Origin of the sequence: Pseudonocardia sp. DR1-2 (assembly GCF_023717215.1) — a bacterium.
Classification (GTDB): Bacteria; Actinomycetota; Actinomycetes; order Mycobacteriales; family Pseudonocardiaceae; genus Pseudonocardia; species Pseudonocardia alni.
The window spans coordinates 678,270-731,992 of record NZ_JAMQOF010000002.1 but is presented as its reverse complement, the minus strand read 5'-3'; the positions used below and the strand labels follow the sequence as shown (position 1 = coordinate 731,992).

66 protein-coding genes (2 of these 66 cut by a window edge) are annotated in these 53,723 nt (G+C 74.7%); 35 read left to right on the top strand and 31 right to left on the bottom strand.

Annotation, left to right across the window (positions count from 1 at the left end; translation table 11 throughout):
• Positions 1–1,354 carry the 3' portion of an ABC transporter ATP-binding protein gene (locus tag ND486_RS08385; protein ID WP_251783510.1) on the top strand. Its footprint begins 503 nt before the window's first position, so 1,354 of the gene's 1,857 nt are visible here — the last part of the coding sequence; the start codon falls outside the window, past its left edge; the stop codon is at positions 1,352–1,354.
• Here ND486_RS08385 and ND486_RS08380 read toward each other — a convergent pair.
• Together ND486_RS08380 and ND486_RS08375 are read right to left on the bottom strand one after the other, a co-directional pair.
• Positions 1,351–1,878 carry a bifunctional nuclease family protein gene (locus ND486_RS08380; protein ID WP_224401208.1) on the bottom strand — a complete coding sequence of 176 codons (528 nt, stop codon included), beginning with the start codon at positions 1,876–1,878 and terminating at the stop codon, positions 1,351–1,353. The two genes, ND486_RS08385 and ND486_RS08380, sit on opposite strands and share 4 nt — an antisense overlap.
• 67 nt (positions 1,879–1,945) lie before the next feature.
• Entirely contained in the window at positions 1,946–2,683 is a 738-nt protein-coding gene (locus tag ND486_RS08375; protein WP_062403896.1) for an SDR family oxidoreductase, read from the bottom strand.
• A 105-nt stretch (positions 2,684–2,788) separates the two neighbouring features.
• Here ND486_RS08375 and ND486_RS08370 point away from each other — a divergent pair, with 105 nt between their 5' ends.
• Positions 2,789–3,835 carry an FAD-dependent oxidoreductase gene (locus ND486_RS08370; RefSeq protein WP_251783508.1) on the top strand — a complete coding sequence of 349 codons (1,047 nt, stop codon included), beginning with the start codon at positions 2,789–2,791 and terminating at the stop codon, positions 3,833–3,835.
• Between the two features lies 1 nt (position 3,836).
• A complete protein-coding gene (gene sigJ / locus ND486_RS08365; protein ID WP_251783501.1) occupies positions 3,837–4,703 on the top strand; it encodes an RNA polymerase sigma factor SigJ in 867 nt (288 codons plus the stop codon).
• Positions 4,704–4,749: 46 nt separating this feature from the next.
• On the opposite strand, the gene ND486_RS08360 is transcribed toward sigJ, so the two are convergent.
• Positions 4,750–5,169, bottom strand: coding sequence for a nuclear transport factor 2 family protein (locus tag ND486_RS08360; RefSeq protein WP_251783499.1), 420 nt, complete (start codon positions 5,167–5,169; stop codon positions 4,750–4,752).
• Positions 5,170–5,182: 13 nt separating this feature from the next.
• Complete coding sequence (locus ND486_RS08355; RefSeq protein ID WP_208821528.1) at positions 5,183–5,590, bottom strand: RidA family protein; 408 nt, start codon at positions 5,588–5,590, stop codon at positions 5,183–5,185.
• A gap of 126 nt (positions 5,591–5,716) precedes the next feature.
• On the opposite strand from ND486_RS08355, the gene ND486_RS08350 reads away from it, so the two are divergent.
• Entirely contained in the window at positions 5,717–6,622 is a 906-nt protein-coding gene (locus ND486_RS08350; RefSeq protein ID WP_251783498.1) for a LysR family transcriptional regulator, read from the top strand.
• Positions 6,623–6,987: 365 nt separating this feature from the next.
• Here the strand turns inward: ND486_RS08350 and ND486_RS08345 are convergent, their stop codons facing one another.
• Entirely contained in the window at positions 6,988–7,983 is a 996-nt protein-coding gene (locus ND486_RS08345; RefSeq protein ID WP_083474844.1) for an AraC family transcriptional regulator, read from the bottom strand.
• Positions 7,984–8,117: 134 nt separating this feature from the next.
• On the opposite strand from ND486_RS08345, the gene ND486_RS08340 reads away from it, so the two are divergent.
• From ND486_RS08340 to ND486_RS08330, 3 genes are all read left to right on the top strand, one after another.
• Positions 8,118–8,981: an NAD(P)H-binding protein gene (locus tag ND486_RS08340; protein ID WP_251783496.1), complete on the top strand. Its 864-nt coding sequence runs from the start codon at positions 8,118–8,120 to the stop codon at positions 8,979–8,981.
• A complete protein-coding gene (locus tag ND486_RS08335) occupies positions 8,978–9,397 on the top strand; it encodes an anthrone oxygenase family protein (RefSeq protein ID WP_251783495.1) in 420 nt (139 codons plus the stop codon). Before ND486_RS08340 ends, ND486_RS08335 begins: the two co-directional genes overlap by 4 nt.
• A 138-nt stretch (positions 9,398–9,535) precedes the next feature.
• Complete coding sequence (locus tag ND486_RS08330; protein ID WP_062398562.1) at positions 9,536–9,814, top strand: hypothetical protein; 279 nt, start codon at positions 9,536–9,538, stop codon at positions 9,812–9,814.
• Between the two features lie 66 nt (positions 9,815–9,880).
• Here ND486_RS08330 and ND486_RS08325 read toward each other — a convergent pair whose 3' ends face one another.
• Entirely contained in the window at positions 9,881–11,344 is a 1,464-nt protein-coding gene (locus ND486_RS08325; protein WP_251783493.1) for an oligopeptide:H+ symporter, read from the bottom strand.
• Positions 11,345–11,416: 72 nt separating this feature from the next.
• The gene (locus ND486_RS08320; protein WP_251783491.1) at positions 11,417–12,406 is read right to left on the bottom strand and encodes a Gfo/Idh/MocA family protein; all 990 of its coding nucleotides are present in this window, start codon (positions 12,404–12,406) and stop codon (positions 11,417–11,419) included.
• A 125-nt stretch (positions 12,407–12,531) separates the two neighbouring features.
• On the opposite strand from ND486_RS08320, the gene ND486_RS08315 reads away from it, so the two are divergent.
• Positions 12,532–12,942, top strand: a complete 411-nt coding sequence (locus ND486_RS08315) for a VOC family protein (protein ID WP_251783490.1) — start codon at positions 12,532–12,534, stop codon at positions 12,940–12,942.
• A 133-nt stretch (positions 12,943–13,075) separates the two neighbouring features.
• Here the strand turns inward: ND486_RS08315 and aroQ are convergent, their stop codons facing one another.
• The 3 genes from aroQ to ND486_RS29655 are packed head-to-tail and all read right to left on the bottom strand — an operon-like array spanning position 13,076 to position 15,652.
• Positions 13,076–13,549, bottom strand: coding sequence for a type II 3-dehydroquinate dehydratase (gene aroQ / locus ND486_RS08310; RefSeq protein ID WP_202968295.1), 474 nt, complete (start codon positions 13,547–13,549; stop codon positions 13,076–13,078).
• 4 nt (positions 13,550–13,553) lie between these two features.
• Positions 13,554–14,222: a response regulator transcription factor gene (locus ND486_RS08305; protein WP_251783488.1), complete on the bottom strand. Its 669-nt coding sequence runs from the start codon at positions 14,220–14,222 to the stop codon at positions 13,554–13,556.
• On the bottom strand, positions 14,219–15,652 hold the full coding sequence (locus tag ND486_RS29655) for a sensor histidine kinase (RefSeq protein WP_251783487.1): 1,434 nt from the start codon (positions 15,650–15,652) through the stop codon (positions 14,219–14,221). The genes ND486_RS08305 and ND486_RS29655 overlap by 4 nt, the downstream gene beginning before the upstream one ends.
• A gap of 168 nt (positions 15,653–15,820) precedes the next feature.
• Here ND486_RS29655 and ND486_RS08295 point away from each other — a divergent pair, with 168 nt between their 5' ends.
• The 4 genes from ND486_RS08295 to ND486_RS08285 are packed head-to-tail and all read left to right on the top strand — an operon-like array spanning position 15,821 to position 17,718.
• Positions 15,821–16,387 carry a DUF1707 domain-containing protein gene (locus tag ND486_RS08295; RefSeq protein WP_251783485.1) on the top strand — a complete coding sequence of 189 codons (567 nt, stop codon included), beginning with the start codon at positions 15,821–15,823 and terminating at the stop codon, positions 16,385–16,387.
• Complete coding sequence (locus tag ND486_RS08290; protein ID WP_251783484.1) at positions 16,384–16,905, top strand: hypothetical protein; 522 nt, start codon at positions 16,384–16,386, stop codon at positions 16,903–16,905. Before ND486_RS08295 ends, ND486_RS08290 begins: the two co-directional genes overlap by 4 nt.
• A gap of 8 nt (positions 16,906–16,913) precedes the next feature.
• A complete protein-coding gene (locus tag ND486_RS29650; RefSeq protein ID WP_062398577.1) occupies positions 16,914–17,240 on the top strand; it encodes a helix-turn-helix transcriptional regulator in 327 nt (108 codons plus the stop codon).
• Positions 17,230–17,718 (top strand): SRPBCC family protein, encoded by a 489-nt coding sequence (locus ND486_RS08285; protein ID WP_308215823.1) that lies wholly within the window; start codon positions 17,230–17,232, stop codon positions 17,716–17,718. The genes ND486_RS29650 and ND486_RS08285 overlap by 11 nt, the downstream gene beginning before the upstream one ends.
• Before the next feature lie 56 nt (positions 17,719–17,774).
• Here ND486_RS08285 and ND486_RS08280 read toward each other — a convergent pair whose 3' ends face one another.
• The gene (locus ND486_RS08280; protein ID WP_251783481.1) at positions 17,775–18,275 is read right to left on the bottom strand and encodes a DUF1992 domain-containing protein; all 501 of its coding nucleotides are present in this window, start codon (positions 18,273–18,275) and stop codon (positions 17,775–17,777) included.
• A 73-nt stretch (positions 18,276–18,348) separates the two neighbouring features.
• On the opposite strand from ND486_RS08280, the gene ND486_RS08275 reads away from it, so the two are divergent.
• From ND486_RS08275 to ND486_RS08265, 3 genes are all read left to right on the top strand, one after another.
• A complete protein-coding gene (locus ND486_RS08275; RefSeq protein ID WP_251783480.1) occupies positions 18,349–19,002 on the top strand; it encodes a nuclease-related domain-containing protein in 654 nt (217 codons plus the stop codon).
• Between the two features lie 58 nt (positions 19,003–19,060).
• The gene (locus tag ND486_RS08270; protein WP_251783479.1) at positions 19,061–21,157 is read left to right on the top strand and encodes a chorismate-binding protein; all 2,097 of its coding nucleotides are present in this window, start codon (positions 19,061–19,063) and stop codon (positions 21,155–21,157) included.
• Between the two features lie 209 nt (positions 21,158–21,366).
• Positions 21,367–22,284, top strand: a complete 918-nt coding sequence (locus ND486_RS08265) for an alpha/beta hydrolase (protein ID WP_251783477.1) — start codon at positions 21,367–21,369, stop codon at positions 22,282–22,284.
• Here ND486_RS08265 and ND486_RS08260 read toward each other — a convergent pair whose 3' ends face one another.
• Positions 22,285–22,998 carry an alpha/beta hydrolase gene (locus ND486_RS08260; protein WP_251783476.1) on the bottom strand — a complete coding sequence of 238 codons (714 nt, stop codon included), beginning with the start codon at positions 22,996–22,998 and terminating at the stop codon, positions 22,285–22,287. It lies immediately after the preceding gene.
• A 20-nt stretch (positions 22,999–23,018) separates the two neighbouring features.
• Here ND486_RS08260 and ND486_RS08255 point away from each other — a divergent pair, with 20 nt between their 5' ends.
• Positions 23,019–23,627: a class I SAM-dependent methyltransferase gene (locus ND486_RS08255; RefSeq protein WP_208822870.1), complete on the top strand. Its 609-nt coding sequence runs from the start codon at positions 23,019–23,021 to the stop codon at positions 23,625–23,627.
• On the opposite strand, the gene ND486_RS08250 is transcribed toward ND486_RS08255, so the two are convergent.
• Positions 23,617–24,468 (bottom strand): alpha/beta fold hydrolase, encoded by an 852-nt coding sequence (locus ND486_RS08250; protein WP_208822868.1) that lies wholly within the window; start codon positions 24,466–24,468, stop codon positions 23,617–23,619. The genes ND486_RS08255 and ND486_RS08250 overlap by 11 nt on opposite strands.
• A gap of 57 nt (positions 24,469–24,525) precedes the next feature.
• Between ND486_RS08250 and ND486_RS08245 the strand changes: the two genes are divergently transcribed.
• The 4 genes from ND486_RS08245 (at position 24,526) to ND486_RS08230 (ending at position 28,109) form a co-directional block, all read left to right on the top strand.
• Positions 24,526–24,996: a MarR family transcriptional regulator gene (locus ND486_RS08245; protein ID WP_251783474.1), complete on the top strand. Its 471-nt coding sequence runs from the start codon at positions 24,526–24,528 to the stop codon at positions 24,994–24,996.
• A 65-nt stretch (positions 24,997–25,061) separates the two neighbouring features.
• The gene (locus tag ND486_RS08240) at positions 25,062–25,949 is read left to right on the top strand and encodes an alpha/beta fold hydrolase (RefSeq protein WP_251783473.1); all 888 of its coding nucleotides are present in this window, start codon (positions 25,062–25,064) and stop codon (positions 25,947–25,949) included.
• 1 nt (position 25,950) lies between these two features.
• Positions 25,951–26,961: a TIGR03617 family F420-dependent LLM class oxidoreductase gene (locus ND486_RS08235; protein ID WP_251783472.1), complete on the top strand. Its 1,011-nt coding sequence runs from the start codon at positions 25,951–25,953 to the stop codon at positions 26,959–26,961.
• Positions 26,958–28,109 (top strand): acyl-CoA dehydrogenase family protein, encoded by a 1,152-nt coding sequence (locus tag ND486_RS08230; RefSeq protein ID WP_251783471.1) that lies wholly within the window; start codon positions 26,958–26,960, stop codon positions 28,107–28,109. Before ND486_RS08235 ends, ND486_RS08230 begins: the two co-directional genes overlap by 4 nt.
• 56 nt (positions 28,110–28,165) lie before the next feature.
• On the opposite strand, the gene ND486_RS28945 is transcribed toward ND486_RS08230, so the two are convergent.
• The 7 genes from ND486_RS28945 to ND486_RS08195 all read right to left on the bottom strand — a co-directional run bounded on the left by ND486_RS28945 (position 28,166) and on the right by ND486_RS08195 (position 32,567).
• Positions 28,166–28,570 carry a transglycosylase family protein gene (locus ND486_RS28945; protein WP_373324044.1) on the bottom strand — a complete coding sequence of 135 codons (405 nt, stop codon included), beginning with the start codon at positions 28,568–28,570 and terminating at the stop codon, positions 28,166–28,168.
• 377 nt (positions 28,571–28,947) lie between these two features.
• Positions 28,948–29,331: a hypothetical protein gene (locus tag ND486_RS08220; RefSeq protein ID WP_251783470.1), complete on the bottom strand. Its 384-nt coding sequence runs from the start codon at positions 29,329–29,331 to the stop codon at positions 28,948–28,950.
• 14 nt (positions 29,332–29,345) lie between these two features.
• Positions 29,346–29,978 carry a class I SAM-dependent methyltransferase gene (locus tag ND486_RS08215; protein WP_251783469.1) on the bottom strand — a complete coding sequence of 211 codons (633 nt, stop codon included), beginning with the start codon at positions 29,976–29,978 and terminating at the stop codon, positions 29,346–29,348.
• A gap of 31 nt (positions 29,979–30,009) precedes the next feature.
• Positions 30,010–30,417: a hypothetical protein gene (locus tag ND486_RS08210; protein ID WP_251783468.1), complete on the bottom strand. Its 408-nt coding sequence runs from the start codon at positions 30,415–30,417 to the stop codon at positions 30,010–30,012.
• A complete protein-coding gene (locus ND486_RS08205; protein WP_073575980.1) occupies positions 30,404–30,853 on the bottom strand; it encodes a DUF1707 domain-containing protein in 450 nt (149 codons plus the stop codon). Before ND486_RS08205 ends, ND486_RS08210 begins: the two co-directional genes overlap by 14 nt.
• 56 nt (positions 30,854–30,909) lie before the next feature.
• On the bottom strand, positions 30,910–31,440 hold the full coding sequence (locus ND486_RS08200; protein WP_100878974.1) for a PadR family transcriptional regulator: 531 nt from the start codon (positions 31,438–31,440) through the stop codon (positions 30,910–30,912).
• A gap of 17 nt (positions 31,441–31,457) precedes the next feature.
• Positions 31,458–32,567 carry a hypothetical protein gene (locus ND486_RS08195; protein ID WP_251783467.1) on the bottom strand — a complete coding sequence of 370 codons (1,110 nt, stop codon included), beginning with the start codon at positions 32,565–32,567 and terminating at the stop codon, positions 31,458–31,460.
• 249 nt (positions 32,568–32,816) lie between these two features.
• On the opposite strand from ND486_RS08195, the gene ND486_RS08190 reads away from it, so the two are divergent.
• From ND486_RS08190 to ND486_RS08140, 11 genes are all read left to right on the top strand, one after another.
• On the top strand, positions 32,817–33,842 hold the full coding sequence (locus ND486_RS08190) for an NAD(P)-dependent alcohol dehydrogenase (protein WP_062398615.1): 1,026 nt from the start codon (positions 32,817–32,819) through the stop codon (positions 33,840–33,842).
• Positions 33,843–33,948: 106 nt separating this feature from the next.
• Positions 33,949–34,275: a putative quinol monooxygenase gene (locus ND486_RS08185; RefSeq protein ID WP_062398617.1), complete on the top strand. Its 327-nt coding sequence runs from the start codon at positions 33,949–33,951 to the stop codon at positions 34,273–34,275.
• Positions 34,276–34,592: 317 nt separating this feature from the next.
• Positions 34,593–35,138 (top strand): L,D-transpeptidase, encoded by a 546-nt coding sequence (locus ND486_RS08180; RefSeq protein ID WP_251783466.1) that lies wholly within the window; start codon positions 34,593–34,595, stop codon positions 35,136–35,138.
• Positions 35,139–35,245: 107 nt separating this feature from the next.
• Positions 35,246–36,061, top strand: a complete 816-nt coding sequence (locus ND486_RS08175) for a trans-aconitate 2-methyltransferase (protein ID WP_251783465.1) — start codon at positions 35,246–35,248, stop codon at positions 36,059–36,061.
• Between the two features lie 109 nt (positions 36,062–36,170).
• Positions 36,171–36,644, top strand: coding sequence for a hypothetical protein (locus tag ND486_RS08170; protein ID WP_224401191.1), 474 nt, complete (start codon positions 36,171–36,173; stop codon positions 36,642–36,644).
• Between the two features lie 281 nt (positions 36,645–36,925).
• Positions 36,926–37,390: an Asp23/Gls24 family envelope stress response protein gene (locus ND486_RS08165; RefSeq protein ID WP_208822851.1), complete on the top strand. Its 465-nt coding sequence runs from the start codon at positions 36,926–36,928 to the stop codon at positions 37,388–37,390.
• On the top strand, positions 37,387–37,788 hold the full coding sequence (locus tag ND486_RS08160) for a hypothetical protein (protein ID WP_073575989.1): 402 nt from the start codon (positions 37,387–37,389) through the stop codon (positions 37,786–37,788). Before ND486_RS08165 ends, ND486_RS08160 begins: the two co-directional genes overlap by 4 nt.
• Before the next feature lie 67 nt (positions 37,789–37,855).
• A complete protein-coding gene (locus ND486_RS08155) occupies positions 37,856–38,068 on the top strand; it encodes a hypothetical protein (protein WP_062398628.1) in 213 nt (70 codons plus the stop codon).
• A gap of 5 nt (positions 38,069–38,073) precedes the next feature.
• Entirely contained in the window at positions 38,074–38,589 is a 516-nt protein-coding gene (locus tag ND486_RS08150) for an Asp23/Gls24 family envelope stress response protein (RefSeq protein ID WP_251783464.1), read from the top strand.
• Positions 38,586–39,131 carry a DUF6286 domain-containing protein gene (locus ND486_RS08145; protein ID WP_251783463.1) on the top strand — a complete coding sequence of 182 codons (546 nt, stop codon included), beginning with the start codon at positions 38,586–38,588 and terminating at the stop codon, positions 39,129–39,131. Before ND486_RS08150 ends, ND486_RS08145 begins: the two co-directional genes overlap by 4 nt.
• A complete protein-coding gene (locus ND486_RS08140) occupies positions 39,131–39,730 on the top strand; it encodes an alkaline shock response membrane anchor protein AmaP (RefSeq protein WP_251783462.1) in 600 nt (199 codons plus the stop codon). The genes ND486_RS08145 and ND486_RS08140 overlap by 1 nt, the downstream gene beginning before the upstream one ends.
• A 66-nt stretch (positions 39,731–39,796) precedes the next feature.
• Here ND486_RS08140 and ND486_RS08135 read toward each other — a convergent pair whose 3' ends face one another.
• Both ND486_RS08135 and ND486_RS08130 read right to left on the bottom strand, forming a co-directional pair.
• Positions 39,797–40,687 carry a hypothetical protein gene (locus ND486_RS08135; RefSeq protein ID WP_251783461.1) on the bottom strand — a complete coding sequence of 297 codons (891 nt, stop codon included), beginning with the start codon at positions 40,685–40,687 and terminating at the stop codon, positions 39,797–39,799.
• Positions 40,688–40,795: 108 nt separating this feature from the next.
• Entirely contained in the window at positions 40,796–41,770 is a 975-nt protein-coding gene (locus ND486_RS08130) for an aldo/keto reductase (protein WP_251783460.1), read from the bottom strand.
• 86 nt (positions 41,771–41,856) lie between these two features.
• On the opposite strand from ND486_RS08130, the gene ND486_RS08125 reads away from it, so the two are divergent.
• Genes ND486_RS08125 through ND486_RS08110 form a run of 4 tightly spaced genes read left to right on the top strand, consistent with a single transcriptional unit; the run spans position 41,857 to position 46,159 of the window.
• On the top strand, positions 41,857–42,423 hold the full coding sequence (locus ND486_RS08125) for a mediator of RNA polymerase II transcription subunit 17 (protein WP_251783459.1): 567 nt from the start codon (positions 41,857–41,859) through the stop codon (positions 42,421–42,423).
• Positions 42,424–42,438: 15 nt separating this feature from the next.
• Positions 42,439–44,964 (top strand): cation-transporting P-type ATPase, encoded by a 2,526-nt coding sequence (locus tag ND486_RS08120; protein WP_251783457.1) that lies wholly within the window; start codon positions 42,439–42,441, stop codon positions 44,962–44,964.
• Positions 44,965–44,984: 20 nt separating this feature from the next.
• Positions 44,985–45,698 (top strand): alpha/beta hydrolase, encoded by a 714-nt coding sequence (locus ND486_RS08115; protein WP_251783456.1) that lies wholly within the window; start codon positions 44,985–44,987, stop codon positions 45,696–45,698.
• Between the two features lie 35 nt (positions 45,699–45,733).
• On the top strand, positions 45,734–46,159 hold the full coding sequence (locus ND486_RS08110; RefSeq protein WP_073576130.1) for an acyl-CoA thioesterase: 426 nt from the start codon (positions 45,734–45,736) through the stop codon (positions 46,157–46,159).
• 61 nt (positions 46,160–46,220) lie between these two features.
• Here the strand turns inward: ND486_RS08110 and ND486_RS08105 are convergent, their stop codons facing one another.
• The 9 genes from ND486_RS08105 to ND486_RS08065 form a co-directional block, all read right to left on the bottom strand.
• A complete protein-coding gene (locus tag ND486_RS08105; protein WP_251783455.1) occupies positions 46,221–46,613 on the bottom strand; it encodes a hypothetical protein in 393 nt (130 codons plus the stop codon).
• 327 nt (positions 46,614–46,940) lie between these two features.
• The gene (locus tag ND486_RS08100; protein ID WP_208822832.1) at positions 46,941–47,288 is read right to left on the bottom strand and encodes a hypothetical protein; all 348 of its coding nucleotides are present in this window, start codon (positions 47,286–47,288) and stop codon (positions 46,941–46,943) included.
• 253 nt (positions 47,289–47,541) lie between these two features.
• Positions 47,542–48,489 carry a manganese catalase family protein gene (locus tag ND486_RS08095; protein WP_251783454.1) on the bottom strand — a complete coding sequence of 316 codons (948 nt, stop codon included), beginning with the start codon at positions 48,487–48,489 and terminating at the stop codon, positions 47,542–47,544.
• Positions 48,490–48,573: 84 nt separating this feature from the next.
• Positions 48,574–49,338: a nitrile hydratase subunit alpha gene (locus ND486_RS08090; RefSeq protein ID WP_251783453.1), complete on the bottom strand. Its 765-nt coding sequence runs from the start codon at positions 49,336–49,338 to the stop codon at positions 48,574–48,576.
• A gap of 81 nt (positions 49,339–49,419) precedes the next feature.
• Positions 49,420–49,827, bottom strand: coding sequence for a nitrile hydratase accessory protein (locus ND486_RS08085; RefSeq protein ID WP_062398650.1), 408 nt, complete (start codon positions 49,825–49,827; stop codon positions 49,420–49,422).
• Positions 49,824–50,456 carry a nitrile hydratase subunit alpha gene (gene nthA, locus ND486_RS08080; protein ID WP_208822819.1) on the bottom strand — a complete coding sequence of 211 codons (633 nt, stop codon included), beginning with the start codon at positions 50,454–50,456 and terminating at the stop codon, positions 49,824–49,826. The genes ND486_RS08085 and nthA overlap by 4 nt, the downstream gene beginning before the upstream one ends.
• A 3-nt stretch (positions 50,457–50,459) precedes the next feature.
• Positions 50,460–51,164 (bottom strand): nitrile hydratase subunit beta, encoded by a 705-nt coding sequence (gene nthB / locus ND486_RS08075; RefSeq protein WP_251783452.1) that lies wholly within the window; start codon positions 51,162–51,164, stop codon positions 50,460–50,462.
• Complete coding sequence (locus ND486_RS08070; RefSeq protein WP_251783451.1) at positions 51,161–52,705, bottom strand: amidase; 1,545 nt, start codon at positions 52,703–52,705, stop codon at positions 51,161–51,163. The genes nthB and ND486_RS08070 overlap by 4 nt, the downstream gene beginning before the upstream one ends.
• A gap of 125 nt (positions 52,706–52,830) precedes the next feature.
• Positions 52,831–53,723, bottom strand: the 3' portion of a protein-coding gene (locus tag ND486_RS08065; protein ID WP_251783450.1) for a substrate-binding protein. 541 nt of this gene lie beyond the right edge of the window; the window shows 893 of its 1,434 coding nt (coding positions 542–1,434); the start codon falls outside the window, past its right edge; its stop codon occupies positions 52,831–52,833.

Genomic DNA, 53,723 nt, shown 5'->3' with positions numbered 1-53,723 from the left:
GCTGACCCTCGCCGCGATGCTGGTGATCTCCTGGCCGGTGACCCTGCTGGTGACGCTGCTGCTGCCGGCGTTCCTGGTCCCGGCCCGGCTGATGGGGCGGCGGCTGGCCGCGCTGGAGCGGGCGGCCGCGGACCACAACGCGGCGATGAGCACCCGGATGACCGAACGGTTCTCCGCGCCCGGCGCCACCCTGATCACGCTGTTCGGCCGCCCGGAGCGCGAGTCCGCGGAGTTCGCCGAGCGGGCCGACCGGGTCCGCGCGATCGGGGTGCGATCGGCGATGCTGCAGTGGACGTTCGTGACGGCGCTGACGCTCGCGTCGTCGCTGGCCGTCGCCGTCGTCTACGGGGTCGGGGGCGGCTTCGCGCTGGCCGGGGCGCTGTCGGCGGGGAACGTCGTGGCGCTCGCGCTGCTGCTCACCCGGCTCTACCAGCCGCTGACCGCGCTGGCCGGCGCCCGGATGGAGATCATGACCGTGCTGGTCAGCTTCGAGCGGGTGCTCGAGGTCCTCGACCTGGAGCCGATGATCACCGACGCCCCGGGGGCGCGCCCGGTGCCCGACGGGCCGGTCGGCGTCGAGTTCGACCGGGTCTCGTTCGCCTACCCCACCGCCGAGCAGGTGTCGCTGGCGTCGCTGGAGGAGGTGGCGACGCTCGACACCCGCGGCGGGGAGCAGGTGCTGCACGAGGTGTCGTTCAGCGCCCCGCCCGGCGCCGTGGTGGCGGTCGTCGGGTCGTCGGGGGCCGGGAAGTCCACGGTCGCGCAGCTGCTCGCCCGGCTCTACGACGTCGGCGACGGCGCGGTCCGGATCGGCGGGGTGGACGTGCGCGAGCTGACGACCGCCTCGGTGCACCGCGCGGTCGGGTTCGTGACCCAGGACGGGCACCTGCTGCACGACACGGTCGCGGCGAACCTGCGGATCGGGGCACCGGATGCCACGGACGCCGAGCTGTGGGCGGCGTTGCGCCGGGCCCGGCTCGACGGCCTGGTGGCGGCCCTGCCGGACGGGCTCGCGACCGTCGTCGGGGAGCGGGGGTACCGGCTGTCCGGCGGGGAGCGCCAGCGGATGACGATCGCGCGGGTGCTGCTGGCCCGGCCGCGGATCGTGGTGCTGGACGAGGCCACGGCCAGCCTGGACACCACCTCGGAGGCCGCGGTGCAGGCGGCGCTGGCCGAGGCGCTGGACGGGCGGACCGCACTCGTCATCGCACACCGGCTGTCCACCGTCCGCCACGCCGACGAGATCCTCGTGCTCGAACAGGGCCGGATCGTCGAGCGCGGGGACCACGCCGGGCTGCTGGCCCGGGGCGGGCGCTACGCCGAGCTGTGGGCCGGGGCCCCGGCCGCGGCCTAGCGGAAGTCCTCCGGCGACACCTCGTCGATGAACTCGCGGAACTCCTGCATCTGCTGCTCCGGCGGGACGTCCGCCGGGCCGGCGGTGGCCGCGCGGGCCTGCGCGGCGGCCCCGGTGGTGTCGTCGCCGTCGGGGGGCAGGACGTCGTCGACGGCCTGGCCGACCTCGTCGAGCACGTGCTCGGCCATCCCGATCGGCAGCCCCTCCCGGACGGCCAGCGACAACGCGTCCGACGGGCGCACGGCCAGCCGGGTGCCGCCGTCGAAGACCAGCTCGGCGGTGTAGACACCGTCGACGAGGTCGGAGATCTCGACCTGCTCCAGGGTCCGGCCCAGCGCCTCCACCACCGGGAGCAGCACGTCCTGGGTGAGCGGGGTGCCCTCGTCGTCGCGCGGGCCCACGGCGATGACCTCGGCCTGCGGCGGCCGCAGGAACACCGGCACGCAGCGGTCGCCGTCGGCCTCGCCGAGCAGCAGCACCGGCTGGCGTGACCGGGCATGCACGATCAGGCGAAGGACGTGCATCCTCCGAGTCATTCGCACAGTGTCCCCCGCGACGGCAGGTGACGGAAGTCTCAGAAAGAGACGGCCCTCAGCCCCGGGCGAGCCAGGGCATCGTCGTCGCCGCGACGGTCAGGAACTGCACGTTCGCCTCCGGCGGCAGCCCGGCCATGTAGACGACGGCGTCGGCGACGTGCCGGACGTCGAAGGTGGCCTCCGGGCGCACCGACCCGTCGGCCTGCCTCGCACCGGTCGCGATGCCCGCGGTCATCTCGGTGGCGGCGTTGCCGATGTCGATCTGGCCGCAGGCGATGCCGAACCCGCGGCCGTCGAGCGAGAGCGACTTGGTCAGCCCGGTGATCGCGTGCTTGGTGGCGGTGTAGGGCGCGCTGCCCGGCCGGGGGACGTGCGCGGAGATCGAGCCGTTGTTGATGATCCGCCCGCCCTGCGGGTCCTGGTGGCGCATCGCCGCGAACGCGGCGCGGGCGCAGAGGAACGAGCCGGTGAGGTTGACCGCGACGGCCGCGTTCCAGTCCTCGACGGAGATCTCGTCGACGGTGCCGCCCGCGCCGAACGTGCCGGCGTTGTTGACCAGCAGGTCGACCCGGCCCCAGCGCTCGTGCACCGCGGCGAACAGGGCGTCGACCGACCCGGGGTCGGTGACGTCGGTGGGGACGGTGAGCGTCCCGTCGCGGCCCGCCGCGGCCCCGGTCAGGGGCTCGCGCCGGCGCCCGGCCAGTGCGACCCGCCAGCCGGCGTCGAGCAGGCCGCGGGTCACCGCCTCGCCGATGCCCGACCCCGCCCCGGTCACCACCGCCACACCGCTCATGGGTCCACCCTGCCACGCGCCATCCGTGACCCCGGACACAGATCGTCACGCGGTGGCCCCGTGCGGTGTCGGTATCCCGACAGCGCACACACGGGAGGACGCGACATGGACGCGACAGTGCTGGTGGTCGGAGCGGGATACGCGGGGGTCGCGGCAGCGAACCGGATCGCGGCGGGCGGGGCGGCGGTCACGGTCGTCGACCCGCGGGAGGAGTTCGTCGAGCGGGTGCGGCTGCACCGGCTCGCCGCGGGCACCGGGGCGGCGACGGTGCCGCTGCGCGAGGTCCTGCACCGGCGGGTCCGCACCCGCGCGGCGCGGGTCACCCGGATCGGGGACGGCACGGCGACCCTCGACGACGGCGACGTGCTGCGGTTCGATCGGCTCGTGTACGCGGTCGGCAGCGGGGCGGGGACGGCCCCGGACGGCGCGCTGCGGGTGGACACCCTGGAGAACGCCCGCCGGGTGCACGACGCCACCGCGGCCCTGCCCGACGGGGCGGTCGTCGCCGTCGTCGGGGCGGGGCTGACCGGGCTGGAGACGGCCACCGAGCTCGCCGCCGCCCGGCCCGGCCTGCACGTGCGGCTGCTGTCGGCGGGCCCGGTCGCCGCGGAGCTGCCCGCCCGCAGCCGGGACCGGGTCCGTGCCCGGCTGGCGTCGCTGGGGGTGGAGGTCGGCGAGGGCGTCACGGTGACCGACCCGGCCGCGCTCGGCGCCGGCCTGGTCCTGTGGACCACGACGCCCGCGATCCCGGGGCTGGCCCGGGACTCCGGCCTGCCCGTCGACGACGACGGCCGCCTGCGCACCGACGCCACGCTCACCTGCACCGGCGACGCCAGGATCGTCGGCGCGGGCGACGCCGTCGCCGCCCCGCCGGAGGTCGGGCTGGTCCGCGCGAGCTGCCAGGCCGCCCTCCCGCTCGGGGTCGCCGCGGCGCGCACCGTGCTCGCGGGCCTGCGCGGACGCCCCGCACCGGCGGCCTCGGTGTCCTACGCCGCGCAGTGCCTGGCGCTCGGGCCGGACGCCGCGCTGATCCAGCTCGTGGACCGCCACGACGTGCCCCGGCCGGTCGCGCTCGGCGGCGGCGCGGCGGCCGTGGTGAAGGAGCAGGTGTGCCGCTACGCGCTGCGCCGGGCCCGGGGGCGGGTGGCCTGAGGTGGACCCGCTCGCCGAGTTCGACCGCCATCGCGGCCTGCTGTTCGCCGTCGCCTACGAGATCCTCGGCAGCGTCGCCGATGCCGAGGACGTGCTGCAGGACAGCTGGCTGCGCTGGTCGGCCACCGCGCACGACGAGGTGGGGAACCCGCGGGCGTACCTGGCGCGGGTGGTGTCGCGGCAGGCGCTGAACCGGCTGCGCACCGTCGCCCGGGCCCGGGAGACCTACCCCGGACCGTGGCTGCCCGACCCGCTGCCGACCGGCGACGACGGCGCCGCCGACCGCGCCCTACGCACCGACGACGTCACCGTCGCGATGCTGCTCGTACTGGAGATTCTCGCCCCGGAGGAGCGTGCGGTGTTCGTGCTGCGGGAGGCCTTCGGCACCGGCTACGACGAGATCGCCGCCGCGACCGGGCGCCCGGTCGCCACGGTCCGGCAGATCGCGCACCGGGCGCGCGAGCACGTGCGGGCCCGCCGGCCGCGCTTCACCGTGCCCCCGGACCGGGCCCGGCGGGTGGCGGAGGCGTTCGTCGGGGCGGCGCTGGGCGGCGACGTCGCGGCGCTGACCGCGCTGCTGGCCCCCGAGGTCGTCTCGCTCGCCGACGGCGGCGGCGCGGTGTCGGCGGCCCGGCGCCCGATCCGCGGGGCGGAGAAGGTCGCCCGGTTCCTCGTCGGGCTGGCGGCTCGGCCGCTGCCGGGCGCGCTGACCGGCGCCGCGGAGTTCAACGGGCTCCCCGCGGTGGTGGTGCGCGGGCCGGACGGCGTCGACAGCGTCGTGCTCATCGAGGTGTCCGAGGTCGACGGGGCCGACCTGGTCACCGCGGTCTACGCGGTGCGCAACCCGGAGAAGCTCGCCCACCTGTGAGCGTCCGACCGGCGCGGGCGACGGGCGGGACGACACGACCGTGCGGTCAGAACATGCCGTTGTCGTTGGCCGAGGTCGCAGGCACGACCTGCAGGACGTCCCAGTGCTCGACGACCCGGCCGTGGTCGTCGACCCGGAAGATGTCGATGCCGGCGTAGTCGTCGCCGCCCGGCCAGGTCTGGTGGCAGTGCAGGACGACCAGGTCGCCCTCGGCGATCGTCCGGACGAACCGCACGTGCTTGCCCGGGTACTCGGCGGCCATCCGCTCGAAGTACGCGACGAAGGCCTCCTTGCCGTCGGCGACGTGCACGTTGTGCTGGGTGTAGGTGTCCCCGGCGTAGCGCTCGAGGGCCTCGGCCGGGCGGCATCCGTTGAACATCAGGTCGTAGAACGCCCGGACGGTGTCCGTGTTGCGTCGCAGGTCGGCTGCGGACGTCTGCGATCCGGACCCGGTTCGCGGGGTCACGACGCGACCCGCATCAGGACAGCACCGCCACCGCGTCGACCTCGACGAGGTAGCCGGGCGCGGCCAGCGCGGTGACCCCGATCCAGGTGCTGGGCTGCCGGAACTCCACGCCGAGCGCCGCCGCCGCGCGGGTGCGCCCGGCGACGAACTGCTCGGCCCGGGTCTCGTCGAGGTCGACGATGTACACGACCACCTTGGCCAGGTCGGCCGCCGTCGCCCCGACGGCGTCGAGCGCGGCGACGACGTTGAGGTAGCACCGCTCGGCCTGCGCGGCGACGTCGCCGCGGCCGACCAGGTTCCCCTCGAGATCCCAGGACACCTGTCCCGCCAGGTACACCGTGCGTGTCCCCCGGGTGTCGGCCACCTGGTGGTGGACGTCGACCCGGTGGACCCCCTCGGGATGCACCAGTTCCACGCTCATCGCGCCTCCTCCGTCGGTCGTGCTCTGCGCCGACCCTCCGACGACGGAGCACCCACCGTCCAGGGCATCTTTCCCCGCTCCGTGAACCGTATGGTTGTCATCGCAGTTCAGAGGCAGGAGGAACCGGTGGTCGCGACGTTGAACCTGCACCTCGCGCGCTACCTGGCCACCGTCGTCGACGAGGGTCACTTCGGTCGGGCGGCGCGGAGGCTGCACGTGTCCGGGTCGGCGCTGAGCAAGCAGGTCCGCACGCTCGAGGACAAGCTGGGGGTCGAGCTCGTCGACCGCAGCGCGCATCCCGTGGTCCCCACCGAGGCGGGCCGGCTCTTCCTGGCCGAGGCCCGCGAGGCACTGGCGGCGGCCGACCGCGCCCTCGCCGCGGTCGCGGCCCACCGCCGCGCCGGCGCCGGGGTGCTGCGCCTGGGGTTCATGACCGCGACGACCGGCGCGCACACCCGCAGGATCCTGGAGCGGATGCGGCAGGAGGTCCCCGACGTCTCGGTCCAGCTCGTCCATCTGCCCTGGTCGGCCCAGGCCGACGCGGTCCGCGACCGGACGGTCGATGCCTGTCTCGTCGGTCCCCCGATCCTGGACGCCGCCGGTGTGCGGCTCGATCTCGTGCGACACGAGACGCTGGTGGTGGCGCTGTCGGCCGGCCACCGCCTCGCCCACCGTTCCTCGGTCGGACTCGCCGATCTGGACGACGAGGTCCACATCACCGACGACCGGGCCGACCCGCGGTGGGTCCGCTGGTGGGCGCACGACCCACGGCCCAGCGGTCGTCCCGTCCGCTACGGCGCGTCCGCGCACACGGTCGACGAGATGCTGGAGGTCGTGGCCTCGGGCGTGGCGATCGCCATCACCGGCGGCTACGTGGGCGGCAGCCACCGCCATCCGGGGATCGTGTTCCTGCCGGTCGTGGACGCACATCCGTGCCCCATCTCCCTGTGCAGCCGCGTCGACGACACCTCACCGGCGGTCGAGGCGCTCCGGCAGGCCGTGGACGCCGACCGCACGGCCTCGGACCGGTAGCCCCCGCCCGGACGGGCCTCTGCACCTCGGGCTTTCTCCGACCGTCTCGCGGACACGCTAGAAAGCAGCAGAAGACCCGAGCACTGGGCCGGACGTAGCGATCTCTAGCCCTGTCTCGAACTCCACCGAGAGAAGCGCAGACGAGTACATCGATCGTCGATCCGGTTCTGTACCGCTTTCTCGCACGAGCGCTAGACAGCGTAAGACGACGGCATCGACACACGGGCATGCCGTCGCATACCGCCGTCTAGAACGGTCGCGAGAGATCTGGATACGGGACGATCGACCTGATGCGCTGCTCCTCTCCCGGTGGCGTCGTCGCAGCGTAGCAGCCCTGTGTCGAACGTGTGTGCGAGGGCCCGGAGTCAGCTCCGGAAGGCCGCGAGGGCGTCGGCCGTGCCCGCGAGCCCGTGCCGGCGCACCCGTCCGGCGGGCTCCCCGACGACCCGCGAGAAGGCCCGTGCGAACGCCGCCTCGGACCGGTAACCGAACCGGTGGGCCGCCTGCGCCACCGTCCCACTCCCCCCTGACAGGAACTCGGCGGCGGCGTGCATCCGCCACCGGGTCACGTAGCCCATCGCGGACTCGCCGACGAGCTCGGTGAACCGGGCGGAGAACGCCGACCGCGACATGGCCGCCGTCGCGGCGAGCGCGGCGACGGTCCAGTCCCGCTCCGGCTCGCGGTGCACCGCGGCGAGCGCGCGGCCGATCCGGTCGTCGGCGAGCGCGCCGAGCCAGCCGGTACGGGTGGCCGCGTCGGCCTGCAGCCGGCCGCGCACCGCCTGGAGGACCAGCACGTCGGCCAGCCGGGTGATCACCGCGTCGCTGCCGGGGCCGCCGTGCTCGACCTCCGCGGCCAGCAGCCGCAGCGTGTCCTGCACCCGGTCCCCGATCGGTGACGGCTCGACCCGGACGAGGTCGGGCAGGCTCGCGACGAGGTCGCCCGCGGCGGGGTGGGAGAACCGGACCGCGCCGCACACCATCCGGGTCACCGGACCGTCGCCGCCGTGCCGGAGCAGGGCGTAGCGCCCGTCGAGCATCGGGTGCGGGATCGACCGGATGTCCGGGGCGGACACACCGGGCGCACTGCGCAGCACGTGCCCGGTCCCCCGCGGCACGACGACGAGCTCGCCGGGGCGCAGCTCGCGGTCGGCCCCGTCCCGGCCGCCGGCGCCGTCGACGGTGAGCCGGCACCCGCCGGAGGTGACGACGTGGAACCAGAGGCAGCCCGGCGTCGGCGGCAGCGTCATCCCCCACGGCTCACCGAGCTCGGAGCGGCAGTAGAAGAGGCCGTCCATCCGCAGCACGTGCAGCGCCTCCCCGAGCGGGTCGGCGGCCGGGAACGGCGGCGCGGTGGACACGGTGCACAGCATGACAGTCCGTCCACAGCTCATCCCCATCTGTGGACGGATGAGCATCAGTTGTGGATTCACGGCCCTTCTGCGTCCACTCGGTGGCGGTGATCGTGGACGGACACCGACGAGAAGGGTTCGACATGATCACCGTGCTGGGTGCGACCGGGAACGTGGGATCGCAGGTCGTCCGGGAGCTGACCGCGGCCGGGGTGGACGTCCGCGCCGTCGCGCGCCGCCCGGCCGTCGCCGCGCCGGGGGTGCGGCCGTGGCCCGGCGACCTGGGCGACCGGGCGTTCCTGCGCCGGGCGTTCGACGGCGCGGCCGCCGCGTTCGTCCTGCTGCCGTTCGACGTCACCGGGCCCGACCACGCCGCCCACCAGGCCCGGCTCGGGGAGTCGGTCGTCGCCGCGCTGCGGGACGCGGCCGTGCCCCGGGTCGTCGCGCTGAGCTCGCTCGGGGCGGAGGTCCCGGGCGGCCCCGGTCTCGCCGCGACCGGGTACCTGGGCAGCCTGCACGACCAGGAGGCCCGGCTGGCGACGCTCGACGCGCACGTCACCCGGGTCCGGCCGGGCCTGTTCCTGGAGTCGTTCCTGTGGTCGGCCGACGCCATGCGGGCACACGGGGTGCACGCCGACTCGGTCGACCCGGACGTCGCGCTGCCGATGGTCGCCACCCGCGACGTCGGCCGCGCCGCCGCCGCGGCCCTGCTCGACCCGGACGCACCGGACGTCGTGGAGGTGCAGGGCGCGGCGGACCGGACGGTGCCCGACGTCGTCGCCGCGCTCGGGCCCGCGCTGGGCCTGCCGGACCTGGCCTACGTACGCGTCCCGGACGGGGAGATGGAGGGGCTGCTGCGCGGGGCCGGACTGTCCGCCGACGGGGCGCGGCTGCACGTCGCGATGAACCGGGCGTTCAACGAGGGCCGGGTCCGGGCGCACGGCCCGCGGGGCGCCGCCGACGGCGTGCTGACCGTCGAGGAGTGGGCGGCGGGGGTGGCGGGATGACCGGCCTCCTCGACGGAGCCACTCTCACCGGGGCGGGCCTGCTCGGCGGGGTCTACCTGGCGTTCTCGGTCGCGGCGCTCCCCGCCCTGCGTCGTCGCCCCGCCGCGGAGGCGGTCGCGGTGATGCGCGGGGTGAACCGGGTGATCGTGAACCCGGTGTTCGGGACACTGTTCGCCGGCACCGCACTGCTCGCCGGCGCGGTGACGGTGGCCGGGGCGCTCGGCGGGCAGCCGCTGCGGATCGCGGGCGGGGTCGCGGTGCTGGCCGGCTTCGCCGTGACCGCCGCGGTGAACATCCCGCTCAACAACGCCCTGGAGCGCGACGGCGACTGGGCCGCGTTCGCTCCGCGGTGGAACGTCGCGAACCACCTCCGGGGGGCGTTCTCGGCACTCGGCGTGGTCCTGCTGCTGCTCTGAGTCGAACGTGTGTGCGACATCTCGGGGACCCGCCTGGCGCCTGCCGGGGCGGGCGGGGCACGCTGGTCGCCGCGCCCGCTCCCCCGGGTGCGGACCGGCCGTCGCCCGCGACGGCTCCGCAGCGACGACCGGGGGAGCATGAACACCCACGAACGACGGCGGCTGGCCGCCCTGCGCACCGACCGCGAGACGGTGCTCGCCGCCGCGGCCGCGCTGCGGCACGAGGCCGTGCAGGCGCGCTACGCCGGGCTCAGCCGCCCCGAGATCGCGTTCGGGCTGGCCTCGGTGCTGGAGATGCTGGCGATGCGGATCGCCGACCAGCCCCCGGACGTCCGCGCGCACGTGGTGCGGATCGCCCGGGAGATGGCCGGCGACACGATGGACTCACCGACGATCCGGCGTACCCGTCGTCGGTGATCCACCGGAGTTGTCCACAGGTGTGTGCACAGCTGGGGACGGATCGAACCGGTGTTCGACCAGAGCCTAGCGGACGCCCTCCATCAGGACCTTCAGCTTCGGCACCAGCGCGACGACGACCAGGCCGACCACGATCGCGGTCACCCCGGTGATACCGAAGTAGGCCACCTCGGCGCCCTCGCTGTAGAGCTCCGCGAGCAGCCCGGAGAGCACGGTGCCCATCGAGACCGACAGGAAGAACAGCGCCACCATCTGGGTCTGGAACGCCTGCGGCGCCAGCTTGGTCGACAGCGACTGCCCGACCGGCGAGGTGAACAGCTCGGCCAGGCAGAACACCAGCAGGATCCCGACGACCGCGAGCAGCGGCGTGCCGTTGGCGCCGGTGCCGGCGAACGGCACGAACAGCAGGAACGCGCAGCCGACGACCACGGTGCCGATCGCCATCTTCAGCGGCGACGACGGCTGGCGCGGACCGAGCTTGGTCCACACCGTGGCGTAGACGCCCGCGAGCAGGATGACGAAGACCGGCTCGATCGACTGGGTCCAGGTCACCGGCATCTCCCAGCCGAGGATCGTCCGGTCCAGGCGCTGGTCGGCGTAGATGGTGAGCACGGTGAAGATCTGCTGGAAGATCGCCCAGAACATCACCGAGGCGAGCCACATCGGCAGGAACGCCAGCACCCGGCGACGCTCGACGCGGTCCACCTTCGGACTGGTCAGCATGAGCGTGAAGTAGGAGACGGTCGCGACCAGGACGATCCCGAACACGATCCACTTCAGCCGGTCGGCGGTGATCACGTCGGTGGCGATCAGGACGCCGACGACGACCAGCAGCGCGACCGCTCCGATCCCGGCCCGGGTCCGGGTGGCGGCCGGGAGCGGGTTCGGGACGACCCAGCCCGACTCCGGGAGCGCGCGCCGGTTGAACCAGTACTGGACCAGGCCGATCGCCATGCCGACCGCGGCGGCGCCGAAGCCGATGTGGAAGCCCCAGGTCGACTGCAGCAGCCCGGTGAGCAACGGCCCGCTGAAGGCGCCGATGTTCACGCCCAGGTAGAAGATCGAGAACCCGGCGTCGCGACGGTCGTCGCCCGGGCCGTAGAGCGAGGCCAGGATCGTCGAGGCGTTCGCCTTGATCCCGCCGCTGCCGAACGCGACCAGCACCAGGCCGATCGCGAGCCCGGGCGCACCGGGGACCAGGGCGAGCGCGATGTGGCCCGCCATCACCGAGACGGCGCTGCCGAACAGCACCCGCTCGGGACCGAAGAGCCGGTCGGCGGACCAGGCCGCGAGGATCGTCGAGAGGTAGACGGTGCCGCCGTAGGCGCCGACGATGCCCGCCGCCACCCCCTCGTCCAGGCCCAGGCCTCCCTGGGTGGCCGAGTAGTACATGTAGATGAGCAGGATCCCCTGCATGCCGTAGAAGGAGAACCGCTCGAACATCTCGACGCCGAACAGGGTCGAGAGCTGGACGGGGTGGCCGAGAAAGGTCCTCTCCCGGCGCTGGGATGTGGTCGTGGTGTCGGACACGCCGTTCGGTCTACTCCGCGACGCAACGGTCGTAAAGCGCTTGACGAGTGACCGTCACCGCATCGCGACCCGTCAGAGGGACGCCGGTCCCTCTTCCGGGACCATCCCGACCCGGTCGGCGACGGCGGCCATCACGTCCTGGACGGCGACGGTGTCCGCGAGCGGCATGACCGGGCTCTCGGTCTCCCCGGCCGCGACCCGGCGGGTCACCTCCTCGATCTCGTGCGCGTAGCCGCGCCCGGTGGCCGGCAGCACGATCTCCTCGGGGTCGGCGCCGTGCCGGTGCACCACGATCCGGTCCGGGTGGTGGAAGCGCGGCGGCACCTCGATCCAGCCCTCGGTGCCGATCACCCGGGCCGAGCCGGGCATCGCGCACTGCAGGCTGACCTGCAGTGCGGCGCTGCGGCCGTCGGGCCAACCGAGCAGGATGGACTCCTCCAGGTCCACACCGGACGGCGTCAGCGCACCGCTCGCGGCGACCGTGGCCGGGCTGCCGAGCAGCATCTGGGCGAAGGAGACCACGTAGACGCCGAGGTCGAACAGGGCGCCGCCGCCGAGCTCCGGGGAGAAGAACCGGTCGTCGGCCCCGGAGCGGTTGCGCACGCCGAGATCGGCCTGCACGGAGCGGACCTCCCCGATGGCGCCCTCGGCGACGAGCTCGCGCAGCCGGACGACGGCCGGGAAGAACCGCGTCCACATCGCCTCCATCACGAACACGCCGCGGTTGCGGGCGGCGGCGGCGATCTCGCGGGTCGCGACGGAGCTGACGGTGAACGCCTTCTCGATCATCAGGGCCTTGCCCGCCTCGATCGCGGCCAGCGCGATCGCGCGGTGCTGCGGGTGCGGGGTGGCGACGTAGAGGACGTCGACGTCCGGGTCGTCGAGGATCGCGCGGTAGCCGGTGTGCACCCGGTCGACGCCGTGCCGGCGGGCGAAGTCGGCACCGCGTTCCGCGGAACGCGACGCGACGGCGACGAGCTCGGCGCCGGGCACGTGCGCGAAGTCCGGTGCGACGGCGTCGGCGATGCGGCCGGGCCCGATGATTCCCCACTTCACGGTCATGCCCCGATCCTGCCCGGAGCCCGGCCGAAGTTCCCGGCGCACGACCGATGAGTCCGGTCACCGCCCACGGTCCACCCCTTCGAACGGCACCGGGACCCCGGCGCCACCGTCCACAGGAGCCCCCGATGCCGAACATGATCTTCGTGAACCTGCCGGTCAGCGACCTGGACGCCGCGAAGGCGTTCTACTCCGCGCTCGGCTTCACCCTGAACGAGCAGTTCTCCGACGAGCGCACCGCCTCGTTCGTCGTCAGCGACGCCATCGTGGTCATGGTGATGGCGCAGGACCGGTTCCGGGAGTTCACCGAGCAGCCCGGTGTCGCCGACCCGCGGACCGCCCGCGAGGTCATCAACGCCTTCGGCGTCGAGAGCCGCGACGACGTCGACCGGCTGATCGACGCCGGTCTGGCCGCGGGCGGGACGCTGTCCGGCAAGACCGAGGACCACGGCTTCATGTACGGCCGCGGCATCGACGACCCGGACGGCCACCACCTCGAGTTCGTGTGGATGGACCCGTCGGCCGTCGCCGGGGAGTGATCCCCGCCCGGTCGGTCGCCGCCGTCCGAGGGGTGCGGCGACGGACCGGGCCGATCGGCGCCGGCCCGGTCGGACGGCGCATGATCCGGCGGCGCACCGGCCGGGCAGCGCAGCGGCGACGGGCGGCGCGGGTTCAGACGGCGCGCAGCGGGCGCACCTTGCGGACCAGCCCGTCGATGGCGAGCGCGTAGCCGTCGACGCCGAACCCGACGACGATCCCGGCCGCCACCGGCGAGACGAACGAGTGGTGCCGGAAGGTCTCGCGGCCGTGCACGTTGGAGATGTGCACCTCGACCGTGGGGAGCTCGGCGCCCTCGATCGCGTCGTGCAGCGCGACCGAGGTGTGGGTGTAGGCGGCGGCGTTGAGGACCAGGCCGACCGCGTCGCCACGCTTCACCGCGGCACCGGCCTCGTGGATCCAGTCGACGAGGACGCCCTCGTGGTTGGTCTGGCGGAAGTCCAGCTCGAGGTGGTGCGCGGCGGCCGACTCCCGGCACAGCGCCTCGACGTCGGTGAGCACGGTGGTCCCGTACACCTCCGGCTTGCGGGTCCCGAGCAGGTTGAGGTTCGGGCCGTTGAACACGAAGACGGTGGTCACGCCCGCGATCCTCTCAGCCGCTCCAGCCGGGGCGGACCAGGCCCGACTCGTAGGCCAGCACGACCAGCTGCGCGCGGTCCCGGGCGCCGAGCTTGGTCATCGTGCGGCTGACGTGGGTCTTCGCCGTCGTCGGGCTCATGTGCAGGCGGGCGGCGATCTCGTCGTTGGACAGCCCGGCCGCGACCTCCGCGAGGACCTCCCGCTCGCGGTCGGTGAGCTCGCCGAGCCGGACCGCGCCGTCGGGGCCGCCCCGGGAGCGCGCCGCGAACTCGGCGATCAGGGTGCGGGTGACCGTCGGGGCGAGCAGGGCCTCCCCTCCGTGGACGACCCGGATGGCGTGGATGAGGTCGGCCGGTTCGGAGTCCTTGACCAGGAATCCGCTGGCGCCGCCACGGATCGCGTCGAAGACGTAGGAGTCGTCGGTGAAGGTGGTCAGGACGACCACCCGGGTGCCGGCGAGCTCCGGGTCGTCGGTGATCTCCCGGGTCGCGGTGATGCCGTCGGTGCCGGGCATGCGGATGTCCATGAGGACGACGTCCGGGTGGTGCTCGCGGGCCGCGGTGACGGCCTGTGCGCCGTCGGCGGCCTCGGCGACCACGTCCAGGTCGGGCTGGGAGCCGAGCAGGGCGCGGAACCCGGAGCGGACGAGCGCCTGGTCGTCGGCGAGCAGGACGCGGATCACCTGTCGGCTCCCGGGGTCGCGGGGCGGTCGGGGACGTGGGCCCGCCCGGGACGGTCGGTCGCCCCGGCGGCCCCGGCCCGTCCGGTCGGGTCGGCCGGAGCGGGTTCCGCGGGGGAACGCCCGGCCGGGGCGGAGTCCGGGGCGGCGGAGCCCTGGGCCGCGGGGTCCGGGGCAGCGGGGTCCGGGGCAGCGGGGTCCGGGGCAGCGGGGTCCGGGGCAGCGGGGTCCGGGGCAGCGGGGTCCGGGGCGGCGGGGTCCGCGGCGGCGGGGTCGGCCGGCGGCGCGGGCAGGTGGGCGCGCACCCGGAAGCCCCGCTCCGGGCCCGGCCCCGCCTCCAGGGTCCCGCCGACCGAGCGCGCACGCTCGCGCATGCCGGTCAGCCCCGTGCCGTCCACCGCGCCGGGCGCCGCGCCGGCACCGTCGTCGTCGACGGTCAGGTCCAGCGCGTCGTCGCCGAACCGCAGGGTGACCACCGCGCCACCGGCCCCGGCGTGCCGACGCGTGTTGGTCAGCGACTCCTGCACGATCCGGTACGCCGCCAGGTCGACCCCGGTCGGCAGCGGTCGCGGGGTCCCCTCGGTGCCGCGGCGCACCGGCAGCCCCGCGGCGCGCACCTCGTCGAGCAGCGCGTCGAGCCGGTCCAGGCCGGGGGTGGGCGCACGCGGGGCCTGCTCGTCGACCCCACGCAGCACGCCGAGGGTGGAGCGCATCTCGCGCAGCAGGTCGCGGCTGGCCCGCTTGATCTCGGTGAGCGCGGTGCGGGCCTGCTCCGGGTCGTCGTCCATCAGGTAGAGCGCGACCCCGGCCTGCACGTTGATCAGGGAGACGTGGTGGCCGAGCACGTCGTGCAGCTCCTGGGCGATGCGCAGCCGCTCGGCGTCGGCGCTGCGCCGACGCTCGGCCTCGGCGGCCCGCCGGGCCTGCGCCGTGCGCTCGCGCCGGACCCGCCAGAGGGCGCCGCCCGCGACGAGCGCCGCCAGCCAGGCCAGGACCGGCGCGGTCGCCGGCCACGGGATCGGCCGCCCGGTCACGAGCAGCCACCCGGTCAGCACGGCCAGCGCGACGGCCACCACGGCGAGCGCGCGGTGGTGGCGCCCCGCGGCGACCGCCGACACCAGCGCCACGGCGAACGCGAACCCGAGCGGCCCGATCGGCGGGTACCCCAGGCCCAGGTAGACGACGACCGCGACTGCGCACACCGCGAGCGCCACGACCCGGTTCAGGTGCCGGAACAGCAGCGCGACCGGCCCCACCGCGAGCAGTGCGACGGCGAGCCCGTCGAGCGGGAGTGCCGTCGCGTCCGGGTCCGGGTACTGCGCGCTGCGGACGGCGTAGAACGCCGTCCCGCCCACGGTGAACAGGCCGACGACCAGCGCAGGGACGAGGATCCGCGCGATCCCGCCCCACCTCGGACGTCGGTCGGCGGGCACGCGGGACACCGTAGACCGGGGCACCGACAGCGGTCGTCGTCCGGACGGTGACCGGTGCCGTACACCCGCGGGAGTACACGGGCGGCCGCTCCTTCCCCGGGGGCGGCAGCGGGATCGGCGACCGCGGACGGACGCGCGCGACCCCCCGGCACCGCGACGCTGGCCGTCATGACAGCGACTCCGGACACCCGTCCCGCACCCGGACCGGCCACCGCCCCGGCACCGGCCGCACCGTCCCCCGTCACCCCGCCCCCGGCCGACGCGGTCCCGGCCGCGACCGCGCCCACGGCGACGACCGCGGGCGGTCTCCCGCCCCGGTCCGACGCCGTGCTCGCCTCGGACGCCGAGCGCGAGCACGTCACCGCCCGGCTGCGGACGGCCGCCGCCGAGGGGCGCCTGACCCTCGCCGAGTCCGACGAGCGGCAGGCCGCCGCCTACGCCGCCCGCACCCGCGACGAGCTCGTCCCGCTGCTCGCCGGGCTGCCCCGCCCGCCGCGGCCGCGTCGCCCCCGGCGCGGTCCGCTCACCCCCCGCGCGCAGCGCAACCTGCGGATCCACGCCGGGGTGACCGTCGCCGTGCTGCTCCTGCTGGTCCTGGGCGCCGTGCTCGGCCCGGCGCCGCTGTTCGTCCCGATCGGGCCGGCGTTCTGGCTGGGCCTGATCCTGTTCGTGCACTCCCGGCGGGCCGAGCGCGAGGCGTCGCCGGACGAGGAGATGCCCGAGGAGCTGCGGTGACCGCCGTCGCCGAGCGGGCCGGACGGACCGCACCGCGGCGGCTCGCCCGGCGCCCGCGGGCCGCGCTGCGGACGGTGCACGTGCTGCTCGCGGTGGCCTGGACCGGCGCGTCGCTGGTGATGCTGGTGCTGCCCGTGGCGGTGCTGCTGCGGGGTGGCGACGCCGGGTTCGCCGTCGCGGTGATGGGCACCGTGGGGAACGGGATGATCCCGTTCCTCGCCGTGGGCGCCGTCCTCAGCGGGGCGGCCCTCGGCCTCGGAACGGCGTGGGGGCTGTTCCGGTACCGCTGGGTCGTCGCGAAGACCGTGCTGGCGCTGGCGGTGATCGTCTCGTCGGTCGCGCTCACCACCGGGTGGGTCGACGCCGCCGCGGCCGGGGACCGGTCGGTCCTGCCGCTGCTGGTCGCGGCGTCGGTGCTGCACCAGGTGATGCTGCTGGGCGCGACGGTGCTGTCGGTGGAGAAGCCCGGCGGACGGCTGTCCCGGCAGCGGTTGACAGGCAACCGAATGGTTGCATAATTGGCGGCGTGACCGACGTGGACGCCGTCTTCCGCGCACTCGCGGACCCGACGCGGCGGCGCATCCTCGACCGGTTGCACGAGCAGGGCGAGTCGACGCTCGGCGCACTGTGCGAGGGGCTGGACATGAGCCGGCAGGCCGTCTCCAAGCACCTCGCGCAGCTGGAGTCCGCCGGGCTGGTGACCACGCTGCGTCGCGGCCGGGAGAAGCTCCACCACCTCGACCCGGTCCCCATCCAGGAGATCCACGACCGGTGGATCGGGAAGTTCGAGCGCAGCCGGGTGCAGGCGGTCACCGCCCTGCGCGCGGCACTGGAGGAGCACGATGAGCAGTGAGCGCAGGTTCGTCTACACGACCTACATCCGCAGCACCGCCGAGCAGGTGTTCCGGGCGCTGACCACGCCCGCGTTCACCATGCAGTACTGGGGCGGCGCGGAGCTGACCTCGGACTGGCGGGTGGGCAGCCCGCTCGAGGCGGTCCACCCCGACCGCGACGACTTCATCGGCGAGATCCTCGCCGTCGAGCCGCCGCACCGGTTGTCCTACACCTTCACCGGGCAGGCGGAACAGGCCGCGGGACGGCCGCCGACCGTCGTCGAGTTCACGCTCTCCCCGTTCGGCGAGGAGGCGGTGAAGCTGCAGGTCGTCCACACCGGTTTCACCGACGACGAGCAGGGCGCGCAGGACGCCCGCGACGTGGGCGAGGGCTGGCCCGCGATCCTGTCCGCGCTCAAGACGCTGCTGGAGACCGACCGGCCGCTGGCCTCCCCCGGTCACTTCGCGCCACGGACACCGGCGACGCCCGCCCGGTGACTCCGCGCGCGGACCTGTCGTCCCGGTGGTCTCCGGGGCGAGGGGCCCGACGGCTCTCAGCGGCCGAACAGGCGTGCCCACCAGCCACGGCGGGACCCCGGCGCGGTCTCCGCGGTGGCGGGCGGCGGCGCGGCGGGCCGGGCGGCGGCCCGTCGCCGCTCCCGGGCCGCGTGCCAGCGCGCGACGACCTCGTCGGCGTCGAGCCTGCGGATCGGTACCCGCGGGCCCATCGGGTGGCGCATGTGGTCGACGACCCGGGAGTTGACCTCCTCGACGTGCTCACGCACGCGGCGCTCGTCGACGAAGCGGGTGACGGTCTCGTCGATCCGGTCCAGCTCCTTGCGCAGCTGGATCGACGGCGGCAGCATCGCGTCGCCCGGGACGCCCTCCCGCTCCAGGTAGCCGCGGATCCACCAGTTCTCGTCGACCGGGCCGATCCGTCCCGCCCCGGGCAACGGCTTGCCCTTGCCGGGCAGGTCGTCGAAGTCGCCCCGCTCGACGGCCTCCCGGATCGTCCGGTCGACCGGTGACTCGAACCGCGGGTCCACACCGTTCATGGCTGCACCACCCCGTCGCGAGGTTACCGGCGAGCGCCGTTTCCTGTCGGTGGTCGGGTGCACACTCCGCGCCATGACGACGACACCCGCGACCCCCGCCACCGACCGTTCCCGCGCACTGGACCTGGCGCGCCACTACCCCGGCCGGCGGGTGGGGCACGTCGCCGCGCAGCAGCGGAGGGCGGGGTTCCCCGACCGCAACTGGCGCCTCGGCGCCGACGGCGAGCAGCGCACCGCGCACCTGCTGACCGCGCTCACCGGACGGACCCGCCGGGACCGGCTGCTCGGCAGGCCCCCGGCATGGCAGGTCCTGCACTCGGTCCCGCTCGACGGCGGCGCCGCCGACCTCGACCACGTCCTGATCGGGCCGCCCGGCATCTGCGTCGTCGACACCCGCCACCACCGCGGCCGCTCCCTGCTCCTCGACGGCGATCGGCTGGTCGTCGCGGGGACGGCCACGGACGCGGTGCCGCGGGCCCGGGCCGAGGCGCAGCGGGTCCGCGAGCTGCTGCTCCCCCGGCTCGGGGCCGCCGCCGCGTCGACGCCGGTCCGCCCGGTGATCGCGCTGGTCGGAGCCCCGCTCCGGGTGCGCCGCTGGCCCGACGACGTCGTGGTCGCCACCGAGGGCGCGCTGGTGTACGCCCTGCGCGGGCTGACCCCGGTGCTCGGCCCGCGGGAGGTGGAGCGGATCCACGCCGTCGCCCGGCGCCCGGAGAGCTGGGAGTGAGGCGTGCGCCGGGTCACGGCGCCTTCCCCGCGCGGGGCCGGATCAGCATGCTCTCCCGGTGACCTCGACCGCCCCGGCCCGGACCGGGCTGCACCGTGTCCCGGTCCCGGACGGTGTCGCACCGTCCGGGGTGGCGGCGGCGGTGCGCCTGCTCGCCCACCGGCCGCGGCTGGTCGCCTTCGGCGGGAGCTGGTCGTGGGGGGCACTGGTCGCCACCGACCCGGTGCTCACCGCACCGGACGGGGCCGACCCGTTCACCGTGCTGGACGCGCCGCCACGGTCCGCGGGCCCGGCGGCGAGCCCGGGCGCCGGGACCGCCGGGGCCGTCGGAGGCGGCTGGTTCGGGCTCCTGGACCACGCCCCACCCGGTGTGCGGCCGACGGCGGTGCTGTCCTGGTACCGCGACGTGCTGCGGCACGACGGCGAGCGCTGGTGGTTCGAGGCGCTGGTCGCCGGCGGAGCCCCACTGCCGGGCCTGCCGGACGACCCCGGTGCGGTGCACCCCGACACCGGCTCGGCCGAGCGCCGGTACACGCAGCTGTGCGCCGACCTCGCCCGCCCGGCGCCGGACCGGACGGCCCGGATCGCGGTCACCCGGTGGCCCGACCGCGACGCGCACCTGGCCGCGGTCGAGCGGTGCGTCACCGAGATCCGCCGCGGCGAGATCTTCCAGGCCAACATCGCGACCCGGCTGGAGGTGCGGCTCGACGGCGACCCGCACGAGGCGTGGGCCCGGCTGGTCGAGCCGGTCGCACCGGCCCGCGCCGCACTCGTCGTGACGCCGGAGCGGGCCGCGGTCGGCGCGAGCCCGGAGCTGTTCCTGCACCGTGCCGGGGACCGGGTCACCACCGCGCCGATCAAGGGCACCCGGCCGCGCACCGGTGGCGACGCCGACGACGCCGAACGCGCGCGGCTCGGCGCCTCGGTGAAGGACGCGGCCGAGAACGTGATGATCGTCGACCTGATGCGCAACGACCTGGCCCGGGTCGCACGGCCCGGCGGGGTGCGGCCGGGGCGGCTGCTCGCCGTCGAACCGCATCCGGGGGTGTGGCACCTGGTGTCGCGGGTGCACGCGACGCTGCGCGACGACGTCACCGACGCCGACCTGCTCATCGCCACGTTCCCGCCGGGCTCGGTCACCGGCGCGCCGAAGATCCGGGCCTGCGAGGTGATCGCCGACTGCGAGGACGGCGACCGCGGGCTGTTCACCGGCGCCGTCGGCGGGGTGAGCCCGCTGGCCGGACTGGAGCTGAACGTCGCGATCCGCACCCTGGACCTCGGCCCCGCCGGGCCCGACGGCAGCCGCAGCGGCCGGCTCGGCGTCGGCGGGGGCATCACCGTCGACTCCGACCCGGCGGAGGAGTTCGGCGAGGTCCTGACCAAGGCCGCCCCGGTCCTGGCCGCGCTGGACGGCCCGCCCCGGCCGGTCCGGCCGCCCGTCGCCCGGCCCGCCGACCGGGCCGCGGGCCTGTTCGAGACGCTCGCCTGCGTCGACGGCCGGGCCCGCCGGGTCGGCGAGCACGCCGCCCGGCTGCGCCGCTCCTACCTCGCGGTCACCGGCCGCCCCCTCGACGCGCGGGTCGAGGCCGAGGTCGCCACGGCCGTCGCGGGGGCGGCCGGGCACCACCGGGTCCGGGTCGAGGCGACACCGGACGACCCGTCGCGGGTCACCGTGGGCGCGGTCCCCTGGCCCGGACCGGTCCCGCTCGACGCACAGGGCGGGGTGGTCGCCGTCGTCCGGCGCGGCACCGACGGCGAGTCCCACAAGTTCGTCGACCGCCGCTGGCTCGACGCCCACGAGGCCGGGGTCGGGGACGGTTCGCCGCTGCTGTGCGACCCGGCGGGCCTGGTGCTGGAGACGACGCGTTCCGCCGTCGCCGCCGTGCACCGGGGGCGGCTGTGGGTCCCCCCGCTCGACGGCCGCATCCTGCCCGGCACCGGCCGCCGCGCGCTGCTCGACCTGCTGGGACCCGGCGCCGTGCGGATCGCCCCGCTGCCCCTGGCCGCGCTCACCGGGGCCGACGGGTTCCTGCTGGTCAACGCGCTGCGCGGGGTGCAGTGGGTGCGCCGGGTCGAGGACGACGGCCAGACCGTCGCCGCGTGGGCCGCCCCGGACCCGCTGACCCGACGCCTCGCCGCGGCGCTGTCGCGCTGACCGGGCGTCGCGCCACCACACCGCCCTGGCGACCGCCGGTGCCGCCCCGCGGTCCCCACCCGGCACCGGGCCGCGGCACCGCGACCGGCGGCGCGACCGGCACCGCCCCGTCCGGTACGGACCGCACGGACCTCGCACCTCGCAGCCCCTGCAGACGGTGCGAGGTCCTCGAGGTGTGCGAGGCCGGCCCGCACCGGCAGGATCGGGTCGTGAGCACCGACCGGATCGCCGCCGAGCTGCGTCGCCCCCTGCGGTGGGTCCCACCGATCCCGCTGCACCGCCCCCGGCTGCTGCGCCTGCTGCAGCGGCTGTCCCGGCGCGGCAGGCCCGCCACCGTCGACGGGGTCCGGTCCACCACCCACCCGGGCCCGCCGCTGCTGCGCGTGCACGTCCCCGACCACCGCACGACCGCCGCGGCGCTGCTGTGGTTCCACGGCGGCGGCCTCGTCCTGGGCTCGCCCATGATCGACGACGTGCGGTGCGGAGAGCTCGCCGCGGACCTGGGGATCGTCGTCGTCTCGGTGGACTACCGGCTCGCGCCCGGTGACCCGTTCCCCGCCGCGCTCGACGACTGCCACGCCGGCTGGACCTGGCTGCGGGACGCCGCCGGCCGGCTGGAGGTCGACCCGGCGCGGATCGCCGTCGGCGGGGCGAGCGCCGGGGGCTGCCTGGCCGCCGCGCTGGTCCAGCGCCTGCACGACGAGGGCGGACCGCAGCCGGTCGCGCAGTGGCTGGTCTACCCGATGCTCGACGACCGCACCGCCGCCCGTCGCGAGCTCGACCGGCCCCCGCACCGGGTGTGGAACAACCGCAACAACGAGGTCGGCTGGCGCGCCTACCTGGGGCGCCCGCCCGGGACCGGCGAGCCCGCCCCGTACGCGGTGCCCGCCCGTCGCGCCGACCTGTCCGGGCTGCCGCCCGCGTGGATCGGCGTCGGCGACGTCGACCTGTTCCACGACGAGGACATCACCTACGCGCGGCGGCTGCGCGAGGCCGGGGTGCCCGTCGAGCTCGACGTCGTCCCCGGCGCCCCGCACGGCTTCGACGGCTGGGGCAAGGGCGTCGCGATCGCCGACGACTTCACCGGGCGCTCGGTCGCCTGGCTGCGCGGCGCGCTCGGCAGCTGATCACCCGGCCAGGTCCAGCAGCAGCGCGGCCAGCTCGCGGGGCCGGTTCTGCGGCACCAGGTGGTGGGTGTCGATCTCGGCGTAGCGCCAGGCGTCGGAGGTCCGGGCGCGGTCGGCGGCCGCGGTGAACGCCCCGCCCGCGACGTCCTCCCGGGTGGCCCGCACGAACGTCCGGCCGCACGGCCACTGCTCCAGCGGCCGGGACAGCCGCACCGGCTCGGTGAGCGTGCGGACCGGCTGCGGGGAGCGCCGCGGCGCCGACCACGCGGCCTCGGCCGGGTCGTCGTAGTGCCGCTCCGGGCCCGGGACCAGCCACGACGACCCCAGTCCCGGTGCGCCCGGCGCCGGCACCGCGCCGGCGAGGCCGGGCGCCAGGTCCAGCGCGGACTCGCCGTCGGCCGGGACGAACGCGTCGAGGTAGACCAGCTCGCGGACCCGGTCGCCGATCTCGTCGAGCGCCCCGGTGACGACCATGCCGCCGTAGGAGAACCCGAGCAGCACGATGTCGCGCAGGTCCTCGTAGAGCACGGCCGCGACCACGTCGCGCACGTGGACGGACAGGTCGATCCACGGCCCGGCCAGGTGCGAGCGCTCCCCGATGCCGGTGAGCGCGGGCGTCACCACGTCGTGGCCGGCCGCGCGCAGCAGCGGGCGCACCAGGTGGAAGGAGTGGGCGCCGCCCCAGGCGCCGTGGACCAGCACGAACGTCGTCATGACGGCAGACTTCCACGACGATGAGCGATTTCCCCGACGGCTTCTTCGACCGCGCCGACCCGGCCGACGACCGCGAGTTCTACCTGCCCCCGCGCTTCGTCCAGCACATCGACGAGGGCGCGATCGCCGCCGCGTCGGCGTTCTACGGCGAGATCGGCACCACCGGCCGGGTGCTGGACCTGATGTCGTCGTGGGTGTCGCACCTGCCGCACCGCCCGGAGCACCTGACCGTGCTGGGCATGAACCGGGCCGAGCTCGCCGCCAACGAGATGGCCCACGAGGCCGTCCGCCACGACCTCAACGCCGACCCGGTGCTCCCCTTCGCCGACGCCGCGTTCGACGCCTGCGTCTGCACCGTCTCGGTCGACTACCTGACCGACCCGGTCGCGGTGTTCGCCGAGGTGGGACGGGTGCTGGTGCCGGGCGGGGTGTTCGCCGCCACGTTCTCGAACCGCTGCTTCCCGACCAAGGCGGTCCGCGGGTGGCTCGCCTCCGACGACAGGACGCGGGTCGCGATCGTCGGGGAGTACTTCCGCCGCAGCGGCGCGTTCGACACCCCGGTGGCCCGTGACTGCGGCGCACCCGGGGATCCGCTGTACGCGGTGTGGGCCCGCACCCCTACCGGCTGACGAAGTCCAGCACCGCCCGCTCGAACTCCCGCGGACGCTCCATGTTCGGGTAGTGCGCGGTCCCACCGATCTCGCCGGAGCGGCCGTCCGGGACGGCGGCGACCGCGTCGGCGACGATCCGCCGGTGGTCGTCGGAATCGAGGGCGCCGACGAGACCGAGCAGCGGCACCGGGAACGCGCCGGCGCGCTCGACGGCGTCGTCGAGGAAGCCGATCGGGCCCGGGGGCGCGGCCGGGTCCGCGGGCAGGTGGTGGGACAGCAGGTCGACCGCCATCAGCCGGATCTCGGCGAGGACGGCCGGGTCCACGTCGGCCTCCGTGCGGAACGGGCCGGGCACGAACTCCAGGAACACCCGGACCCAGCGCTCGGCGTCGAGGTCCAGGCGCGCCTGCTCCCAGCGCGCCATGGTGTCGACCGTCCACGGGTCGGTCCACACCGGCTCGCCCGCGCCGGCGCCGCACAGCACGACCCGGTCGACGAGGTCCGGGCGTTCCAGCGCGGTGTCGAACGCGACCCGCGCCCCCATCGACAGCCCGACGAGCGCGACCGGCCCGGCGTCGAGGTGCTCCAGCAGCGCGGCGAGGTCGGCGTGCGGCCGGTGGCCCTGCGGGCCGGGCGTCGACGACGCGCCGTGCCCGCGGGCGTCCGGCACCACGACCCGGTGCCGGGCGGACAGCGGCCCGATCTGACGCGACCACATCCGTCCGTCGACGGCGCCCCCGTGCAGCAGCACCAGCGGCGGGCGCCCGTCCGGGTGCGGGCCGGTGTCGCGGTAGGCGATCCGGCCGTCCTCCACGGGCAGGAACGTCGGGACGGTGACCTGGGCGAGGGCGAGTGTCATGACAACCAAGGTGTCATCATTCGCGCACCATGACAACCCGGGTGTCATACTCGGATCGTGCCCGACATCGACGACACCGCCGAGAAGCTGGCCGAGGTCTACGTACTCGTGGGCCCCCTCTACCGGCGGGTGCTGCGCGAGGTCGAGGAGTCCGCGCCGGACAACCGGGTCTCGGCGGGCGTGCGCGCGGTGCTCGACCAGCTCCGACGGCACGGCCCGATGACCGTGCCCGGGATCGGGCGGTCGCAGTCGCTCAGCCGGCAGTTCGTGCAGCGGATGGTCGACGACGCGCTGGCCGCCGGGCTCGTCGAGCGGGCGGACAACCCGCGGCACCGGCGGTCCCCCCTGATCGTGCCAACGCCGGCCGGGCGCGCGGTGATCGACGAGGTCGTCGGGCGGGAGCACGCGCGGCTGCGCGCGGTCGCCGGACACCTCGACCCCGCCGACGTCGACGCGACGCTGCGGGTACTCGCCGTGATGGTCGCCGACCTGACCGAGATCGAACCGGAGACCGAACCCGGGCATTGACCCCCTCGGCCCGGTGGCGCACGATCCGACCGAGATCGACCCCCCACCACTGGCGGTGCCCACGCATGTCCGACACGTTCACCTTCTCCGGCCGCGACGGCGCCGCCGTCACCGCCTACCGCTGGCTCCCCGCCGCCGCGGGCGACCCGGTGCGCGGGATCGTCCAGATCACCCACGGCATGGGCGAGCACGCCCTGCGCTACGTCGCCCTCGCCGACGCGCTGACCGCCCACGGCTTCGCCGTCTACGCCCAGGACCACCGCGGTCACGGCGCCACCGCGGGCGGGCCCGAGAACTTCGGCGTCCTCGGCGACGACGGCTGGGAGCAGCTGGTCGCCGACATCGGGCTGCTGTCCGCGCACGCCCGCGCCGAGCACCCGGGCGCCCCGCTGGTGCTGCTCGGTCACAGCATGGGCTCGTTCGCCGTGCAGCAGTCCCTCGTCGCCGACGGGACGCCGCCGGACGCGGTCGTGCTGTCCGGCACCGCGCTGCTCGACCTGATGGAGCAGGGCCTGGACCTGTCCGCGCCGCTGGACCTGTCGTCGTTCAACGCGCCGTTCGAGCAGCGCACCGGTTTCGAGTGGCTCAGCCGCGACCCCGCGCAGGTCGACGCCTACGTCGCCGACGCCCGCTGCGGCTTCGGTCTGGACCTGCCCGGCACGCAGGCGATGTTCGCCGCCGCCCGGCCGCTCGGCGAGGTCGCCACGCTGAAGCGGATCGCGGGCGGACTGCCGGTGTACGTCGTCGTCGGGGACGAGGACCCGGTCAACGCCGGGCTGGCCCTGGTGCGGCCGCTGACCGAGCGCTACGCCGAGGCCGGGCTGCACGACGTCACGCTGAAGGTCTGGCCGGGTGCCCGGCACGAGGTGTTCAACGAGACCAACCGCGACGAGATCGTCGCGGACCTGCTGTCCTGGCTCGACCGTGTCGTCCCCGAGCGGCGGGGCGCCTGAGTTGCGCGTCGACACCACCGGCGGCTTCTCCGCCTCCCCGCTCGAGACCGAGGCGGCGGCCGTCGCCGCGGAGGCCGAGGGCTACGACGCCCTGTCGGTCCCCGAGACCTCGCACGATGCGTTCGTGTCGCTGGCGCTGGCCGCCCGGGCGACCAGCCGGATCCGGCTGCAGTCGGCGATCGCGGTCGCCTTCGCCCGCAACCCGATGACGCTGGCCTACCAGGCCAACGACGTGCAGCTGCTCTCCGGCGGCCGGTTCGACCTGGGGCTCGGCTCGCAGGTCCGCCCGCACATCGAGCGCCGGTTCGGGATGCCGTGGAGCCGCCCCGCGGCCCGGATGGAGGACTTCGTCTCCGCCCTGCGGGCGATCTTCGACGCCTGGGCCACCGGGGACCGGCTGCATCACCGCGGCGAGTTCTACTCCCACACCCTGATGACCGAGTTCTTCTCACCGGGGCCGAACCCGCACGGGATCCCGCCGGTGATGCTGGCCGCGGTCGGCGAGCGGATGACCGAGGTCGCGGGCCGGGTCACCGACGGCCTGCTGGCGCACTCGCTGACCTCGCCGTCGTACCTGGCGGAGGTGACGCTGCCCGCGCTGCGCCGGGGACGCGGCCGCGACGACCTCACCGGCTTCGACGTGTGCCTGCCGGTCTTCGCGGTCCTGGGCGCCGACGCCGAGGCCCGGGCCGTCGCCGAGGCCGGGGTGCGACGCCAGATCGCCTTCTACGCCTCCACTCCGCCGTACAGGCCGGTGCTGGAGCACCACGGCCGCGGCGCGCTCGCCGACGAGCTCAACGGACTGTCGCGCCGGCAGGCCTGGGACGAGATGACCGGCCTGGTCGACGACGACCTGCTGGCCCTGTTCGCCGTCGCGGGCGACCCGGCCGGGGTGGCGTCCGGGATCGCGGACCGCTACCGCGGCCTCGTCGACCGGGTCTCGCTCAACACCCCCTACGACGCCGACCCCGCCCTGGTGCTCGACGTCGCCACCCGGCTGCGCGCGGCGTGAGCACCCATCCGGAGATCCGGGAGGGGGTCCGCGCGGTCTGCTCCGGCTTCGGGGCGGAGTACTGGCGCACCTGCGACCGCGAGCACCGGTTCCCGCAGGAGTTCCACGACGCGATGGCCGCCGGCGGCTGGATCGGCATCGCCGTCCCCGAGGCCTACGGCGGCGGGGGCGCCGGGGTCTCCGAGGCCGCCGCGGTGATGGAGGAGGTCGCCGCGTCCGGGGCGGCGATGAACGGGGCGTCGGCGATCCACCTGTCGGTCTTCGGGATGAACCCGGTCGTCCGGCACGGCTCGGAGGAGATGCGGCGGCGCTACCTGCCCCGGGTCGCCGACGGGTCGCTGCAGGTCGCGTTCGGCGTCACCGAGCCCGACGCGGGACTCGACACCACCGCGATCACCACGACCGCCCGCCGCGACGGCGACCGGTACCTGGTCCGCGGGCGCAAGGTGTGGACGTCGAAGGCGCCGTTCTGCGACAAGGTCCTGCTGCTGGTGCGCACCACCCCGCGCGCCGAGGTGACGAAGCGGACCGACGGGCTGTCGCTGCTGCTCGCCGACCTGCAGCGCCCCGAGGTCACGATCACCCCGATCGACAAGCTGGGCCGCAACGCGGTCGTGTCCTGCGAGGTCGTCTACGACGACCTGCCCGTCGACGCCGCCGACCTGGTCGGCGAGGAGGGCCGCGGCTTCCGGCTGGTCCTCGACGGGCTCAACCCGGAACGGATCCTGATCGCCGCCGAGGCGCTGGGCACCGGGCGGGCCGCGCTGGCCGCCGCCGTCGCCTACGCGAAGGAGCGCACCGTGTTCGGGCGGCCGATCGGCCAGAACCAGGGCATCGCGTTCCCGCTGGCCGAGGCGCACATGCGGCTCCGGGCGGCGTCGCTGGTGATCGCCGACGCCGCGGCCCGCTACGACGCGGGCGAGCCGTGCGGCGAGCAGGCCAACACCGCGAAGTTCCTGGCCGCCGAGGCCGCGTTCTTCGCCGCGGACCGGGCGGTGCAGACCCTCGGCGGGTTCGGCTACGCCACCGAGTACGACGTGAGCCGCTACTTCACCGAGGCCCGCCTGATGCGCCTGGCCCCGCTGCCGCAGGAGATGGTGCTCAACCACGTCGCCGAGCACGTGCTCGGGCTGCCCCGCAGCTACTGACACACGACGGCGGCCGGTGACCCGCCCGGGTCACCGGCCGCCGTACGTGCTGCGTACTACCGCAGGCCCAGCTTCTTGGAGCAGGCCGGCCACGCCTTCCAGCCCTGGGCGTCCAGGACGTTCTCGGCGACGCGGATCTGCTCGGACTTGCTGGCGTTGTGCGCCTTGCCCGACCCGCCGAAGGCCTTCCAGGTGGACTGCGTGAACTGCAGGCCGCCGGAGAAGCCGTTGCCGGTGTTGGTGTTCCAGTTCCCGCTGGACTCGCACTGGGCGAGCTTGTCCCACGTCGAGGTCGCGACGGACTGCGTGGGGACCGCGACGGCGGCGGGGGCGACCGCGGCGGAGGTCTCGGGGGCGGCCGTCGCGGGCCCGGCGAGGGCGAGCGGAGCGCCGAACGCCAGGACACCGGCGACGAGAGTTCCGACGAAACGCCCACGGATGGACATGCGCGTGCTGCTCATTGTGTGATCACCTGAGGTCCGGACCCACGGCTTTCCGGGCGGGCCGGTCGCGCGGGGAGCGCTGTGCCGGTGTCGTCGCGAGGGGACTCGCGGCCCGCGGCCCCGTCTCGGTCCGTGCAGGTCGACTGGCCGGGGACCGCGGGACGGGGCCGTGGTGGCGTGGCGGTTCCGGCGCTTCGGTGCATGCCCGGCCCGTGTGGACCGGAGCGACCACGAAGGTCGCCGACCGGCCGAGATCAGGTCAAGCGGACGACCGGTGACGTATCACACGGAGATAACGACGGGATACGTCGTCGCAGCTCAGAAGCACATTTCTACGATCACGGAACCGACACCGAACAGGCCGATGCTTTCGATCCGGAGATGTTCCACCGGCGTCAGCGGCGGGGCGCGCCCTCGGCCCGGCGCAGGGCGAACACCGCGATCCGCACGACCATCGCGTCGAGCAGCAGACCGCCGAACGCCCACGCGTCGAGCCAGGCGGTCCAGTTCCTCCCCTGCGCGACGGCGAGGAGCCCGGGCACCAGGAACAGCGCGACACCGAGCCCGCCGGCGACGGCACAGGCGAGCAGCGCCGGGCCGTCGGCCCGGCGCAGCAGCAGGAGCAGCGACACGACGGCGGCCGCGGCGACGAGCCCGTCCAGCCCGGCCAGGACCGGCCCCGTGGCGCCGAACGCGAGCCGGACGTGCACGGCGGCCGAGAGCACCAGCAGCACGGTCAGGATCCGGCGCCCGGTCACCGGGCCGCGGTCGTCGCTCATGGGTCCATCCTCACCTACCGCACCCGCAGCACCAGGAGGCGGCAGTCGACCTGCTGCCCGGACCGGTAGGGCGCGACCTCGATCGAGACGGCCTCGAACACGTCGGCGGCGGCGAGCCGGTCGACCTCGGCACGGTAGCCACCGGACTCCCAGACGTCGTCGAGGACGGTCGCGACCAGGTAGCCGCCCGGCCGCACGACCCGCGTGAACTCCGCCAGCGCCGAGGGCCCGACGTGGGCGTGGGTGAGCGTCCCGACGCAGACGACGACGTCGTAGGAGTCGTCCGCCAGCTCCAGCGCGGCGGTGAGGTCGGCCTCGCGCAGGTCCCGGTAGGCGCCGGTGGCGCGGGCCCGCTCCAGCATCCCGGCCGACAGGTCGATCCCGTCGACGGTGGTCGCGCCGCGCTCGCGGAGCGCGACGCCGACCAGCCCGGTGCCGCATCCGGCGTCGAGGATCTCCCCGCCGGGGCCCGCGGCCGCGACGACGGCGTCCGCGGTGACCGCGGGCGCGACGTAACCCTGGGCCTCGCCGGTGAGGTCGGCGTCGTAGGTGGGGGCCCACTCGTCGTAGAGGGCCCGGGCGTCGGCCGGGCCGCTCAGTGAGTAGGCGCGTTCCAGGTGGGGGTCGCCCCCGGTGCTCGTGGCCATCGCCCGATCATGGTGGACGGCCCGCGGGCTGTCATGCGCGCCCGAGCTGCCCCCGGGGCGGCGGATCGGCGGCGAGCAGCGAGAGCGCGCACAGTGCGCCCCAGCCGGCGGCGACCATGGTCGCCTTCTCCCGGGCGTCGCGGTCGGGGAGCTGTGAGCCCAGCACCACGAGGTCGACGATGTCGGCGCCGACCCGCACCGCGATGGCGGCCTTGAGCGGGGTGCCGGCCGGAGCCAGCGCCATGGCCAGGCCGGACGCGAGGTCCCGCCCGCCGACCGCCCGCGCGAGCAGCGTGGTCCCCGCGGACGGGGTCCGGCCGCCACCGGACAGCTTCGTCGGCGACAGCAGCACGTCCGGCTTCGCGGCGACGGCCGCGCCGTAGGCGGCGGTGGCGGCGCCCAGCAGGCGGGGGATCCAGGTCAGGTCACGACGGGGCATGTACCCGGTGTACCCGTTCCGCGCCGGTTCTCGCCCGCCCGCACGGACCGGCGACCGAGCGACCGGTGAGCGTGCCGAGCGCGAGCACCGCACCCCACGGCCCGATCACCCAGATCGGCCAGAAGTAGCCCCCGCCCCCGCCGAGCGCGACGGCGGCCCAGACCGTCAGGACGACCACCGCGGTCAGCGCCCACGGCCCCCAGGTCGCAGCCAGGACGGTCCGGCGGACCCGGCGCTCACGCTCCGGGTCGGCGGGTCGCGGCAGCCGGGGCAGGTCCGCCTCGACCGCGGCGAGCTCCGACGCCGTACGCGCCGCGGTCACCTGCTCGCTGCGGGTGGAGAACTCGGCGAGGTCGAGCCGCCCGTCCCCCACGTGCCTGCCGAGCCGTTCCAGTGCGCGCTCCCGCTCGGCGTCACCGATGCGTACGTCCATCATGACCACCCTCCTGATCGGATATCGAGACTATCCGCTATCCGTGCCGGGAGCACAAGTCAGAGCTCGTCGAGGAAGGCGAGCGCCGCCTCCGCCGAGGTGCGCCGCCAGGCGGCCAGCATCCGGTCGAACTCGTCGGCGCCGCCGTCCCCCGCCCGTCCGGCCCGGTCCTGCTCGGCCCGCAGCGCCGCGACGATCGGCGCCAGCTCGCGACGCTGGGCGTCGACCAGCGCGGTCGCATCCCGGCCGTGCCGGTGCAGCACCGCCAGCTTCAGCAGGAACTCCGAGCGCAGGTCCCGCACGTGCGGAACCGGGGTGCCCAGCCAGGCGTCGACGTGGCCGCGGCCGGTGGGGGTCGCGGCGTAGAGGGTGCGGGGCGGGCCGCCTTTCGTCTCGACGGCCTCGGCGGTGATCAGGCCGGCGTCGACCAGCCTGCCGATGGCCCGGTAGACGACCGGGCGCGGGATCTGCCACACCCGGCCCAGCTCGCCGTCGGCGGCGGTGAGCGCGGCGACGGCGAAACCGTGCACCGGACGCTCGCCGGCCACGGCCAGCACCACCCATTCGGCGAGTCCCAGCCGCGGAAGCATCGGGCCAGCGTAGGGCCTCAGCGGTTGACGGCCGCCCCGTTGCCCTCCGCCCAGGAGAAGCCGCGGTCGTAGAGGAAGCGCAGCTCCGGATCGCTCTCCAGCACGAGCCGCTGCCCGTCCCCGGCCAGCTCGACCCGGCCGTCGGGCCGGACCGCCCAGGTGAGTTCGACCGTCCGGACGGCGGGCTCGAACATCGGGGCGGCCCCGGACTGCGGCGGGTTCCACTCGACCCGGATCGTCCGGTCCCCCACGGGCCGCCACGTCCCCCGGACGACGGTGCTGTCGGCGAGCCGGAGCGAGATCCCGGCCGACCCGGACTGCGGGTAGCCGGGGATCGGGATCGACGGGCCGACGTAGGTCCACTGCCCGACGGCGACGTGCTGCCAGCGCCGGTCGTCGGCGAGCCGCGCGGCCGGGGCCGTCGGGTCCTCCACCACCCGGTACACCCCGGCGAGCGCGAGGTCACTCCGCTGGAGGGCGGGCTGGAACTGCTGGAACAGCACGCCCTGCGCGGCGACCAGGGCCAGCCCGAGCACCGGGACGAGCCACCGGGTGACCCGGCGGACCCGCGGCCACGGCAGCAGCCGCGGGGACCCCTCGGTCGCCGCCGTCGGACGCCCGGCCAGGAATCGCACCACCCGCGGCAGCTCGGGGGCCGCGACGAGCGCGAACCCGACCGTCAGGGCGAGGGCGAACTGCTTGACCGGCACGTCGTAGGTCATGTTCAGCAGGAAGACGGTGCCGAGCGCGACGGTGCCGAGCAGGCCGCCGATCCACGCCGTGCGCCGGAACACCAGCAGCAGCACGACGACGAGCTCGGCGAACCCGGCGAGGAACTGGATCACCGGGGAGTAGGCCATGAGCCCCCACAGCAGGCCCATCGGACTCTTCTCACCGGTCATGGCCAGCGCGTCGGAGTAGTCGGCCCGGCCCATCTGGGTCAGGTTGAGCTTCGACCACACGTAGGCCTGCATGACCATGATCAGGACGAACCGCAGCAGCGCGTGCAGCGCCCAGCCCACCCGGTTCCACCACGGTCGCGGCGTCGTCGGCACCGCCGTCGTCGCGGCGGCGCCGTCCACGTCGTCCTCCCGCCGCACCGCGGCGTCCCCCCTCGTCCCGGTCATGACACGACGGTAGGGACGGTGGCGCGGCCGCGGATCCCTCCTCCGACGGATCCTGCGCTCCTCCGCGGGTGGGAGACGTGAACCACAGCCCGCCGATGCATTGTGCACAACCATCGACGGGTAGCCACATGGCGATGCGGCCGTACGAAGGCCGCCCGTCCCGCCGCGGCACCGGAGCCCGGCCATCCCAGACACGACGTCCACACGCGACGCCGACCAGGAGGAAACGTGCCCACGACCGTGCCCGCCATGACCACCGCCGGCCCGAACAAGCCGTTCGAGCGCGGGACCGTGACCCGCCGCGACCCGAAGCCGCACGACGTCGTCATCGACATCCGGTACGCCGGGATCTGCCACTCCGACATCCACCAGGCCCGCGACGAGTGGGGCGAGGGCATCTACCCGATGGTCCCCGGCCACGAGATCGCCGGCGTCGTCTCCGCGGTCGGCGACGACGTGACCCGCTACGCCGTGGGCGACACCGTCGGCGTCGGCTGCTTCGTCGACTCCTGCCGCGAGTGCGAGAACTGCAGGGCCGGCGAGGAGCAGTACTGCCTCAAGGGCGAGGTGCAGACCTACAACGCGAAGGAGTACGACGGCGAGCCCACCTACGGCGGCTACTCCACGCAGATCGTCGTCGACGAGAACTACGTGCTGCGCATCCCGGACGGCGTCGAGCTCGACGTCGCCGCGCCGCTGCTCTGTGCCGGCATCACGCTCTACTCCCCGCTCCACCACTGGGGCGCGGGCCCCGGGAAGAAGGTGGCGATCGTCGGCATGGGCGGTCTCGGCCACATGGGCGTGAAGATCGCCGCGGCGATGGGCGCCGAGGTCACGGTGCTCTCCCGCACGCTGTCCAAGGAGCAGGACGGCAAGCGGCTCGGGGCCGCGCACTACTACGCGACCGAGGACGAGTCCACCTTCACCGAGCTGGCCGGATCCTTCGACCTGATCGTCAACACCGTCGCCGCGGTGATCCCGGTGGACGACTACCTCGGACTGCTGAAGCTCGACGGCTCGATGGTCAACGTCGGTGTGCCCGAGGAGAAGCTGTCCTACCACGGGTTCTCGCTGGTCGCGGGCCGCAAGAGCCTGTCCGGCTCGAAGATCGGTGGCATCCGCGAGACCCAGGAGATGCTGGACTTCTGCGCCGAGCACGGCCTCGGCGCCGACATCGAGACGATCTCCTGCGACCAGGTCGACGAGGCCTGGGAGCGGGTCGTGCGGGGCGACGTGCGCTACCGCTTCGTGATCGACACCGCGACCTTCGCCTGAGGGTTCGTCAAGCCCCCCGGCGTCGCACTTCGAGACGCCCGCGGTGCCGCGATCCGTGGAACGATCCCCGGCGACGTTGCCGACCAGAAGTGAACCGGAGGCTCACGTGATCCTCATCGTGCTCAAGGCCCAGATCCGCCCGGACAAGCGCGAGGAGTGGCTGTCCGGCATCTCGCAGTACAAGAAGGACGTGAACTCGGAGCCGGGCAACATCTCCTTCGACTACCACGAGAACTACGAGAAGCAGAACGAGTTCGTGATCGTGGAGGTCTTCAAGGACAGCGCGGCCGGCGACGCGCACGTCAAGACCGACCACGCGCAGAAGTTCTTCGACTTCATGGGTTCGGTCGTGCCGGAGAAGCCGCTCATCAACTTCCAGAGCGAGGACGGCAAGGACGCCTGGGTCGAGATGGGCGAGGTCACCCCGCACTGATCCCCGGCCCTCCCAACGATGCCGGCGACCCCACGGGTCGCCGGCATCGTCGCGTCCACCGGTGCCGTGAGCAGGTGTCCCGGCTGCGCCGGACGGACGGAGCCGGGCGGACCGGACATCGGAACCGAGACGGTCCTTCCGGGTGATCGGGACGGGAGCGCACCGCGTCCGGGCCGGTCGGGACCGGGGTGCAGACTGGCTGCGCACGGCAGAGCTTTTCGTCACGCAACCTGGGCGCTCCCCGCGCGTCTCCCACGGTGACGGAACGATCACGTGGCGTCGCCGCCCCGGGCGACGCGGACGAACAGGAGCACCCCATGGACACCGTCCGACAGCGGCCCCGCCGCCTCGTCGCACTGGGCCTCGGACTGGCCACCATCGCGGGTGTCGCCGTCGCCGGGACGGCACTGGCCGGATCCCCCGCCGCCGAGCAGGCCCGCGCGCAGCCGCTCGTCCCGGGCACCCCGTGCTCGATCACCGCCAAGGCCTGCGTCGACCTGGACTCGCAGAAGTCCTGGCTCATCCAGGACGGCAAGGTCATCCGTGGCCCGATCGGCATCTCCTCGGGCGGCAACGGCCAGGAGACCCCGGTCGGCCATTCGCTGCGCGTCTACCGCAAGGACGCGACCCACAAGAGCGAGGAGTCGCGGCTGCCGAACGGCGACCCGGCCCCGATGCCCTGGTCGGTGTTCTTCAACGACGGCGGCATCGCCTTCCACAGCGGCGACCCGAACCGCTCCTCGGCCGGCTGCATCCACGTCCCGCCGGCCGAGGCCAAGGCGTACTTCGACTACCTGCAGATCGGCGACCAGGTGCAGGTCGTGAAGGCCTCCGAGGAGACCGCGGCCCGTCAGGGGCAGTGAGCGCGCCGGTCACCGCATCGGGGAGTGCTCGGGCATCCGGCGTAACGCGGAGGTGGTCGTCCGGCGACACACGGGACGAATCACCCGTCCGTCCCCGGGAGCGCCCGATGGCCGAGAGCCGACCCGCCCGTCGCACGCCGATCGACCACGCCCGGCGGATCGCGCGGCTCTCCCTGAGCGGCGGCGCGCGTGCCGCCGCGGTCCCGGTGCGCGGCCTGGCCCGGTTCGGCCGCGCCGAGCACGACCCGCGCTGGACCGGCCAGACCTGGCTGTGGCAGCCGGGCTGGGGCCGGCGCACGCACGACCGGCTCTACCGCAGCCCGGACCCGTACTCGATCGGGCTGTCGGCCTACGAGCAGCAGAAGTACGGCACCGTCATGGATGCGCTCGCCGGACGCCGCTTCGACCGGGTGCTGGAGGTCGGCTGCGGCGAGGGTGACCTGTCGGTCCGCCTCGCCGGGCACACCGCGGCGCTGCTCGGGGTCGACATCTGCTCCGCCGCGGTCCAACGGGCCGCCGCCCGGGTGCCGTCGGGGACCTTCGTCCGCCGCACGCTCCCGCACGAGATGCCCGAGGGCGACTTCGACCTGATCGTCTGCTCCGACGTCCTCTACTACTGGGAGACGGTCACGCTGCAGGTCGGCCTGGCCGCCCTGCTGGACCGCCTGCGGCCGGGCGGGATGCTGCTCGCCTACCACTACCGCGGGGCGTTCGGGCAGGCCGGGACGGCCGACCGGGTGCACGAGGCGCTCGCCGCCGCGGCGGCCGCCCGCGGGCTGACGGTCCGGGCGCACGAGACCGTCGACGGCGTCGGTCCCGACGGCGCCGGGGCCCGGTTCGACGTCGTGGTCCGCCCCGACGTCGCGGTGCCGTCCCCGCGCCGCCCGGAGCCGGGCGTCGCAGCGCGCGCACGCCGTTCCTGAGGGGTCGGCTGGGCCGGGTGGCGGTGCGCCCGCTGGGCCGTCCAGCCGTTCTCGTCAGGTCGACGTGGACCTGTCGTGACCGGGCGGTTCCTGGTTACCGTCCGGAGCCATGACGGTCGAAGCCGACGGACCCGCCGGAATGGCCGACGCGCAGCGCGTGGTCACGATCCCCGAGCTGAGCGCACCGAGCTACCTGCAGGCGGTGCTGTCGATCGCCTACCGCGACGAGCGCAACAGCGTCCCGCTCACCGTCGCCACACCGGCCGGGCTCGTGTTCGGCAACGCCGTGCACCCCTCGGCCTGGCTGCGCGGACTCGGGGACCAGCTGCGCCGGCTCACCGCGGGTGACCCGGGCAACGAGTCCGCGGCGTCGATGGCCGACATGTTCGACGACATGGCCGACGGCCGCGGCGACGAGCGCCCCGGCCGGGACATCCCGGTGAAGGACATCCACTGGATCTACTTCACCGACGCACTCGTGGTCCCGACCGCCGCCGGCGGGCCGAACTACGTCGAGCCGGCCTGCTGGCAGGTGGCACTGCGCGACGTCACCGGCTGGACGATCGGCCTCCCGCCCGGCTGAGTGCCACGTCCGATGATCATCTGATCGGGTGATCGCAAACCGGGGGACCGGGACCCCCTTCGCGGACCTCCCGTCGCAGGTCACAGGGCTCCTGCCCAGGTCAGCGGCCCGCAGCTCCGACCGCGGTGTGACGACGACCACGCGAAGTCGTGCGTGAGGATGCGCCACCCCCGGACCTCCTATGTGTGTCGAGCGGATCGACGGGGCACAACCGGAACGAACCGGCCCCCCGATCCGGACCACTGTGAGGCCCGATACCGGGCCACGACCTGGAGGCGCACATGAGCACCACCGAGACCAAGGCCCCGGCCGTCACCGGCACCCCGTCCGCCCTGCAGTCCGAGCACGGCAGCACCCGCATCGCCGAGACGGTCGTCTCGAAGATCGCCGGTCTGGCGGCCCGCGAGGTCAGCGGCATCTACGCCCTCGGCGGCGGCGCGGCCCGCGCGTTCGGCGCGCTGCGCGAGCGCATCCCGGGTGGCACCACCAACGCCTCGCAGGGTGTGTCGGTCGAGGTCGGCGAGAAGCAGGCCGCCGTCGACATCAACGTCGTCGTCGAGTACGGCGTCTCCATCGCCGACCTGGCGAAGGCCGTGCGCCGCAACGTCATCTCCGCCCTGGAGCGGATGACCGGGCTCGAGGTCGTCGAGGTCAACATCTCGGTCGACGACGTCCACCTGCCGTCCGAGGACGACGGCAAGGACGAGGAGCCGAAGAAGATCGAGTCCACCTCGCGGGTGGCGTGAGCGCCCGCGTCGCCGCGGACGGCGACGGGATCGTCGCCACGGGTGCGGTCGACACCGACCGGATCGCCGACGCGGTGCTGGGTTGCCCCGGCGTCGCACAGCTGCACGGCGGCCGGTTCGGTGAGATCGCCACCTACCTGCCCGGACGCCGGGTGAGCGGCATCCGCGTGGACCCCACGGCCCCGGCCGTCGAGGTACACGTGGTCGGCCGCTACCCGGCCTCCGTGGCCGAGATCGACCGCCAGGTCCGCACCGCGCTGCTCCCGGTCGTCGGGGGCGCGCGGGTGGACGTGGTGGTCGGCGACTACGCCGGCCCCACCGAGTCGACGCCGATCCGGCCGTCGGACTCGGCACCCGCCACCGGCGAGCTCCCGGTCCCTCCCGCGGCCACCCCCTGACCCGCCCGGACGCCCGCCCACATCCCCGGACGTCCGGTACCTCCTCGTCTCGAAGGACGTGACTGTGATGTCCCTGTCCACCAACACCCAGATCGGCCTGATCGCCGGTCTCCTCCTGGCCATCGCCGGCATCGTCGGCGGCTTCGGCGGGTTCGTCCTCGCCCTGATCCTCGGCGCGATCGGCCTCGCCGTCGGCCGCTGGCTCGACGGCGACCTCGACCTGTCCGAGCTCTCCGAGCGGTCGGGGCTGTCCGGGCGCGGCCGCGACAAGGTCCGGTGAACCCGGTGAGCACCGTCGAGCCGGCGGGGACGGCGACCGGGGACCCGGACACGATCCGGGCCACCCGCCTCGCCCCTCCCCCGCCGGACGACACCCCGACCCGCACGATCGACACCGGTACCGCCTCCGCGGGTGCCGACGGCTCCGGCGGCACGGCCCCGGAGGACCGCGGCCGGATCGACGTCGCCGACCAGGTCGTGCAGAAGATCGCGCTCGGGGCCCTGGAGGAGACCGAGGGTGTCGGTGGCACCACCGGCACGGTCGGGCGGATGCTCGGCCGCGACGACTCCGGCGGCCACCCCCGCGTCGAGGCGACCGTCTCCGGGCAGTCGACCCGGATCGACGCGCGGATCTCCGTCGCCTACCCGTCCCCGGTGGCCGCGGTCTGCGACCGCGCCCGCGCGCACGTCGTGCGGCAGGTCGAGGCGCTGACCGGGTTGTCCGTCGCGCGGGTCGACGTCGTCGTCACCGCACTCACCGTCCCGGGCGCCGCCCGGCCGGCCGCGAGGGAGCTCGAATGATCCGCCGCCCCCGCAAGTCCCTCGCCGCGGGCATCGTGGCGCTGGTCCTGCTCGCGCTCTGCGTCGTCGTCGCCGTCGCGGTCGTACAGCTGCTCCTCGGACAGCAGCCGATCGTCGACTTCGGCGTGCTGGGGTCCACCGTCGCCGGGTTCACCGGAGCCGACGTGCCCGTGCTCGTCGTGTCCGGTCTGGTGGCGCTGGTCGGGCTGGTGCTCGTCGTGGTCGCACTGCGGCCGGGCACCCCGACCGTGTTCCCGCTGACCCCGGCGGGCGGAGCCGAGCACCTCGACTCCGGGATCACCCGGCGCAGCCTCAACCGGGCGCTGGCCGACGCCGCCACCGGCGTCGACGGCGTCACCAGGGCGTCGGTGAAGAGCACCGGGCGCCGCGCCGCCGTCACCGCGCACGCCGCGTTCGGCGACCCGAAGGACCTGCGTGACCGGGTCCGCAGCGCGGTCGCGCAGCGGCTCGACGCCGTCGGACCGGCCCGCAGCCCCAGGGTCACGGTGTCCGTGACCGGCACGAAGCAGAAGGAGGCGTGATGGCCAGCGCGACCCCACCGGCCCGGCTCAACCGGACCCTGCTGTTCCTGATCGGGCTCGTCCTGCTCGCCGCGGGCGTGTTCGGGCTGCTGTTCGGCACCGGCGTCCTGCGCCAGGTGCTCCCCGGGATCGACCCGTCGGTCCCGCTGCTGCCCGCCGATCTCACGCTGCCCGAGTGGGCGCCGTGGGTGACGCTCGCCGTCGCCGTCGTGGTCGGGCTGCTGGCGCTGCGCTGGCTGCTCGCCCAGGCCCGGCGCAGGCCGCGCACCTCGGCGTGGACACTGCCCTCCGCACAGGTGGCGGGCCGGGACGCCGGGACGACCCGGATCCACTCCGACCACGCCGCGGACGCACTGGCCGCCGACATCGAGAGCTACGACGGCGTCCAGCGGGCCGCCTCCGCGCTCGTCGGCGACCGTCGCCGTCCGGAGATCCACCTGGACGTGACCGCGGACGACGGTGCCGACCTCGCCGCGCTGCGCACCCGGATCACCGACCACGCGCTGCCGCGGTTGCGGTCCGCACTGGACATCGAGTCCGGGCGTGCCGACCTGGTGCTGCGCCTGGCCGAGGCGAAGGAGCACTCGCGGGTGGGCTGAGCACCGCACGCACACACGACGACGGGGCCCCGGATCACCGGGGCCCCGTCGTCGTGTGCGGGTGGGTCAGCGGGACCGGTCGACGAACCCGGCGCCGGCGATCCGCAGGCCGCTGCCGCCCGCCATGCGGAGCAGCCCCGCCATCGCGATGACCAGGCCGGCCATCTCGAAGGTCTCCTCGGTGCCTGCCAGGACGTTGTAGGTGAAGGACTGCACGTCACCGGTCTGCTCGAACAGGGCTCCACCGGCCGACTCCAGCCCGACCGCGCCGAGCAGGAACACCGCCGCCCCGGCGACGACCAGCCAGGCCCCCGGCCGGCGCAGCACCATCGGCAGGCACAGCGCCGCGACGACGGCGACGAGCACCACGGCCGGGATGATCCAGGCGTAGGTCAGGAAGCCGCTCGTGCCGAACGTGGTGTGGATGATCCAGCCGATCTGCTCGTGGTTGGCCGCGGTCTCGTCCATCGCGACGACCGCGCAGGACAGGCTGAGCAGGATCCAGCGCCACCGCTCGCGACGCACCGAGTTCGCCGCGATCAGCGCGAGCAGCGCCGCGTTGGTCAGGTGCATCGCCGAGCTGAACCAGGTCGAGATGTTCAGCTCGGTGCCCAGCCGGATCGGGGCGGGGATCTCGAAGCCGGGCCGCCCGATGCCGTAGACGGCGGCGCCGTAGTGCGCCAGCGCCAGCACGGCGACGATCGCGGCGGCGGTGCCGACGACCGGCCCGCGACGCAGCAGCGCCAGGTGCGGTGCGCCGGGCGCGGCGGCCTGGGCCTCGGGCGACGGCTCCGCGCGGGCCGGGCTCGCGGCCCCGGGCGCCGCCGCGGGCCGCGGACCGGCCCCGGCGTCCTCGGTGTAGCGCGGGATGACGACCGTGGCCGGGTCGTCGTCGGCGCTGTGCGCGCCGCGTCCCCGGGCGCCGCGGCCCCGTGCGAGATGGTCCTGGGCGGTCATGTCCCCTCCTCCTCACCACACGGCCGGGCGGCATCGGCGGACGACGTCGACTCCGACCGCAAGGTGGCTGGAAGGTAAACGAGCGTATGTCCGCCGGGAAACGCGGGGTCAGCTCCAGGGGCGCGCGGAGCGGGTGGCCCAGTAGTGCTCGGCCGGTTCGGCCAGCGCGGCGAGCTCCTCGACCACGTCCGCGGGCAGCGTGAGCTCCGCGCCCGCGAGGTTCGACGCGAGCTGGTCGGTCCCGACCGGGCCGAGCAGCACCCGCCACGCCCACGGGTTCGCCAGCGCCGCGGCGACGGCGATCCGGTCCAGCCCGATCCCGGTCCGCGCGGCGAGCGCCGCGGCCGCGCGGGCGCCCTCGGTGCCGTCCTCACCGCCCGGGGCGAGCCTGCCGTTCGCGAAGACCTCCTTCACGATCACCCGGGCCCCGGCGTCGGCGGCCTCGGCCAGCGCCGGGCCCACCGAGGGTTCGAGCGGGTTCCAGGTGCTCTGGAACGAGGTGAACAGCGGCTCGCCGTCCACCCGGACGTCCAGCGCCCGGCGCACCGCGTCGGCCTGGGCGGGGCCGGAGGTGGAGATGCCGACCCGGATCCCCCGGTCGCGCAGGTGGGCCATCGCGCGGTGGACGCGCCCGTCGTCGAGGACGCCGGTGTCGAGCGTCGCGGAGTGCACGTGGTAGGTCCCCAGGTGGTCGCCGAGCAGGTCGTGGCTCAGCGCGTACTGCTCGGTGAAGGCGTCGAGCGAGTGGTCCTTGACCTCGTGGGTGTCGGCGTCGGTCCGCCACCCGCCCACGTAGCGGTAGCCCCACTTCGAGCCGATCTCGACGGGGTCCCCATCGCCGGTGACCCCGGGCCGGTCGGCGAGCCAGCCGGCGAGGAACTCCTCGGCGCGGCCGTAGGAGCGGGCGACGTCGAGGTAGCGGACGCCCGCGGCGTACGCGGCGTCGAGCAGGGCGCGGGAGCGGTCGCGCAGGGTGGCGACGTCGCGGTCGTCGCCGAGCTCGTCGGCGCGGCCGGAGGTGATGTAGGCGGGGCGGGCGATCGCGGCCAGGCCGAGGCCGAGACGGTGCGCGGGGGCGGGCATGGCCCCAGCCTGCCGCACCCGACGGCGGCGCCGCACCCGACGAAACACCTGTTGCACGCCGGTGCCGGCCGGTACCGTCCCCGAGCATGACCGACGCGCCGCCCGGTGGCTGGGTCCTGCTGCTCGCGCAGCTGCCCGCCTCCCCCTCGAGCCCCCGGGTCACGCTGTGGCGCCGGGCCCGCGCCGCGGGCGCGGTCGGCCTGCAGAACGGCGCCTGGGTGCTGCCGTCGACCGACGAGAACCGCACGTTCCTGGAGGGGCTCGCGACCTACGTCCGCGAGTCCGGCGGGACCGCGTACGCGCTCGACGTCGCCGCCGGAAGCAGCGACGACGGCATCGTCGCCCGGATCCGCACCGAGCGCGGCAAGGAGTTCGCCGAGTTCACCGAGCGCGGCGAGGCGCTGCTGGCGGAGCTGGAGAAGGAGTCCGCCCGGGACAACTACTCCTTCGCCGAGCTGGAGGAGAACGAGCAGGACCTGGAGCGGCTCACCCGCTGGCTGGCCACGATCTCGTCCCGGGACTTCTTCCCCGACGAGCGCGGCAAGGACGCCGAGGCCCTCCTGGACCGCTGCCGGCGCGCGCTCGACGCGTTCACCGCCGCCGTCTACCGCGCCGAGGGCGTGGCCCCCGACCTGCCACCGCGTACGGACTGAGCCCGTGAGCAGCCCGTGAGCAGCGGGGCGCACGCCGCGACCGGCGCGGCCGTGGTCGACGACCTCGGTACGGACGCACTGCGGGGCCTCACCGGCGCCGAGGCCGCGGCGCGGCGGGGGCGGCACGGTCCCAACCGGTGGGTCGTCCCGCGGCGGGTCACCTTCCTGCGGGTGCTCGCCGACGAGGTCACCGAGCCGATGATGCTGCTGCTCGCGGCGATCGCGGTGCTCTACGGCGTCTGGGGGCGGCTCGACGACACCGTCGCCGTCGTCGTGATCATCGCGGCGGTCGTCGGGGTCGAGGTGTTCGCCGAGTTCCGCGCGAAGTCGGTCATCGCCTCGCTCGGCGAGCTCACCGCCCCGACGACGCCGGTGGTGCGCGACGGGAGCACCCTCTCGGTCGGGGTCGACGACGTCGTGCCCGGCGACCTCGTGCCGCTGGCCGCGGGCTCACGTGTGCCCGCCGACCTGCGCCTGGTCGAGACCTGGGGGCTGCGCGTCGACGAGTCGACCCTCACCGGGGAACCCGTCGCCGCCCCCAAGGACGCCGCCCGCGTGCTCTCCGGCGACACCGCACTGGCCGAGCGGGCGAACCTGGTGTTCGCCGGGACGACGGTCGTCGCCGGGCGGGCCCGCGGCGTCGTCGTCGCGACGGGGACGGCCACCGAGCTGGGCACGCTGACCGGGCTCGTCGTCGCGGCGCGGCCGCCCCGGACCGCGCTCCAGCAGGCCATGCGCGAGCTCGCCGGCAGCCTCGCGACACTGGCGATCGCGTTCAGCGTGCTCGTCCCGCTGGTCGGCGTGCTGACCGGGCGGCCGTGGCGGGAGATGGTGCTGACCGGGCTCACCCTGGCCTTCGCGACGGTCCCGGAGGAGCTGCCGATCATCGTCAGCCTGGTGCTCGGGCTCGGCGCGTACCGGCTGTCGCGACGGCGCGGGCTGGTCCGGCGGCTGCGCGCGGCGGAGGCCCTCGGGCTGGTGACGGTGCTCGCCACCGACAAGACCGGCACGCTCACCCGCAACCGGATGGCCGTCGCGCGGGTCGAACCGGCCCCGGGCGTCGACGAGGGCACCCTGCTCGGCCTCGGCGCGGCCTGCACCGAGACCGCCCCCGAGCCCGACGGCGGCTGGTCCGGTGACCCGACCGACGTCGCGTTCCTCGTCGCGGCCCGCGACCGGGGCCTGCCGACGCCCGCCGAACCGGTCGCCCGGTTCCCGTTCGACCCCGGCCGGGAGACGATGACGGTCGTCCTGCCCGCCGGCGCGTCCGGCACCGCCACGGTGGTGACCACCGGCTCGCCGGAGTCGGTGCTGGCCCGCTGCGCGGCGCCGTCGCCGGAGACCGCGGGCCGGGTGGCCGCGCTCGCCGCCCGCGGCCTGCGGGTGATCGCGGTGGCGAGCAGGCCGGCGTCGCAGGTCCCGGCGACGGTCGGCGACGCCGAGCGCGACCTCGTCCTCGCCGGGCTCGTGGCGCTGTCCGACCCGCCGCGCCCGGGCGCCGCCGAGGCCGTCGCCGCCGCGCGGCGGGCCGGGGTGCGGGTGGTGATGGTGACCGGCGACCACCCCGCCTGCGCCCGGGCCGTCGCCGCGGAGGTCGGGATCGACCCGGACCCGGTGCTGACCGGCCGCGACCTCGACGGTCTCGACGACGCGACGCTGGCCGCCGCCGTCGCGTCGACGCCGGTGTTCGCCCGGGTCTCGCCCGCGCACAAGCTGCGCCTGGTCACGGCGCTGCAGGCCGGCGGGGAGGTGGTGGCGGTGACCGGGGACGGCGTGAACGACGCCCCCGCGCTCGCCCGGGCCGACGTCGGCGTGGCCATGGGCTCGTCGGGTACCGACGTGGCGCGCGAGGCGGCCGGGCTGGTCCTGGCCGACGACGACGTCTCCACCCTCACCCGGGCCCTGCACGAGGGCCGCACGCTGCACGGGAACCTGCGCAAGGGCGTCGCCTACTACCTGGCCTGCAAGGCCGGGCTGGTCGCGACCGTCGCCGCCGGGGTGCTCACCGGGATGGCCGTACCGTTCACCCCGATCCAGATCGTGGTGCTGGAGATGTTCATGGACATCGCGGGGAGCGCGACCTTCGCCGCGGAACCCGCCGAGCGCGACGCCATGACCCGCCCACCGCGTGACCCGGGTGCACGCTTCCTGGACCGGGCCCTGCTCGGCGACCTCGCCGCGGGGGCGGCGGCGCTGTTCGTCGCCGTCGGCGGGCTGTACCTGGTGACCGCCTCGCAGACGGTCGCGTTCGTGGGCTGGCTGTCCGGGCACCTGGCGCTGGCCTGGGTGATGCGCACCGAGCGGACGCCGGTGCTGCGGGCGGGGCTGTTCGCGAACCGGTTCCTGCCGTGGTGGACGGTGGTGACCGCCGTGGCGGTGTGGGTGGTCACGACCGTGCCGGTGCTGCGGGAGACGCTGCGGCTCACCCCGCTGACCGGTCCGCAGTGGACGGCGGCGGTGCTGGTGCCGGTGGCCGCGGTCGCGGTGCTGGAGCTGCGCAAGGCCGGGCGGCGGGCCGCCACGGGGCGCCCGTCGGGATGATCCGTGCTAGACCACCGGTCGTGAACGGATCGGTCCTGTCCCGCCCGGCCCCCGAGCCGCCCCGCTCCGTCGCCGTCGGCGACGACCCCGACCAGGTCATGGACCTGTGGCCGGACGGCGGGCCCGGCCGCCCGCTGGTCGTGCTGGTGCACGGCGGGTTCTGGCGGCCCCCGATCGACCGGACGCATCTGCGGTCGACGGCGGCCGCGCTGAACGCACTGGGGCTGCCGGTGGCCTCGCTGGAGTACCGCCGGGTGCCCGGTGACCCGGACGCGACGGTCGCCGACGTGCTCGCCGGTCTGCGGGCCGCCCGCGCCGTCGCCGGGCCGGTCGTCGCGGTGGGGCACTCCGCGGGCGGGCACCTGGTGCTGCACGCCGCGGCCGTCGAGCCGTCGCTGGTGCGGGCGACGGTGCCGCTCGCCCCGGTCGCGGACCTGGCGCTGGCCGACGTGGAGGACCTCGGCGACGGCGCGGTCCGCGCCTACCTCGGTGGCCCGGCGGCCGGGCGCACCGACCTGGACCCGGCGGCGGGCCCGCCCCCGCCCGGGCCGGTGACGATCGTGCACGGCGACGCCGACGACCGCGTCCCGCCGGCCGTCTCCCGCTCCTACGCCGGCCGGCACCCGTCGGTGCGGCTGGTCGAGCTGCCCGGCTGCGACCACTTCGCGGTGGTGGACCCGCTGTCGGCGGCCTGGGAGACGGTGACCCGGGAGATCCTGGCGGTGGCGACGTGACCGCACCCGGCGGCCTGCCCCGCCATCAGCTCACGATGACCGTGCTGATGACGCCGGACATGGCGAACTTCTCCGGCAACGTCCACGGCGGTGCGATCCTGAAGCTGCTCGACCAGGTCGCGTTCTCCTGCGCGAGCCGCTGGGCCGGGACCTACGTCGTGACGCTCTCGGTGGACCGGGTCCGCTTCCGCGAACCGATCTACATCGGCGAGCTCGTGACCTTCCTGGCGTCGGTGAACGACACCGGGCGCAGCTCGATGGAGATCGGCATCCGGGTCACCACGGAGAACATCACCGAGCGGACCCAGCGGCACGCCAACAGCTGCTACTTCACGATGGTCGCGATGGACGAGCACCGGCGTCCGGTGCCGGTCCCGGAGCTGGTCCCGTCGACCGACACCGAGCGCCGTCGCCGGGACGAGGCGCGCCGGCGTCGCGAGGCACGCCGGGCCGGTGGCTGACCCCGGACACGACGGTGCCCCGGGACCACACGGTCCCGGGGCACGTCGCGGTACGGGAAGGTCAGTTGACCGAGTCGCCCGCGCCGGAGGTCTGGCCGCAGCTGTCGGACTGGTCGGTGGCCGAGTCGCCGGAGACGGCCTTGGCCTTGCCACCCAGGCCGAGGGCGCCGGTGACGCCGCTCAGCAGGTTCGCGTCCTCGACCGGGACCTGCACGCCCAGCACGTTGACCGGGATGTTGTTGTTGCAGACCTGGATCGGCACGTTGACGTTGTTGCCGTTCAGGCCGGAGACGAGGCCCTTGGCGTCCTTGTCGATGTGGCCCGACTCGTGCGAGCCGTGGTGCTTGCCGTCCTTGGCGGAGTCGCCCGCGTAGTCGCCGGCGAAGGCCAGCGGGGAGACGGCGAGCAGGGACGCGGCGGACGCCGCGACGATGATTCCGGCCTTCTTCAGCACAGTTCTTCTCCTGATGAGGTCTCAGGGCCGTGGTGAAGGCCCCGTTCCATGACGGCACGCTGACAAAAAGGGGGAGCCCGTGCCGACTGGCTGCGAATCTAGCTGTGCGGGAGAGCCCGAACAATTCTTCTACCACCATCGGGTGGCCGAATTACTTTCCGTTCGGATACTCCCACGATCGGGTCGAATGCGATCGGGGCGAACCGCCCGGAGCGGCGCCGGGACCGGCGACGACGACCACGGCGGGTGGTCACGCGACCCTGCCCCGGACACGGACGTGCCCCGGGACCGCGAGGGTCCCGGGGCACGTCAGCGGCGAGGAGTCGGTCAGTTGACCGAGTCGCCCGCGCCGGCCTCCTGGCCGCAGGTGTCGGACTGGTCGGTGGTGGAGTCGCCCGACACGGCCTTGCCCTTGCCCGCGATGCCGGCGGCACCGGTCAGGCCGTTGCCCGCAGCGGCGTCCTCGACCGGAACCTGGACACCCAGGACGTTGACCGGCACGTTGTTGTTGCACGCCTGGACCGGGACCTGGGCGTTGTTGCCGTTGGCACCCGCGACGAGGCCCTTGGCGTCCTTGTCGATGACGCTGTCCGAGCCGGCGAACGCCAGCGGCGACAGGCCGATCAGGGCGACGGCGGACACGGCGGCGACGAAACCGGCCTTCTTCTTCTGCACAGTCTTCTCCTGGTGAGTCACGGATCCATTCGGATCCGGGCACGTGCCGGCCCGACGACAAAGGGGGAGCCCGAACCGGCTGAGAAGAACCGTAATGGCGGGAAAGGTGCCCATCAAGCTCAGAACACCATCGTGGGGAACAATCACCGAGCGTCAGATATTCACACGATATGGTTTCGTCGCCGAGTCGGCGGTTCTGCACGACGACAGGGCGGAACCGCGTCCGGTCCCGCCCCGTCCGCCCGGACGTGCGTCAGCCGACGCGACCCCATTGACCTGCGGGCTCGTCGCCCTCCATCTCGGCGACGGCCTGGACCATCGCCAGCAGCTCCGGGTCGAGTCCCGGTCCGAACTCCTCGGGCCGTTCGACGGCGATGTCCATCGGGACGCCGTCGGGCGCCTGCGCGGTCGACAGCGTCGTCCCGTCGTTCGACGGCGACGGCCCGCGGTAGAGCTTGCCCGCCTCGGAGAGCTGGTCGAGGCTGAACGTGTACTGCTTGCTCTGCAGACCCTGCTCCAGCAGCGTCGCCACCTCGGGGAACTTCTCGGCGTTCGTCTTCGGGATCGGCAGCAGCGTGTTCCAGTTGACCCCGAGCGCCTCGAGCGCCTTGGCGTAGGCGTTCTCGTGGGCCTGGTCGCGCACGATCAGGTAGGCGATCGTCGAGCGCGCCGTCCTGTTCGCCGTCATCTCGTAGAGCCGGCACTTCTGCAGCCGGCCGGTCGACTCGAGCATGAGGTTGTAGAGCAGGTTGAGCGGCAGGTTGCCGCTGTCGTAGACGTACTTGCCCGTCCACGGGTCACCTTGCGCGTCGACCGGCAGCGCCCCCTGGGCCCCCACCAGGTAGTGGTGGATGTTGCCCTCGGTCAGGGCCGCGCTCAGCGGGGTCGCCCCGCCTGCGCCGGGCGTGTCCATGTCGTCGGTCGCGCTGCCCTGGTAGCGGGGCGAGCCGTCGGTGAGCCGGGCGATCGTGGTGGCGATCAGCTCGACGTGCCCGATCTCCTCGGTGCCGACGCCGTAGAGCAGGTCCCGGAAGGGTTTCCCGTCCGGACCGCGGAAGTTGAAGCTCTGGAACAGGTACTGCATCATCGTGCGCATCTCGCCGAACTGGCCGCCCAGCCCCTCCTGCAGCGCATTCGCCGCGGCGGGGTCGGGCTCGTCGGGGACGATCTCGTTCAACAGTCGCTGGACGTGCAGGAACACGGGTGACACCTCGTGGGCTGTGGGGCGCGACCCCTTCCGGGGTCGTGGACACGGCCTGCGGGGTTGAAGCCGTCGGACCCCGGCCTACCCGGACCCCGTGGGTCCACACCCACGCGCTGTCCGCACGGCCGCGGCCGCCGCGGCGGGCCAGGCGGCGTAGACCTCGGCCGACGGCGCGGCGGCGACCGCGGCGGCGAGCAGCGGGCGCAGGTCCGGGCGGTCGGTCCCGACGGCGAGGACGAGTGCGACCGCGCGGAGCTGCCACGGCCGGTCGAGCAGCCGCTCGTCGAGGTCGTACCCGGGCAGGCCGCGGGCCCACCGGGCGTCCGGCGGCGCCGGGGACGGGGCGGGGTCGAGACCCCGCAGCGCCGCCCGGCTGACACGTCCCTCCAGGTCGGCCGGGCCGTCGGTGCACCGCGCCGGCGCCCCCGGGACGACCAGGTGGTGGACGCGGGCCGAGTCCGACCAGATCGCGGTGCGGACCCCGGGGCCGGTGTCCCCCGCGACGTCGAGCAGGTACTCCGAGCGCGGCCGGTACCAGCTCGGGGGCACCCCGAGCACCGGCCAGCCGCTGCACCCGGTCGCGGCGGGGAGCACCACGTTGCGGACACCGGGGGTGTCGCGGTGGGTGCGCCAGACCCGGCCGCACCCACAGCGGCCGAGCCGGGCACCGGCCGCGTCCGCGGTGTCCGGCCGCCCCGTGCCGGTCCAGATCCGGGCGACCGCACGGGCACCGGCGCGGGGGCCGACCTCGTCGGCGTGGTGGTCGTACCAGCGGTCGATCGTGGCGGCGGTGGTGAGGCCGTGCCGGAGCACCGCGCGTTCGGCCAGGTTGACCAGCAGGTCCACGGTGCCGCCTCCGATCGGGGTGTCGGGCAGGACGTGCGGGACCGGCCCGCGGGGAGCGCGGACCGGTCCCGCACGCGTCGTTCAGCGGGCCGGGTCGATCGCGACCGGCTCGCGTCGTGCCTCGTGGTGGTTCGCGTTGCGCGGCGTGGCCAGGACCTGACGGGTGCGGTCGTCGAGCGCGACGGAGTCGGACAGGGCCCCGCTCGCGGCGAGCGTGTGCTCGAGCGCGTCCAGCCAGTGCTGGTAGTAGCTCCAGGGCTCGCCGCCGTCGCCGTTCTCCCAGGCCTTGATCGCCTCGACCAGGGAGAGCTGGAACTCGCTCCACTCGTAGTGGCCCTCGTGGTACGCGGCGACCGCCATGGCGAAGGCCCGCAGCTCCCACGGCTCGGTGAACGGCTTGTCCGCCCCGGGCATGTCGCAGACGAGCTTCTCGATCCGGCGGCGGGCGTCGCCCAGCTCGGTGGCGTCCGTCCGGACCCCGGCGCTCATCCGCGGGCCGCCTCGGTGACGACCGGCTTCGCCGTGCCGACGCCGATCATCGAGTCCCGGGTGACCAGCGCGGCCAGCTCGTCCTCGGAGAGGTGCTCGCTGCCGGCCGGGCGCTGCGGCAGCACCCAGTAGCGCAGCTCGGAGCTGGAGTCCCACACCCGGATCTCGACGCTGTCCGGCAGCGGCAGGTCGAAGTCCTCGGCCAGCACCTTGCGGGGCTCACGCACGATGCGGGCACGGAACGGAGGCGCCTTGTACCAGTTCGGGGGCAGCCCGAGCACCGGCCACGGGTAGCACGAGCACAGCGTGCAGACGATGACGTGGTGGACGTCGTCGGTGTTCTCGACGGCGACCATCTCCTCACCCTGCAGGCCGCCGACACCGAGCTCGCGGCAGGCGGCGGAGGCGTCCTCCAGCAGGCGCGCCTTGAACTCCGGGTCGGTCCACGCCTTGGCGACGACCTTCGCCCCCAGCTGCGGGCCGACCTCGTTCTCGTAGACCTCGGCGAGACGGTCGACCGCCGCGGTGGTCATCACGCCCTTCTCGATCAGCAGCGACTCCAGGGCCTTGACCCGGGCGGTGATCTCCTCCTGCGTGCGGAGCGGGGTGTCGGTGGGCTTCGCGGTCATGGGTCAGGCTCCCTGGGTGGCGGGGACGGGCGAGAGGTACGGCTCCCACACGTCGAAGTAGTTGACGCCGTTCGGGTCCGCGTACTCGACGCCCCACAGCTCGGTGGCGTCGAAGCGGACGGTGTAGAGGTGCTCGGGGCAGTCGCCGAGCCCGTTGCCGGCGGTGTCGGGGTAGAGGTAGGTGCCGTGGGCCGCGCTGATCACGCCGCGGCGGCCGCGGATGTAGCGGGCCCGGCGGGTGTGGCCGAAGGGGCTCTCGGAGGAGACGACGACCTCGTCGCCGACGGAGAACTGCGCGACCTTGTCCGACTCGCGGTGGGCCGGGAACCCGTTGGTGACCGCCCAGTCGACGAACTCGACGATCTCGGTGTCGGTCTCCCGCTCGGGGAGCGGGGCGTCGGGGTTCTCCAGGTAGTGCCGGGTCCGCGCCTCCAGCTCGGCCGGGTCCAGCACGCCCGCGGCCTCGGCGTAGTGCTCGACCGTGTGGACCCAGTGCTCGTAGTAGTTCGAGATCAGGTACTCGGCAGGGTCCATCTTCTCGATGCCGTGCCGGAACTGGTCCACGTTGAACAGCCCGGCGCGGGCACTCTGCGCGAACATGGAGAAGGCACGCTTCTCCCAGTCGGCACGGAACACGGGCTCGGACATGTGGTCGTTCTCGACCTTGCCCAGCCCGTCGGTGCCGCCGAGATCGAAGACTCCGTTCACTGCTGTCCTCCCACGGTGGTGAGGGCCGGCGGAGCGGGGAAGCCGCCGACGGCCTGCTCGAAGGTGTGCGCGACCCGCAACACGGTCGCGTCGTCGAAACGCCGGCCCACGATCATCAGACCGGTCGGGAGCCCGTTCACGAGCCCGGCCGGGACCGACGCGGCCGGGTGCCCGGACACGTCGAACGGGGCACAGTTGCCGATCATCCCCAGCGCGGTCGGCAGGTAGCTGTCCAGATCGGCGTCGAGTCCGAGCAGCTCGGGCGCGGTGTAGGGCACGGTCGGCATGACCAGCACGTCGTACCCGGTCAGGGCCGCGTCGTAGGCCGCCCGCACCTCGAGGGCCAGGTTGCGGGCCATCCCGTAGTAGGCGCCACCCGCGTGGCCGAAGGTGTAACCACCCGAGAGGCCGACGAGCTTGACGGTCTTGGACAGCTCCGACCCGCGGGCGTGACGCCCACGGTGGTAGTGCGCGATCAGCTCCGGGTCGTAGAGACCCGGGTAGTTCATGCCGTAGGCGTTGCCGTCGATCATCTGGTGCGCGGCGCCCTCGGTCCCGATGACGTTCCAGACCGCCATCGCGTCCAGGTGCCAGGGGATCGAGATCTCCTCGGCGACCAGACCCGCGTCGGTCAGCGTCCCGATCGCCGCACGCACGGCCTCGTCCACGGCCGGGTCGCTCTCCGGGCGGGCGAAGCCCTCGGTCACGATCCCGACCCGCAACCCGCCCGCCGACCGCTCCAAGGCCGCCAGGTAGTCGACCGGCTCGAGCTCGGTGGGCTGACGCACATCGAGCCCGTCGACCCCGGCGATCACCCCGAGCATCAGTGCGGCGTCGGACACCGTGCGGGTGATCGGGCCCAGATGGTCGATCGTGGCCTCGATGGGGAACGCACCGGTGTAGGGCACCAGGCCGTGGGTGGGCTTGTGCCCGACCGTGCCCGAGAACGCCGACGGCATACGGATCGAGCCGCCCTGGTCACCACCCACGGCCATGTCGACCGCCCCGGACCCGACCAGCGCCGCACTCCCCGAGGACGAGCCGCCCGAGACCCGTGCCGGGTCCCAGGGGTTGCCCACCGGCCACGGCCGGGAGGTGAAGCTGGCCCCGGAGAAGCACAGGTCCTCGCACATCGCCTTGCCGGTGATCGTCGCCCCGGCGGCCAGCAGGCGGGTCGCGACCGTCGCGTCCCGGGAGGGGACGAACCCCTCGACCGTGGCCGACCCGTTGGTCATCGGCACTCCGGCGAGGGAGATGTTGTCCTTGAGCGCCACGGTCCGCCCGGCCAGCGGGCCCTCCGCCGCACCGTGGACGGAGGTCGTCACGTACCAGCCGCCCAGCGGGTTGTCGGTGGGCTCGGACCACTCCCGCTGCGGCGCCCGGGGCGCGGTGGCCCGGTAGAGCTCCTCGACCCGCTCCGAGGACGCGAACGTCGCAGCCACCGCCGGACCGAACTCGGCCAGCTCGGCCTCCGACAGGCCGAACGCGTAGTGCTCGTTCAACGCCGCCAGGCGGGCGGCGTCAGGGGGTGGGATCGCCATCAGGTCGTGCTCCTCACATCGGGGGATGCGAGAAAGCTAGGGTCCATGCCTGCACGTGTCAATCAATACAGACTCATTGACATGAGGCCTGACGCGTCCGTTCCACCCCTGTCACATGCGCGTATTCACGACCGTCCCTCGCTGTCGTCCATCGAGCCGAAGGTCGCGCCGCGGGCGGTCGCGAGGTGCAGCGGCTGCTCGACGTGGTGGTGGCCGTCGAGCGCCAGGGTGCCCCGCGGGAGGTCGTAGCGGCCGAACCGGATCTCGTCGGCGACGGGTACCGGCTCGGTCGAGCGGACCCGGCGCGCCGCGACGGCCCACACGTGGATCGCCTCGAACATCGACTCCGACAGCGACGACAGCGGGGGCGCCCACTGCCCGAAGCGGGCCCGGTAGCGCTCCAGCAGCGTGCCGTTGCGCTCGGTCTGCAGGTGCTGGAAGTAGCCCGAGACCCCGTGGATGCCCTCCGCCGCCCGCAGCCCGACCCGCTCCAGGGTCGCCTCGTCCATCGCCGGGCCCAGGCTGACCGTCTGGTCCCGCAGCCCCATCGCGTGGCACTGGCGCTCGAACGCGGCGGCGTCGGCGCCCACGAAGGTGTTGAGCACGACGTCGGCACCCGAGGCCGCGATCCGCTCGACCAGCGGGGCGAAGTCCCGCGCCCCGAGTGCGGCGTAGCCCTCGCCGACCAGCACCGCGCCGTGCGCCGGGAGCACCTCCCGGGCGGCGGTGTTGACCGCACGGGGCCACACGTAGTCGTTGCCCGCCAGGAACCAGCGACGCCCGCCGGCCGCCCGCATGACCGGTCCCGCGGCCGTCGCGAGCTGGGTCGCGGGCCGCTCGCCCAGCCGGATCCGCAGCCGGGACTCGCCGCCGCCCTCGTTCATGTTGGTGTGCACGAGGAGCACGTCGCGCCCGGTCAGGGCGGTCGAGACGGCGTGGTAGGTCGCCGAGGTCGTCGTCAGGAAGACGGTCCGGCAGCCGGCCCGGGCCAGCCGCAGCGCTTCCAGGGTCCCCGTGC

Bases quoted from the DNA above. Each gene is read 5' to 3' on its own strand.
- ND486_RS08380 (WP_224401208.1), bottom strand. From the start codon at position 1,878: ATGCACGTCCTTCGCCTGATCGTGCATGCCCGGTCACGCCAGCCGGTG.
- ND486_RS08375 (WP_062403896.1), bottom strand. From the start codon at position 2,683: ATGAGCGGTGTGGCGGTGGTGACCGGGGCGGGGTCGGGCATCGGCGAG.
- ND486_RS08370 (WP_251783508.1), top strand. From the start codon at position 2,789: ATGGACGCGACAGTGCTGGTGGTCGGAGCGGGATACGCGGGGGTCGCG.
- ND486_RS08355 (WP_208821528.1), bottom strand. From the start codon at position 5,590: ATGAGCGTGGAACTGGTGCATCCCGAGGGGGTCCACCGGGTCGACGTC.
- ND486_RS08340 (WP_251783496.1), top strand. From the start codon at position 8,118: ATGATCACCGTGCTGGGTGCGACCGGGAACGTGGGATCGCAGGTCGTC.
- ND486_RS08335 (WP_251783495.1), top strand. From the start codon at position 8,978: ATGACCGGCCTCCTCGACGGAGCCACTCTCACCGGGGCGGGCCTGCTC.
- ND486_RS08330 (WP_062398562.1), top strand. From the start codon at position 9,536: ATGAACACCCACGAACGACGGCGGCTGGCCGCCCTGCGCACCGACCGC.
- ND486_RS08320 (WP_251783491.1), bottom strand. From the start codon at position 12,406: ATGACCGTGAAGTGGGGAATCATCGGGCCCGGCCGCATCGCCGACGCC.
- ND486_RS08315 (WP_251783490.1), top strand. From the start codon at position 12,532: ATGCCGAACATGATCTTCGTGAACCTGCCGGTCAGCGACCTGGACGCC.
- ND486_RS08295 (WP_251783485.1), top strand. From the start codon at position 15,821: ATGACAGCGACTCCGGACACCCGTCCCGCACCCGGACCGGCCACCGCC.
- ND486_RS08285 (WP_308215823.1), top strand. From the start codon at position 17,230: ATGAGCAGTGAGCGCAGGTTCGTCTACACGACCTACATCCGCAGCACC.
- ND486_RS08280 (WP_251783481.1), bottom strand. From the start codon at position 18,275: ATGAACGGTGTGGACCCGCGGTTCGAGTCACCGGTCGACCGGACGATC.
- ND486_RS08275 (WP_251783480.1), top strand. From the start codon at position 18,349: ATGACGACGACACCCGCGACCCCCGCCACCGACCGTTCCCGCGCACTG.
- ND486_RS08260 (WP_251783476.1), bottom strand. From the start codon at position 22,998: ATGACGACGTTCGTGCTGGTCCACGGCGCCTGGGGCGGCGCCCACTCC.
- ND486_RS08255 (WP_208822870.1), top strand. From the start codon at position 23,019: ATGAGCGATTTCCCCGACGGCTTCTTCGACCGCGCCGACCCGGCCGAC.
- ND486_RS08250 (WP_208822868.1), bottom strand. From the start codon at position 24,468: ATGACACTCGCCCTCGCCCAGGTCACCGTCCCGACGTTCCTGCCCGTG.
- ND486_RS08240 (WP_251783473.1), top strand. From the start codon at position 25,062: ATGTCCGACACGTTCACCTTCTCCGGCCGCGACGGCGCCGCCGTCACC.
- ND486_RS28945 (WP_373324044.1), bottom strand. From the start codon at position 28,570: ATGAGCAGCACGCGCATGTCCATCCGTGGGCGTTTCGTCGGAACTCTC.
- ND486_RS08220 (WP_251783470.1), bottom strand. From the start codon at position 29,331: ATGAGCGACGACCGCGGCCCGGTGACCGGGCGCCGGATCCTGACCGTG.
- ND486_RS08215 (WP_251783469.1), bottom strand. From the start codon at position 29,978: ATGGCCACGAGCACCGGGGGCGACCCCCACCTGGAACGCGCCTACTCA.
- ND486_RS08210 (WP_251783468.1), bottom strand. From the start codon at position 30,417: ATGCCCCGTCGTGACCTGACCTGGATCCCCCGCCTGCTGGGCGCCGCC.
- ND486_RS08205 (WP_073575980.1), bottom strand. From the start codon at position 30,853: ATGATGGACGTACGCATCGGTGACGCCGAGCGGGAGCGCGCACTGGAA.
- ND486_RS08200 (WP_100878974.1), bottom strand. From the start codon at position 31,440: ATGCTTCCGCGGCTGGGACTCGCCGAATGGGTGGTGCTGGCCGTGGCC.
- ND486_RS08195 (WP_251783467.1), bottom strand. From the start codon at position 32,567: ATGACCGGGACGAGGGGGGACGCCGCGGTGCGGCGGGAGGACGACGTG.
- ND486_RS08190 (WP_062398615.1), top strand. From the start codon at position 32,817: ATGACCACCGCCGGCCCGAACAAGCCGTTCGAGCGCGGGACCGTGACC.
- ND486_RS08180 (WP_251783466.1), top strand. From the start codon at position 34,593: ATGGACACCGTCCGACAGCGGCCCCGCCGCCTCGTCGCACTGGGCCTC.
- ND486_RS08175 (WP_251783465.1), top strand. From the start codon at position 35,246: ATGGCCGAGAGCCGACCCGCCCGTCGCACGCCGATCGACCACGCCCGG.
- ND486_RS08170 (WP_224401191.1), top strand. From the start codon at position 36,171: ATGACGGTCGAAGCCGACGGACCCGCCGGAATGGCCGACGCGCAGCGC.
- ND486_RS08165 (WP_208822851.1), top strand. From the start codon at position 36,926: ATGAGCACCACCGAGACCAAGGCCCCGGCCGTCACCGGCACCCCGTCC.
- ND486_RS08155 (WP_062398628.1), top strand. From the start codon at position 37,856: ATGTCCCTGTCCACCAACACCCAGATCGGCCTGATCGCCGGTCTCCTC.
- ND486_RS08145 (WP_251783463.1), top strand. From the start codon at position 38,586: ATGATCCGCCGCCCCCGCAAGTCCCTCGCCGCGGGCATCGTGGCGCTG.
- ND486_RS08140 (WP_251783462.1), top strand. From the start codon at position 39,131: ATGGCCAGCGCGACCCCACCGGCCCGGCTCAACCGGACCCTGCTGTTC.
- ND486_RS08135 (WP_251783461.1), bottom strand. From the start codon at position 40,687: ATGACCGCCCAGGACCATCTCGCACGGGGCCGCGGCGCCCGGGGACGC.
- ND486_RS08130 (WP_251783460.1), bottom strand. From the start codon at position 41,770: ATGCCCGCCCCCGCGCACCGTCTCGGCCTCGGCCTGGCCGCGATCGCC.
- ND486_RS08125 (WP_251783459.1), top strand. From the start codon at position 41,857: ATGACCGACGCGCCGCCCGGTGGCTGGGTCCTGCTGCTCGCGCAGCTG.
- ND486_RS08110 (WP_073576130.1), top strand. From the start codon at position 45,734: ATGACCGTGCTGATGACGCCGGACATGGCGAACTTCTCCGGCAACGTC.
- ND486_RS08085 (WP_062398650.1), bottom strand. From the start codon at position 49,827: ATGAGCGCCGGGGTCCGGACGGACGCCACCGAGCTGGGCGACGCCCGC.
- nthA (WP_208822819.1), bottom strand. From the start codon at position 50,456: ATGACCGCGAAGCCCACCGACACCCCGCTCCGCACGCAGGAGGAGATC.
- ND486_RS08070 (WP_251783451.1), bottom strand. From the start codon at position 52,705: ATGGCGATCCCACCCCCTGACGCCGCCCGCCTGGCGGCGTTGAACGAG.